The organism is Metabacillus sp. RB-C-LZQ-3-1 (genome assembly GCF_058315175.1).
Window position 1 is genome coordinate 1 of sequence record NZ_JBZFLI010000029.1, and the last position, 42,345, is coordinate 42,345.

Below are 42,345 nucleotides of genomic sequence, written 5' to 3' on the forward strand. Positions count from 1 at the left end.
AAGTGATCTGCCTTATGACAGATCACTTCTTTACATTTTATTAATCATTTACTGGTAATACAGAACCAGGATATTTCGTGTTAATGAATTCTTTAATTTCTTCAGATTTTAAAACTTCTACAAGCGTTTTAATTTCTTCTTTGTCTTTGTCTTCACTACGAACAACGATGATGTTTGCATAAGGGTTATTTTCGCCCGCTTCAAGAGCAACTGCGTCTTCAGCTGGATTTAAACCCGCTGCTAATGCATAGTTACCGTTGATAATAACAGCATCACCTTCATTGTTTTCAAAAGCACTTGCAAGCATTTCTGGTGCAACACTATCATCAATTTCAAGATTTTTTTCGTTTTCTACAATATCATCTTTTGTAGCATTGATTTTTTCGATATCAGGATTTAATTTAATTAGCCCTTTTTCTTCAAGTAGTGCTAATACACGTCCCATTTCAGCAACGTTATTACTCATGATAATTTTCGCACCTTCAGGGAGATCCTCAAGAGCTTTATATTCTTTAGAGTAAATACCGAATGGTTCAATATGGATTGCTCCAACATTTTCTAATTCAAAGCCATTTTCCTTGATTGCATTTTCTAAATAAGGTACATGCTGGAAGTAGTTTGCATCAAGATCACCCTCTGCAAGTGCAGGATTAATTAATGGATAATCAGAGAACTCTTCAATCTCTAACTCAATACCTTTTTCTTCTAACAATGGTTTTGCTTCTTCTAAGATTTCAGCATGTGGAACTGTTGTAGCCCCGACTTTTAGAACTTTGGTTTCCTGTTCAGTGTTACCCTCGGTTGTTTCTTGAGTTGCATTATCTTCACCGCCACCACAAGCAACTAATAGGACAGCAAAAATCGTAAATACAATGGATAATAAGGATTTTTTCATTGTGTTTTCCTCCTAACGTTTATCTATAGCCTTGACTAATATATCTCCAATAAATTGGATAATAAATACAATAATTAAGATAAAGATTGTCGCAACAATCGTAACTTCAAAGTTATTACGTTGGAATCCTTCACGATAAGCGAGGTCACCTAATCCGCCGGCTCCAACAACTCCTGCCATTGCCGTATACCCTACCAACGCAATAGCCGTAACAGTGATACCAGATACTAACGCTGGAAGGGATTCTGGTAAAAGGACCTTCCACATAATAGTAGATGTTTTTGCCCCCATAGACTTGGCTGCTTCAATGACTCCTTTATCCACTTCCCTTAAAGCCAGTTCTACCATTCTCGCATAGAAAGGAGCTGCCCCAATGATTAATGCTGGAAGAGCGGCATTTGCACCAAGGATTGAACCAACAACAATTTTTGTGAAAGGTAAAAGTAAAATAACTAAAATAATAAATGGGATTGAACGGAAAATATTAACGATTCCAGATAGAATCGTATTAAAAACACTGTTACCCCATATATTACCCTTTGATGTTAAAAATAAAAGAAGCCCTAGAATAATTCCGATGAAAAAGGTCGCGATAACAGAAATACCTGTCATATAAGTTGTTTCATATGTTGCTTCCCATACCTTTTCCCACTTCACGTTTGGAAGAAACTGTTCAAGCATTTGCCAGCACCTCCACTTCAACTTGTTGCTCTTTAATAAATGCTACAGTACGGTTGATTTCTTCTTCGTCTCCATCTACATGTAAAAATAATGACCCATATGATCCATTTTGGGTTTGTGAAATTTTCCCTTGAAGAATATTTACTTCGATTTCAAAGTTTCTAATAATATTAGTAATTAACGGTCTTTCTGCTCCCTCACCAACAAAAGTGAGCTGCAGTATTTTTCCTGAATCATATGACTTTAATAAGTGCTCGACTGCTTCTTTCGTCTCATCAGGTTCTGATATCTGTTTAACAAAGGTTCTTGTAATTGGTTTTTGTGGGTTTTTGAAAACATCTAAAACATTACCTTGTTCCACAACCTCGCCATTTTCCATAACTGCAACTCGATGACAAATCTTACGGATGACATGCATTTCGTGGGTAATAAGAACTATAGTTAAGCCCAGACGCTTATTAATATCAACTAGTAAGTCTAAGATAGAATCCGTCGTTTGAGGATCCAAAGCAGACGTAGCTTCATCACATAATAAAACTTTTGGGTTATTTGCTAAAGCTCTTGCAATTCCTACACGTTGCTTCTGCCCTCCACTTAATTGTGACGGATAAGCATTTTCACGTCCCTCTAAACCAACAAGCTTTATTAACTCATCTACACGCTTCAATCGTTCAGCTTTTTTCACACCAGCAATTTCTAGCGGAAATGCAATATTTTCTCGGACAGTTCTTGACCATAATAAATTAAAATGCTGAAATATCATACTAATTTCTAAACGTGCTTTTCGAAGATTGGCACCTGAAATCGAATCGATTCTGCTTTCAGCTACTTTTACTTCACCACTCGTCGGCTTCTCCAGCCCATTTAATAAACGTATTAATGAACTTTTACCCGCACCGCTATATCCGATAATTCCGAAGATTTCACCCTTCTCAATGTTTAGATTCACATTATTAACTGCTTTAACTTGGCCTGATTTTGTTTCATATATTTTATTAACATTTGATAATGTTATCATCTTGTCACCTTCTTTCTTAATTACTTAAAATTTAGGTTAAGTATTTGAAAAACTTATGAGAAAAACTTTGCTTATCACCAAGTCCTCTTGGCGAATCCCATCGTTTTTCTTATACTATCATTCATATATTTTCATAATTCTGATAGTATTAAAAAACCTTTCTACCAAATGAGCAGAAAGGCGCGAAAGAATCCTTTCTCTCATCTCTCAAAGCATCTGCTTTGCGTGAATTGGCACCATTTCAACAATGTTGATGGTTGCCGGGCTTCGTCGGGCACTTCCCTCCACCTCTCTTGATAAGAGTTTCATCTATTATATTAAGTCATTCAGTATAGGTCGAATTTTAAATACGAGTGTGATTGTATCATGTGTTGAAAATTGGTGTCAATTAAAAATAAGTTATTATAAAATTTGAAAAATTCAGCTTTATAACAAGTTTTTTATAAAAACAAACAAATTCTAAGCAAAAAAAATAGGATGACACAAATTTTATCATCCTATTAGTTAAATTCACATATTTACTTGTTCAAAGCTTCTTATGCCTGTGGTTTTATCAATTGCTTGTTCAAGATCCTCAATTAGATCATCAATATGTTCAATTCCAACAGATAATCGAATCAGATCTTCTGTAACTCCTGATTTTTTCAAATCCTCATCACTTAACTGCTGATGTGTTGTACTTGCCGGATGAATAATTAAACTTTTTGCATCCCCCACATTTGCCACATGTGACCACAATTCTACTGAATTTATTAATGAAGCCCCTGCTTTTCTGCCACCTTTAATACCAAAAACGATGATAGACCCTGCGCCTTTTGGAAGATATTTTGCAGCCAACTCTCTTCCAGGATGGTTCTGGTTTTCAGGATATAAAACCCATTCAACAGCTGGGTGATTATCTAGATATTCGACCATTTTTCTTGCGTTTGATACATGCTCTTTCATTCGAACATGGAGAGTTTCTAGACCTAGAGTAAATTGAAATGCATTATATGGACTAATAGCAGGTCCCATATCTCTCAACAACTGAACTCTCGCCTTAACGATGAACGCTTGGGCACCTAATGCTTCAGCATATACTATATCATGATAGCTTGGATCTGGTGTTATAAATCCAGGAAACTTAGAGTTATTCCAATCAAACTTCCCTCCATCTACTATTACACCACCTAGTGTTGTCCCATTACCTAACAACCATTTTGTGGCGGAATGGACAACAATATCAGCTCCGTGTTCAATTGGCTTACAAAGGTAAGGTGTGGCAAACGTGTTATCAACAATTAACGGAATCCCTGCTTCATGAGCAATCTCTGCTACAGCTTCGATATCAAGTACATCTAAGCTTGGATTTCCGATCGTCTCAGCAAAAATTGCTTTCGTTCTTGGAGTAATGGCAGCTCGAAAATTTTCTGGGTTTTTGGGATCTACAAAAGTTGTTTTAATTCCATATTTAGGTAAAGTTGCAGCAAATAAATTATATGTTCCACCATATAAAGTTGAGGCCGATACAATTTCATCACCGGTACCTGCGAGATTTAACACCGACAATGTAATCGCTGCCATTCCACTTGCTACGGCTAAACTGCCAACTCCTCCCTCAAGCTGGGCGATTCTTTCCTCAAAAACAGTTGCAGTAGGATTATGTATTCTTGTGTAAATATAACCAGGCTCTTTCAATCCAAATAAGTTAGCCGCATGTTCAGTATTATCAAAAACATAAGCGTTAGATTGATAAATTGGTACAGACCTTGCACCTGTCATTTCATCTTTTTTAAGTCCACCGTGAATTGTTAATGTTTCTTGCCGATATTGCTTGTCACTCATCTTTGTTCCTCCCCTATAGTACAGCTCTGAATTGTCTACAAGTAGGTGTAAACACATGATGAAGGATTCTTTTTTTTAGACTAATTTCATTGTAATCGGTTAAACTCTATTACGACAAGCCTTCTATCAATAAGTTTTTTAAATTAATTTAAAGAGTGCTTCAATCTTTAGAAAATCACGATATGACCCTTTTATTGAAATACTTCCAAGTGAAATTAATTGCTTTAAGCTAATTTTATTTTGTACCATATCCTCTAAATCCTGCTCTTCTCCCTCAATAAGAAAATCTACCTTTGTTGGAGGAACAGCTAACAAACTTGACCCATTTGAAGATAGTTCAAGATAATAGCTTGACTTATGTTTAGCCCTAATTTCAACTACTAGAACTCTATTTATTAAGATTGGTTTTATAAATTCTGCTTTATTTATGCCAGTGATAAAATCAGAAATTAACATAAAAAAATCCTCCCGCTATCAATAAGTTACTTACTAACTTCATTGATTATCGGAAGAATCCTTTAAATAAAACTCGACAGTTTCTGCCCTTGCTTAGAGAATTTCACTATTTCCCAAGAAATATGTCAGTTTATCTATTATATTGTTTTAAAAGGTCGTAAAGATGTCCTACCGACTGAAACGCATATACCCTTTCCCTTATTTTCCCGTCTTCAAAAATAAGCAAACATGGTACACTTTCTATTCCTAATTCTTTCGCATCTTCTGGATAATAATTCAAATTTAAGGAAAAAATATCCAGATTTGGCAGTAACTCATCTACAACAGTCAGCATTTTTTTAGCTACCTGACAAGTACCGCACATTGGGGTAAATAAGTATATTACTTTAATACCTTTATTCGGTATCATTAGCTCTTTTTCTTTCCACTCAATCATAACTCTAATTTTTTTGCACCCTTCTAAAGAAATTTAGCATTTACATCTATATTAGCACTAAGTAAAACTGATGCAACATGATGATCAGGTGCTGTTGCAACCTCACGGTAAGCCCGGTCAATATAGAGGTGGGATGCCTCTGGAAATTCTCGTTTGAATTGTTTGCGTAACCGGTCACCAGCATCATCAGAATCAACTAAAATATACACATCTTTTAGAAATAGCTCATCAATTAATTCATCCATTTTCGTCAAGCTAATGGTACCATTTGTACAGATGATTTCAATTGGTTCACATATTACATTTAATACTTTCTTTTTATCTGATTTTCCTTCAACAATTATTACTTTTTCAACCTCAACTAACGACATAACCATCACCTATTTTTAAAGTAAAAAGTCTTTTCTATAACGTATTCGATTTGTCGAGGTTGTTTCCCTTTAATTTCATGTTTTTTCTTATCATTTAGAAAAAACATTCAAAGAAAACCACCATTTAGGAAAGCCATTAGGTTATAAGTGCGAAAAAAGCAGTGGTGTACGCCACTGCTTCCACATTAACACCAGCCATTTTCATCGTCACAGTCGACATATTTTTGATCTGGTTCAGATAGAACATCTGCTATTTGATAAAAGCGGCTATCATTAAATTCATAACCCGCTTTTAGGTTATAATTATTCTCTGAGACCATTTGGCCAATATTTTCTTTTTCCAGATAAAGATTTAATTGCCCATCTCCAAATTTGCCGACAACTCGATCAGTTATATCTAATCGTTGTTTTTGAAAAGTCATATGGACACCCTCCTTTATCTTACTAATAGGGTGTCCATATTTTATCACATCATGCTTATTAGTCTTGATTCGTCATTTCTTCATATTGCTCAGCGGTCATTAACTTTTCAACGTCTTCAAGGTTTGAAGGCTCGATGACAATCATCCACGCTTTTTCATATGGAGATTCATTAACAAATTCCGGGCTATCATCAAGGTCCTCATTGATTTCAACAATCCTTCCGCTTACTGGTGCATAAAGCTCTGAAACAGTTTTAACTGACTCAACACTTCCGAAAGGCTCGTCCGCTTGGATTTCGTCTCCAACTTGTGGCAGCTCGACGAAAACGATATCACCTAGTTCTGATTGGGCAAAATCAGTAATTCCAATTCGAACCTTATCCCCTTCAATTTTTACCCACTCGTGTTCTTCCGAATAACGAAGTTCTTTAGGTGTGTTCATGTTCTCATACCTCCAGGTTTCTTAACATTTTTTCATGTCTTAGAATAGGTTAAATTCCCTTTATTTTCTAACGTGATGAATTATTACTGTTTTAGCAGTTTTTTGTCACTGTTGCAAGAGATATCTGTTATTTTCCCCAAGTTTCACCAAATTGCTCTTCCTTAAAACCTACTGTTACTTTTTGATCTCCAACAGTTAGAGGTCGTTTTATTAACATCCCATTAGATGATAATAGCTCAAGCATTTCATCTTCTGACATTGTCGCTAATTTATCTTTAAGACCAAGCTCTCTGTATTTTTGCCCACTTGTATTAAAGAATTTTTTTAATTCTAACTGACTTTTTTTATAAATACTTGCTAACCCCTCTTTGGTTGGCGGGTTTTCCACAATATGTATTTCATTAAATTCAATGTTATGTTCTTCTAACCATTTTTTCGCTTTTCGACAAGTACCGCATTTAGGATACCAATAAAAATCTAACGCCATTCGTATCACCTCCATGTACCATCTAGATAAACTCTTATTCCATTTATAGAAGGAATATTTTTTCTTTATCTTATCATAAATCATCATGAAGGCATAATGAGGGATATCCTCATTTTGATAAAATATTGCTAATATCGCGACAAGGAGACAATCAATGTTTGATTGTCTCCTTTTTCTTATGCTAAATATGCATTTTTATCAATAATAGCTGCTGCGATCTCTCTTTTCTTCCCGATCACGTTAATTGGTGTATGCCTTGTGAATTTTCGTAATGCCGATAACATCATTCGCAGGGAATCACCTGATTCCACTGCAATTAACGATTCTTTTGCATGTGCCTCAATTTCATTGAAGGCTTCCTGACAATAGACTTGTGTGTAAAGAAGCTTTTGCTTATTCTTTTCCTCGCCTGTTTTGGCGATTGCCTTTTCTGTTCGAAGAATGGCTGATTCCATTGCATATATATTGCTCACAATATCTGCAATATTTACTAATACTTCCTGTTGCTTCTGGAGTTCTTTTCCGTACTTTTGGGCAGCCAGACCTGCAATAAGAATACCTATTTTCTTTGCATTTTTTAACAGGTATTTCTCTTGCTCAAGCGTTCCATCTCCAACATCCTCAGGCATAAGCATCATTAACTCTTCTTGCAGGCTTTGCGCCTTTTGGAATAAAGGCAACACCCCTTTTAATGCCTTTCTCAAATATGTTCCTGGTACTAAAAGGCGATTAATTTCATTTGTTCCTTCAAAAATACGATTTATACGTGAGTCGCGGTAAACACGTTCTACTTCATATTCCGCCATAAAACCGTACCCGCCATGGATCTGCACAGCTTCATCGACAACATAATCAAGTGTTTCTGAACCAAATACTTTATTCAATGAGCACTCGATTGCATATTCAGCAATGGATTTGGCTACCTCCTTCCCATCATTAATCTCTTCATCTGTCAGGCGGCTCATCCGATCTTCAAATAGACCAACTGTGCGATATACTGAGCTTTCCATTGCATATGTTTTTACAGCCATGTTGGCAAGTTTCTCTTGAATAAGGGAGAAGCTTGAGATCGGCGTTTTGAATTGTTGACGTTGATTTGCGTATTGAACAGCAACATCGATCATTCTTTTTGAACCGCCAATTGTTCCAACTGCAAGTTTGTAACGACCAATGTTTAAAATGTTAAAAGCAATCACATGCCCTTTCCCTAATTCACCTAGTAAGTTTTCTTTTGGGACTAGAGCATCTTCTAATATAACTGTTCTTGTAGATGAGCCTTTTATCCCCATTTTCTTTTCTTCAGGACCAGTGGACACACCTGGGAAGTCCCTTTCAACAATAAAGGCTGAGAATTGTTCACCGTCAACTTTAGCATAAACAATAATGACATCAGCAAAACCAGAGTTTGTAATCCATTGCTTTTCACCATTTAGAACATAGTGTGTGCCCTCTGCATTCAATTTTGCCGTTGTTTTTGCTCCTAACGCATCAGATCCTGAACTTGGCTCTGTTAATGCATAGGCTGCAATTTTTTCACCTGTTGCAAGACCTGGCAGGTATTTCTTCTTTTGTTCTTCATTTCCAAACAAAACAATCGGTAATGAGCCGATACCTACATGTGCACCAAAGGAAAGGGAGAAGCTACCAGCTCTTGAAATTTTCTCGGTAATAAGAGCAGAGCTGATTTTATCTAAACCAAATCCGCCGTACTCTTCTGGAACATCTGCACCTAATAAGCCAAGTTCCCCTGCTTGCTTTAGCAATTTTACAGACTTTTCAAATTGATGATTTTCGATATCCTCTAAATGTGGCACAACTTCATTTACTGTAAAATCCTCGGTTGTTTTTGCAATCATTTTCTGCTCATCTGTAAAGTCTTCTGGAGTAAACATACGATCATATGTTATATCCTCAATTAAGAAACTGCCACCTTTAATCACTGAATTTGTTGCTTTTGACATGAAAAATTCCCCCACTCGTTTCATTTTCATCACCGCGATCTATTAGCCTAGCAATCTCCTAAAGTTAGACTAATTCAAATACTCCAGCAGCACCCATTCCTCCACCAATACACATTGTGACAACACCAAATTGTTGATTTCGCCGCTTCATTTCATGAATAAGTGAAAGGGTAAGCTTTGTACCTGAACAACCAAGCGGATGACCTAGAGCAATGGCTCCGCCATTTACATTAACTTTCTCTTCATCAAGTCCAAGCTCACGTATGACCTGAATAGATTGAGAGGCAAATGCTTCATTTAATTCAAATAAACCAATATCTGAAAGCTCAAGTCCTGCATATTTTAACGCTAATGGTACTGCAGCAACTGGACCGATTCCCATCACCTCAGGCGGAACACCGGCAACTGCAAATGATCTAAACTTTGCCATCGGTTTGTACCCTAGTGACTCAGCCTTTTCTCGATCCATCAGCATAACGGCTGCCGCACCATCACTAGTCTGTGAAGAATTTCCAGCCGTAACAGTGCCTTTTATTGAAAAAGCTGGCTTGAGAGTAGCTAAAACTTCTGATGTCGTATTTGCGCGCACCCCTTCATCCTGGTTGAATTGGACAACCTTCTCTTGAAGCTTATGATCAGCCCCTACCGTTCTAACGTTCACCTCAACAGAAACAATTTCATCATCAAACTTTCCTTCTTGGATCGCTTTTGCTGCGCGTTTATGACTTCGTACAGCAAATGCATCTTGTTCTTCACGGGAGATCCCATATTTTGTTGCTACCTGTTCAGCAGTGTGCCCCATTCCCATATAATATTCAGGTGCTTCCTCTGCTAATTTTGCATTTGGTCGAACAACATGCCCCATCATCGGGACAAGGCTCATGGATTCAGCACCTCCCGCAATTGCTGTATCAGAATGACCTAGCATAATCTTCTCTGCCCCATATGCAATACTCTGTAGTCCAGAAGAGCAATAGCGATTAATAGTAATTGCAGGAACCGAATAAGGAAGTCCAGCTAAAGCCCCAATATTTCTTGCCATATTTAAGCCTTGCTCAGCTTCAGGCATCGCACATCCGATAATTAAATCATCGATATTTCCTTCATAATTACCCGCTCTTTTCAGCGTTTCCTTTACGACCAATGCACCTAAATCATCTGGCCGCATATTAGCTAAAGTCCCCTTTTTCGCTCTACCAACAGGTGTTCTAGCTCCCGCTACAATGACTGCTTCTCTCATTTAACAAACCTCCTTTTTAACATGATTTTAATTTCTAAGCGGTTTTCCTTTTACAAGCATGTGCTGCATTCGCTGCTGGGATTTTCCTTCCGCTACTAAACTTATGAACGCTTCTTTTTCTAAATTTAATAAATATTGCTCATCAACCTCTGTTCCAAACGGTACTTTTCCTCCAGCTATTACAAAGGCTAGCTTCTTAGCAATTTTTAAATCATGATCTGAAATATAGCCTGATAGGTACATAGACTGTGCACCAAGTAACAGTGTTGCATAGCCTGTTTCACCCACTACAGGAATTTTCTTTCTAATTGGCGGCTGATAACCTCCATCATGCAAATCGATCACACGCTGCTTTGCATCAAAAATAAGATGGTCACTGTTAACACTTATATGATCTTTTTCATTTAAGAACCCATTTCGTTTTGCTTCTGCAGCAGATGCAGATACTTTTGCCATAGCAATTGTCTCAAATACTTTATTTGCAACAGACTGTAAATCAAAATCTACACCTTTTGGCATATTGCTTAACATTTTAATATAAAGCTCTTTATTTCCCCCTCCACCAGGAATTAACCCGACACCAACTTCTACTAACCCCATATATGTTTCACTTGAAGCTTGTATGCTGCTTGCTGGAAGACAAATTTCTGCTCCTCCACCTAATGTCATTCCAAACGGAGCCGCTACAACTGGTTTTTTACAATATTTCAATCGCATCATAGCTTGTTGGAATTGATGAACGACCATTTCGATTTCAAAAAGGTTATCATCCTGTGCTTCCATTAAAATCATGCCAAGGTTCGCTCCAACACAAAAATTCTTTCCTTGGTTTCCGATGACAAGTCCTTTGTAGTTTTTCTCTACTTCATCAATGGCATAATTAATCATTTGAATAATATCAAAACCGATAGCATTGCTTGGTGAATGGAATTCTAATAATGCGACACCATCACCTAAATCAATAAAACTGGCACCGCTGTTTTTCTTAATGACTCCATTCATTTCCTTATAGTTTTTTAAATTTATTACTTTAGAATTCTGCTTCACTAAACGATATTCACCATCGGTATAGAAAAACTGAACACCATTCTCTTTTCGATAAAATGTTCCGAATCCTTTTCCTAACATATCTCCAATCCAGCCAGGTACCTTCAAGCCCTGCTGCTCCATTAACTCTACTGACTTTTCAACTCCTATTGCATCCCACAACTCAAAAGGACCTACTTCCCAACCGAAGCCCCATTTCATCGCCTGATCAATCGCGACAATATCATCAGCTATTTCACCTAAAAGTTCCGCAGAGTAAATCAGCGTTGGAATTGTAATTCCTCTTAGCAATTCTCCTGCTCGATCATCTGCGTATATAAGCGCTTTCAATTTATTTTCTAATCCCTTTGCTTGCTTTGCCTGTTCAAGGGATGGGGCATGTAATTTTGTTCTCTCTTCGTATTCAAAAGTCTCAGGATTTAATTCAAGAATATCTTTACCTGATTTTTTATAAAAGCCTTGACCGTTTTTACTGCCTAACCATTTATTCTCGAGCATTTTTTGCATAAATTCCGGAATTTCAAATACCTCTTTTTCTTTTCCCTCTACCTGTTCATGTACATTTTTGGCAACATGAGCAAATGTATCGAGTCCTACGACATCAAGAGTACGAAAAGTGGCACTCTTAGGTCTGCCGATAATCGGACCTGTGATAGAATCGACTTCACCAACGCGATAACCGCCCTTTATCATTTCCTGAACGGTTACTAATAACCCGTAAGTACCAATCCGATTGGCAATAAAGTTCGGTGTGTCTTTCGCTTCGACAACCCCTTTACCTAGAACATCCTCTCCAAATGTTTTCATAAATTCTAGGATATCCTGATCCGTATCTTTTGTAGGTATAACCTCCAGCAGCTTTAAGTATCTTGGAGGATTAAAGAAATGTGTTCCTAAAAAATGCTTTCTAAAGTCCTCTGAGCGTCCTTTAGCCATAGCTTCTACAGAAATCCCGGATGTATTTGAACTAACAATACTGCCTTCTTTTCTATATTGATCAACAATCGCAAAGATCTCTTGTTTTACAGCTAGTTTTTCGACAACAACCTCAATAATCCAATCTGCTTCACGAATGCGTTGCATATCATCTTCAAAATTTCCTACCTCAATACGATCAAGATGACTCTTGTCTGTTAGTGGTGCTGGTTTCTGTTTAAGAAGCTTTTGAACCGCTGTTTGCGCTAGACGGTTTCGAACAGTTTTATCTTCTAATGTAAGACCTTTTTTCACCTCTTCTCCATCTAGTTCACGAGGTACAATATCTAATAGTAATACAGGGATGCCGATATTTGCTAAATGTGCTGCAATTCCAGAGCCCATTACCCCTGAGCCTAATACAGCAGCTCTTTTTATACGCTGGACCATACATTTTCCCCCTTATTTGAATGAATACTCATTCATTTTTCTCCCAAAAAAAATGAACCTTACGAATTTAGTTCCTTTATTATTAATATAAAAGATTTGGGTCATGACTTCAATAGATTTATCACAATTTTTCTTAAATAATCATATCCCTCATTGGACAACTTAAGCTTTAGGAGGTGATATGTGATGGCAAGATTAAAAAAATCTCCTTCAAAAGCGGGTGTTAGTGCTGCGAGTGTAAAGGGGAATGCTGGACCTAATAATGAAAAAGCCGGCGGCGGTAAGCGGACTAGTCAAAATCAACAATACAAACAGCATAATATGGGTAGCGACAATATGTAATTATAGAAAAGCGCAAGGCGACAAGCATAAGGCGAATAGGAATTGAAGGTGCATTTTACCTTCAATTCCTATTTGACTAGACCCTAGAGGCAGCCAATAACGCGACGTCCTGTCGCATTGCCTGCACTTGCACGTCCTGTGCTTCGCCGATCGCGCCTGGAACTAGTCAATAAAACTAATGACAAAACTCCAAATTCCTTATCCATCCAAAAAGGGATTCAATGACCTTGCTACAGTCCCTTATTCAAATTTGACATCTTTAGCGTTTGATTATTCCTTTTATTACAAAGGCTACATTTGCGGGTCTTTCTGCCATTCTTCTCATAAAATAACCGTACCAATCCGTGCCATAAGGGACATACACCCTCATTTTAAATCCATCCTTAACGATGTCTAGTTGTTTTTCGGGTCGTATCCCGTAAAGCATTTGAAATTCAAATTGAGTCTTAGGAATCTTATATGTGTTCACAATTTGTTTTGTATATTCGATTATTTGGTCATCGTGTGTTGCAATGGCGGTATAGTGACCATTAAGCAAATGTATTTTGATGATCTTTTTAAAATTTTGATCTACATCTATTTTATCTGGATATGCAACGTTTGGGGATTCCTTATAAGCACCTTTGACAAGTCTTAAACTTGCTTGATAGTTACCTAAGTCCTCTACATCCTTTACCGTTCTATATAAATATGCCTGAAGGACTGTTCCGACATTGTCGTACTCAGATTTGAGTTGTTTAAAAATCTGCAGAGTTTTTTCACATCTTGAATAATCTTCCATATCAATAGTAATGAATACACCGTGCATTTTTGCTTTATCTAAAATACGGCGCATATTCGATAACACGACATCTTTAGATATATCTAACCCCATTGATGTTAATTTCACGGAAATTTGCGAATGTAATTTTTCGTTCCCGATTATCTCGATAGCTTTTATACAATGATTGGCTGCTTCAGCCGCTTCTTTTTCGTCAACAATAAATTCACCTAAATAGTCCAGCGTTACATCAAGCCCTTTTTCATTCAATTGTTTGATCACTTCTTTTGCTACATCTATTGTATTTCCAGCTACAAACCTTGCAGCTCCGAAACGCAAGCCGTATTTCTTTGCTAACTTTGTCATCGTTTTATTTCTGGATAAAAACATAAAAGAGTTCCGCAGAAGTTTTTCCATATTTAACAGCCTCCTCTTTAGGTTCTTATACCGAACAACAAAAGTTCAAGCTCTACCATGAATAGAAATGTATATACTGTCTTGAAGTCCATCACTTTTATACTTTCATCATGAGTTTTTAAAAACGTATTCATTTTTTCTTTCCTTTTATCCCTTACCAGATCTGTATTCGTCTTATTCCTACTATATGTTTGTTGTGGGAAACTGTTCAAAGAGGGGGAATTTCTAAAACGGCTTGCATAGTTCAAATTAGATGGTGGAACGATAGAAGCGAATGAATTGTGAGGAGGATCAAACATGCAACAGCAAAATTTTGAACAACAAGCTCAACCCGGTATGATGCAACAACCGCCAAGTGTGGTAACAACTAAAGATCAGCTTTACCTTACAGATATGCTTTCCTGGAATCTATTAGCGATGAAAAAGGCTCATTTCTTCGCCTCTCAATGCCAAAACCAACAAGTGAAAACTCAGCTGGAAAAGGTTGGGCAAATGCATGAACAACATTACAATAAAATCTTGGGTCATCTCCAGCCACAACAGCAGACTTCACAGGGATCTCAATTACAATAGGAGGAATGGAGAATGGATCAAATTAAAAGTGCTTCAATGACACAAGTCCAACAAGGACCGCAAATGAATGATCGCGACTTTACAAATGACCTTTTAGCAACGGAAAAATATTTAACCACAGCCTATTCAACAGCCTTGAATGAAGCTAGTCATCAAACTCTGTATCAGGATATATTGACTGTTCTTACCGAAACACAGCAAGCTCAAAGAGATTTATATAATTTCATGTTTCAAAATGGATGGTATACGCTTGAAGCTGCTGATACACAAAAACTGCAACAATCATATCAAAAATTTTCTTCAACGATTCAACAACAATCTCCTTATGGAACGCATTAATGAAAAGGGACTGTTTTTTTAAAGACAGCCCCTTTTCTTATTCCTGATTTTTTGATTCCCTGTGTTTTTCATTTAAAACTTTTATATCATGTATAATGCTCTTCAGCTCTTCCTTTGCATCCGGATAAGTTGTATTCCAATGTTTTGCCAATGGCGGCATGGACTTTGAAATATGTGTATAAAGTGCCCACATCTTCACTTTTTCCTTCAATTCATCCGAGCAGTCGCCTACTAATAATTCGGTATATTTTTCTATGAGCCCATCAAATTGCTCTTTGAGCTTTTGATCCATTCATGAACACCTCCTAATTAATTTTGCCTTTTGCATTCAATTGGACAAGTGTTACAGCGATCATCATTTTTAGAGGTAAGATAAAATAAGCAGCAAGTAGATCTTTTTCGAACATTATTTTGTTTTTTATGAAAAAATGGAGCAATTGGATTTTTAACTTTCACCCCAAATAAAGCAGGTGCTGCCTCCGATACAACATAGGAAAAATCCTCTTCTATCCTCGCCTTGATTTCCTCTGTTATGTTTGGATCCTCTAATGTAGATTCATACATCCAAAAAATATAGATGGCAACATTTTCCCAAAGAATCACCTTTGAAATTCGTGTTACTCTTGAAATTGTCGCTACCATATGGGCTATATTCTGTTTAAACAGAGCTTCTAATACCTTATCTCGCCATTCATTCCGGTTCGAAGCAGGAGTTGTGACTTCTAAGTTTGTAAAATGAAAGCTCGGCAACCAAATTGGATCATCTTCTTCTGTATATAAAGAAAGATTATCAATGGAACTATTCAGCCCTTTATTAAATACACTTAAACTATATAAAACAAGAGCAGCTAAAAAAGCATATCTCTTCACAAGCATTGATCCTAAGACTTGATGTTTATCCGTATTTAATTTTTTTTGTAAATCTTCATTGAATAACCTTTTCAAACGATCCTCTTTTAATAATTCAGGACCTTTGATCATGAGATGCGGTGATTTTTCTTGCAAGCATAATCGATACTTTTCTAATGTTTCTTGTTCTGCTTTTGTTAATTCAGCCATTTAATGCGCCAACTTCCTTTACAATACATCTTCCCCTTCCATGAGGGATACAAAGCGGAGTACCAAAAATAGGATCGACTGTTACCTCACAGTTCATCTGGAAGACATTTTGTACTAGGTTGCAATTAATCACTTCTTCTGGCTTTCCTTGCGCAAACACCTTTTTATCTTTCAATGCAACCAGATTATGAGCATAACGACAAGCTAAATTTAGATCGTGAAGAACCATAACAATCGTTCGATTTTCCCGTTCATTCAACTCAAATAGGAGGTCCAGTATTTCAATTTGATGTGTCATATCCAAATAGGTTGTTGGTTCATCCAACAAAATAATATCAGTCTTTTGTGCCAAGGTCATAGCAATCCACGCACGCTGTCTCTGACCTCCTGATAATGAATCAACCGGCCGTTCAGCTAACTCTTTTAAACCAGTTGCCTCAAGAGCGCTATTAACAGCTTCTTCATCCTCTTTAGACCATTGTTTTAACCAGCTTTGATATGGATAGCGCCCTTGTTTTACTAACTGAAGAACAGTTAATCCTTCTGGTGCCACAGGACCTTGCGGAAGAATCGCAAGCTGTTTGGCTACCTCTTTTGTTGGTAATTTAGCAATAGTACTTCCTTCTAATAATACAGATCCTTCCTTTGGCTTCAACAGTCTCGCAATAGACCTGAGCAAGGTTGATTTCCCGCATCCATTACTGCCGATAAAAACAGTAATTTCACCTTTTGGAATTTTCACATCCAGCTCATTTATAATGATCGTATCTCCATAAGAAAGTGTGAGCGCACTTGTTTCGATAGCTGTCATTTAAATCGCTCCTTTTTAATGCTAGGAATTTAAAAAAATTCTTGTACTATGGGTAAGTGCTCGGCATCCAGCTCCGAAGCACAGGACGCGCAAGTGCAGTAGTTGCAACAGGACGTTGCGCTTTTGTTCATGGCTCTTAAAGCTAATTGTTTCTTGTTTTGTATAACAAATAGATAAAATATGGGGCTCCAATTGCAGCAGTAAATACACCTGCTGGAACCTCTAGTGGAGAAAATAAAGTTCTACCTATTAGGTCCGCCACCATCACTAGAATGGCTCCAATCAATGCAGATACTGGAAGGAGAGCTCCAAACGATGAACCTACGATCCTTCTTCCTATATGTGGTGCCATTAACCCTACAAAACCAATAACTCCTGCAAAGGCAACTGCACTCCCAGTTAGAGCCGTGCTTAAAAGTAATAATAAAAAACGATTTCGTTGTACGGCACTTCCGACTCCAGTTGCTAGCTCATCACCTAGCTCCTGGATATTGACATTTCTAATTGAAATGATGGTAACTATTAGTAAAATCATAACAACAGGTAATAAAATCCGTACCTGCTCCCAAGTAGACCCGTAAACCGTTCCAGTTATCCAGACATTTGCTTGAGCTGCTTGATAAATCGGACCCTTCACCATAAATAATGTTGTCAATGATTGGGCAAGCATAGACAAGCCAATCCCAATTAAAACAAGTCTGATTGATGAAGATCCATTTTTCCAGGACAGTAGATAAACGAGAATTGCCACAAGCGTAGCACCTAGGAAGGCTGCTAACGGCATCCATTTAATACTTACTATTAGCGAATTACTGCGATCGCTAAACAGCAATAAAAATAACACAACCCCAACAGATCCTCCACCTGTAATACCAATAATATCAGGCGATGCTAAAGGGTTACGAATTAATCCTTGCAAAATAGCTCCTGCAACAGCTAAGCAAATACCTACTAATAAAGCAATGATAATTCTAGGTAGACGAAATGAAAAGATAAATAAATTTTCCATTTCATCACCATATCCGAATAACGTTTTCATAACATTAAGCGGGCTAATGAGAACCTCGCCAACCCCTGTACTTATTAAAAATACAACTACTGTAATAGCTATTAAGATAGATGTAATAGCAAAAGCTTTTTTATCTACTAAAAAGGAGAGCTTATCCGAGCCCAACCGAAGCTTATAATATTTTTTCATGATTAATTGAACCCCCTACGTGCAATGTAAATGAAAAAGGGAGTTCCTATTAAAGCCGTCATTACACCCACTGGCAATTCTTCAGGCATGACAATGTATCTCGCTAATATATCAGCTAATACCAGTAGAGATCCCCCGAGTACAATACAATATGGAAGTATCCATCTGTAATCATTCCCTACAATAAATCTAGAAAAGTGCGGAATCACAATCCCTATAAAGGCAATTGGCCCTGCAACAGCAACAGATCCACCGCCTAAAATAATCACAATCAATGCACCCAGAAGCTTCACAAAACCTGTTCTTTGTCCCAATCCCTTCGCCACATCTTCCCCCATTGTTAACACATTAATTTTGGGTGAAAGAAGTAAACTAATCAAAATCGCTGGAATGACATAAGGAAGTATAATAGCTAAGCCTTCTAATTTTCTTCCTTGAATGGAACCCGCTAACCAAAATAAAACTTGATCTAAGGCAGCTTCATTTACAACTAGTAAACCTTGTGTTAAGGAAGAAAACAATGCTGCCATCGCTGCACCAGCTAATGTTAGCTTCATTGGGGTAAGTCCTTCCCTGCCAAATGAGCCAACAAAATAAACGACAAACGCCGAGAAGGCTGCTCCAGCAAACGCAATCCATGTAAATGCTTGAAACGAATTTACGTAAAATACGGAAATGGCAATAACCAGAAAAAAACCTGCTCCTGCATTAATACCAAAAACACTTGGTGATGCTAGGGGGTTTTTGGTCAATGCTTGCATGATTGCTCCCGCAAGAGCTAAGCTCGCCCCTACCACAGCCCCTATTAAGGCCCGAGGCAAACGAACTTCATAGACAATAATATGTTCATTACTGCCATTAAAATGAAAAAAAGCATCATACACCGTTTTTAGATTTGTGTTAGCATATCCGAAAATAAGACTCCCACACATTAAAATGATGAGAATTGAAAATCCTATAAGTAATCCTATAGTTTTTTGAAAGGTAGATTTCGATAACATATTTGCTCCCTATACTTTTCCATTCATACTTTCTTTTATATTATCAAAAATTAATGATTTTGAAAATCATTTTCATTTGACAGTTGACAATCACCATATTTCCTTTTATCATTCTCTATGTAAATGAAAATCATTATCAAATAGTGGAGGGTCAAATCATGAGCAGTACATACAAAAAGTCTTGGTTATCATTATTTTTACTAAGTATTACTTTTCTTATTCTGGCAGCTTGCGGGAATGCCAATGAAGAAACGGCAGATACTGAAGGGGCTGAAGGAACAAATGATGCACCTGCAGAAGAAACATATACAGTTGAACATGCGATGGGAACGACAGAAATTACTGGTACTCCAGAAAAAGTTGTTATCTTAACCAACGAGGGAACAGAAGCACTATTATCAATGGGGGTAACTCCAGTTGGAGCTGTTCAATCTTGGTTAGGTGAGCCATGGTATGAACATATTTCAGACCAAATGGCTGATGTCCAAGTAGTAGGAACTGAGAGCGAAGTAAATATAGAGGCAATTGCTGCACTAAAGCCCGACTTAATTATTGGAAATAAAATGCGTCAAGAACAAGTCTATGAAAAATTAAGCGCCATTGCTCCTACTGTCTTTGCTGAGACATTAAGAGGCGACTGGCAAGAAAACTTTAAGTTATATGCAAAAGCATTAAACCGTGAAGAAGAAGGCAAAAAGGTGATTGATGATTTTGAATCACGAATTACAACTTTGAAGGAATCACTTGGCGATAAATTAAATCAAGAAGTTTCGGTTGTACGCTTTATGGCAGGCAAGACAAGAGTTTATTATACTGATACATTTTCTGGCGTGATCTTTGATAAGCTTGGACTTAAGCATTCAAGTTCGGTACAAGAGCTATTTAAGGATAATCCAGATGATCTGTTTGTTCGTGAAGTTGGAAAAGAAATTATTCCACAATTAGATGCTGATATTTTATTCTACTTCACTTACGCACCACCTGGTGATACAGAAGCAACAAAAACAGAAGAAGATTGGATAAATGATTCACTTTGGAAGAACTTGGAAGTTGTTAAAGCTGAGAAAGCATATAAAGTAGACGATGCAATCTGGAATACAGCTGGTGGCGTCATTGCTGCTAACTTATTATTAGATGATATCGAAAAAATCATGACTGAAGAATAACAAAAGCGTAAGGGGCTTGGCGCTGGCAGTCTAAAACCGCGACGTCCTGTCGCAAAGACTGCACTTGCACATCCTGTGCTTCGGAGCTGGATGTCGAAGCGGTTATCTACAGTTCATGCAATTAAAAATTCTTAAGAATAAACAGAACGCGCGGCTGACAATGTTAGCTGCGTTTTTATTTTTCTTTTCCTTATATCCTTTAATATTGTTAATTCTATATAAAAAAGGGAAAAATAACAGTAAATCAGCCATTATATAGGAGATGAGGTAATTGCTTCAGGCAGCATTTTGGGGCGCTCTTGCTGGATCACCTATCTTTTTTGGTGCTTTACTAGGTATTTTCACAAATCTCCCTAAAAAAATCACAGGGCTTATTATGTCATTTGGAACCGGTGTTTTAATTGGCGCTGCTTCGTTTGAATTACTAACAGAAGCAGTAGATGAAGGAGGATTATTCGCAACCTCAATTGGATTTCTATCGGGTGCATTAGTGTTTACTCTCTCTGAATCGATTATTTCCAAAAAAGGCGGGAGTGAACGGAAGCGGTCGAAAAAAAGTTCGGAAAATCATTCAGGCCTTTCAATCTTTATTGGAACAATTATTGATGCTGTTCCAGAGTCAATTATTATTGGCGTAAGTTTACTGGAACAAGGAACGGTAAGCTACTTAATGGTTATTGCTGTATTGATCAGTAACTTTCCTGAGGGACTTTCAAGTACTGTTGGATTAAAACATGACGGGTATAAACGAAAAACGATATTACTCATGTGGTTTATCGTTGTTATCCTGTCATCTATTAGTTCTTTATTAGGCTATGCACTTCTTCAACATGCACCCTCACATCTCGTTTCAATCATTTCTGCTTTTGCAGCAGGCGGCATTTTCGCTATGGTATCCTCGACGATGATGCCCGAAGCTTTTGAAGAAGGCGGTGCAGTTGTAGGTTTCATTGCTTCGTTAGGTCTTTTAGCTTCATTGTTTTTAGCCCACATATAATGGGACAGTTCATATTTTGAAAACTGTCCCTTTTATCTAATCCTTACATCCCTGACTCTTCAAAATCAATGATATCTTTATTTTTTCCAATTATAAGCAAAACATCACCTACTGTAATTGTTTCGTTCCCAGACGGTGATACACAGATCTCTTCCCCTCTTTGAATACCTACGATATTACATCCATATTTTGAGGGAATATCCAAGTCGTAAATTGTTTTATTACATAACTTCTTTGTCGCAACCACTTCTACAAGACTGTACTCCCTTGATAGCTCAATATAATCAATCATCTTTTCTGAAATAATATGATGGGCAATGCGCTTTGCCATATCTCGCTCAGGATGAATCACTCGGTTCACACCGATTTTGTCTAAGACTTTTTGATGGTAGTCATTTTGTGCTTTAGCCCATACTTGTGGAATACCTAATTCTTTTAAAATGAGGGATGTTAAGATGCTAGCTTCAATATCATCTCCAAATGATACGAATGCATGATCAACATTTCGTACTCCCAGCTGTTTTAAAATCGCTTCATCAATAGCATTTGCTCTGACTGCATGTGTAGCATAAGCAGCATACTGTTGGACTTTTTCCTCACTTTTATCGATCGCAAGAACTTCAATTCCGAGCTCATGGAACTCCTTTACAAGACTTCCTCCAAAACGACCTAAGCCAAATACAGCAAATTGCTTCTTCACAAAAATTCCTTCTTTCAATCCAAAATGTAGGTAGATGACAACTGTTTTCTGAACATCTTTAACTAAATTAGAAAAACTAAATTCAAAATCCATTGTTTTTCTCATTAATCAACCATAATCTGAACGTAAAAAAAGACACAAAGGTAGTGAACCCCTGTGACTTTTAGTAAGCACATGTTCATCCCTTTAACGCTTGCGAGGTTAGCTGTCGGGTTCGGGCAAAAGAGAGTAGCCCTGCAAACATCTTGATGTTTGATTCACCCCAAGTCATGTTAAGACATTTCATGGGTCCCCCGCTCCTATTTATAGGATTAAGCGATCTTTGATCATCTATTCTTTTTTTCGTATATAAGCGTCTCATTTTATTAAAAATGAATAATAAAATATTTCCGAATGTAATCTTACTCCCCTTACCAATCAATCGTAAAGCATGAAAAAATTCATTTTTGGTTTAAAAAAGGGCAAAATCTATAATCAAACCGTTTACAACGAATATTTCCTTAACCAAGCTTCTTATTTCAACCTTTATCAAGGCTCTGTAAATTAGGTCTGATATTTGCTAATCAATATAATATGAAAAAACAAAAAAGACACAGTCAACTTTGGCTGTGTCCATTGAGTTTATTAATTACTTTTTTTATTTGAAGGCTCTTCATCTTCCATGAGGCCTTTTGTTGCATTTTTGAATTCTCTAAGTGTCTTTCCAGCAGCTTTTCCAAGTTCAGGTAATTTCTTTGGCCCAAATACTAATAAAGCGACAAACATAATGAGTAAGATTTCTCCAAATCCAAGATTCATGTTTACACACTTCTTTCTAAAAGAGTGATAGACTACTTATAAATTATAAATGAATCTTAAAAAAGAAGCAAAATAAGGTGTTAATTTTTTCTTACTTGCAGATAAAAAAGTAATGAAACACAAAGACCCATGATTATAGCTAGTGGAACGATGAATGTTAAATGGTGATCCTTATTCTTCGCTTCTATCGCATCATTATTTGTTACAATCTCACTTTTCATTTGTTCATCTTTCTCTTTATTTTCAACTTGCTCAAGCGCTACTTCTGTAATAATCCTGTCATCCTCACCCTTAATAACCAGCTCCCCAGTTGGACTTATCACTTTTTCAGTACTTTCTCCATGTCGTTTTGTGAAAGGAGTATCTTCCTTGACTAAAAAAGTATGATCAGAAGGATCTGTAAATTTTTCGTTTTTTAGTATCTGATCTGTTTCAAAATGGTCAAAGCCATAGTCTAATAAGGCTATCGTATCATCATAGGATTGTTGACTGTACATTGTATTTAGCGTCACAGCAATCAAACTTAAGTTTTCCCGCTCAGCAGTTGTTACAAGAGTAAACCCTGCCTCTTGAACGAATCCGTTTTTTCCACCTGTAATTCCTTCATATTCCTTGTCACGCACCATTTCATGATGATTAATAATGGTTGTATCCCAGCTCTCTCCATCCCATTTCAACTCGCTGGTTTGAAAGATGTCTCTAAACGTTTGATTTTGTAAAGCATACTGCGTAATTTTGGCCATGTCCTCTGCTGTTGTCAAATGATCTGGTTCATGAAGCCCATGAGGGTTCGTAAAATGAGTATTTTCTACCCCCACTTCTTGCTGCAAAAATTCATTAAATTCTTTTGTAAATTGATCAACTGAACCACTAAGATGTTCAGCAATCGCAACTCCTGCATCATTTCCTGAATTAATAACTAAACCTTGAATTAACTTTTTTAATGGAACCTGCTCACCTATTTCTAAGTAAACCCGGGTTCCTTCTACATTTCTTGCGTTTTCACTGACAGTCACAAGATCATTTATATTCCCTTTTTCAATTGCAAAAATAGCTGTTGCAATTTTCGTTATACTTGCTGGCGGGAGCTTTTCTTTACTATTTTTTTCATAAAGAATTTGTCCTGAGTCTGCATCAACCAAAACAGCAGCTTGGCTAAAAAGTTGTAAATCTTTATTTTCCATGTGATCTGGGGCCTCAGCCTTCATCTGTTCCGGCAATATAAATGAGCATATGACGAAAGCAATCAGAACATACTTAAGGTAGAATTTTTTCATGATGCTGCTCCTATACTTATTGTTCTTATCTTTCCTAAACTAGGATAACAAGCGATTCCTCCAAAAATCAATGTCAGTATTTTGAAACAAATCCTACTTATCTACTATTAATGAATTGACTCTTTGAAAAGGAGGATTTATACTTTAGACTGACGAACGTAAGGAAGGTTGATAACATGTCTGCAACGAACATTAAGCATGCTGGATTAATCCAATTTGCGCAAAATGGCTATGATGGCACATCTCTCGCTTCCATTGCCAATGATGTTGGAATTAAAAAACAATCGATCTATGCACATTTCGCGAATAAAGACGAACTATATTTAACAATCTTGGAAGATGTGATCAACAATGAAAGACGATATATACAAGACTATTTATCTAGTCATTCAACAATTTCTTTACATGATAAGCTCTATCAATTTTTAACGAATTATGGCAATCGATACGAGACACATGCATCCATGAAGTTTTTGTTGCGAAATGGCTTTCTCCCACCCTCCCATTTGCATGAACACATGATGAAAAAGGTGTATCAATTTTACGATGAAATCGAGCTTCTCTTTCTTCAGTATCTTGAGAAGCATCAAACTGTTTTTACATCAGCAGTTGATGAAGTGGTCATCTCCTTTATCGGTCTTATTGATTCGATTCAAATTGAGCTGCTCTATAGTGGAACAGATCGATTCCAAAGGAGGCTTAATGCAAGTTGGAAAATTTTTTGGAGAGGCATTTCGGTTCAAGAGGAGGAAATAAATAAAAATGAATAAGTATTGGTTTCTTGTTTATATATCAACATTTTTTGAAGTTAGTTGGGTAACAGGGTTGAAGCATGCATCAACTGCTCTAGAGTGGATTGGCACAGCAGTTTGTATTTTCGTTAGTTTTTATTTATTAATAACTGCAACGAAAAAACTTCCGATCAGTACAGTTTATGCTGTTTTTACAGGATTGGGGGCAGCCGGTACGGTCATTACAGAGCTCGTCTTTTTTTCGCATGAGGTAAACTGGTTAAAGCTCTTCTTATGCACGGTCCTTATTATTGGTGTTGTTGGTCTGAAAACGGTCACGTCTGAACATGGCCAGCCTGTGAAAGGAGAGAAGTAAGATGGATTGGTTATTTCTTATTTTAGCTGGTCTCTGTGAAGTAGCTGGTGTTGCGGCAATTGCACGTTTTAATGAGAAAAAGAGCCTTATGAATGGACTATTTCTTCTGTTAGGGTTTGGCACAAGCTTTTTATTGTTAACTTTAGCATTAGAAACTATTTCAATGGGTACCGCCTATGCTGTCTGGACAGGAATCGGAACAGTTGGCAGTACACTCTTTGGCATACTCTTTTTAAAGGAACCTGCCGGATGGAAACGCGTATTGTTTATTGCTATGATTATATCCGCAACAGTTGGATTGAAATTTTTGCCGTCGTAAATTAGTTAAGGAGACTTCTTATGCTAGCATCATTAAAATATTCCTTTTACGTTTTTTTAGGAGCCTGCAGCTATGGTATTCTATCGGTTATTGTCAAGCTCGCCTACCAACAAGGCTTCACAGTTTCTGAAGTAATAGGAAGCCAGTATTTGTTTGGATTTATCTTTGTCTTAATTCCGTTTCTATTTATGAAAAAAGTATTTTCCTTAAAGGATGTAGCTTTCTTATGTATTGCTGGAATAACAACAAGCTTAACAGGTTTGTTATACGGAAAGTCACTTGAAACGATTCCAGCCTCTCTTGCTGTTATTCTTTTATTCCAATTTACTTGGATAGGCATATTAATTGAAGCCATTGCGAATCGAAGATTACCATCAATATCTAAGTTAATTTCTATTCTGGTGTTATTTCTAGGAACCTTGCTTGCTGGAGGAGTATTTTCTGGACCAATAGAAGGATATACACTAAGTGGCCTAATATATGGATTATTAGCAGCATTTTCTTTCGCTTTATTTATATTTGTCAGCGGCAGAATTGCGACCCAGCTGCATTCTCTAACAAGAAGTTTTTTTATGTCACTCGGTGCACTTATCTTCCTATTCATTATTATATCACCTGAATTTATTGTTAACGGAGCGCTTGGAGAAGGCTTATGGAAGTATGGTAGTTTATTAGGGTTCTTTGGAGTATTATTACCTGTTCTATTGTTTTCTATCGGAACTCCTAAGATCGGTGAAGGACTTGCAACCATTTTAGGAGCAGCTGAATTGCCAACGGCTATCATTGCTTCGGTACTTATCCTCCATGAAGCTGTGACATGGGTTCAAGTCATGGGGATAATGGTGATAATCATAGGGATCGCTATACCGCAAATTAATACTCAATCAAAAAAGCAACCATTAATAGAGTAGGAAGACAATATGGTATTCACTGTCTTCCCGCTCTTTTATATTCTAGGTTTTGTCGGATCACAAGATGGCATTTTAGTTTGAGCTGACTCCGCCAATTTCATTAGGTAATAACACTCTTCTCTCATCATATGATCTGCCATCAAAGGTGAAAAGGTACTAAGCATTTCCTTGTTTAACTCCATTTCTTCAACTTCAGCTAAAAATCCTCTGAATAACTCAATTTCGAGTTGTACTTCTTTATTCATTCTTGTTAACGCTGGGAAAGAATCAATATTTGCTCGTAAATATCCCGATAACTCAACCGCTTTTAAGTAAAATTCCTCAAAGTCTTTAACATATTCATCACTTTTTCGTTTGAGCTTTTTTTCTGTGGCATCTAATTCGTCAGAAACAGCCCCTGCATGACCAGCTGCATCTAATAGCCACAATAGATGGTGATGTAGCTCATGAAATATCGGCGGGGCTTCCTTTCTTTTTAAATAAGAAAGAACGTGTAAATATTCCTCAAGCTCATTGACCATATGATTAATAAAAGTAGGGGAGAGATGAATTTTGATTTCTCCCGCTATATGTCTTCTAATGATTGAGAGCTTGAACTCTCGAAACTCCTTCACATATTCCTCTGATTCTAATGTTAAGGATGTTAAATTTGATTGTTCTCTTGCTTTTTTTAATAAGGTATCAAATATATCTCTATAATCCTTGGCTTTTTCAATATCTTTTTTTTCCATGACTGCTAATGATTCTAAAATAAACCTTGCATGATCTCCAAGTACCTGCAACCAGAATTGATGCTCAAAAGCAGCAGCTTCCTCAAAAGTTTTCATCTTTTTTTGACCTCCTCATACACTCTTCATTAATGTGTATGTTTATAGAACTCGTTTTAGTAAAAGAAGAGTGGTTATTCAGTAATAGGACAATACACGAAAGAATATATATATTCTTGTTCAACCACTAACAAACGAGGAGGGTTTCTTCATGTTTTTTCACATCAAGGAACTTCAATACAATGCGAAACCCGAACGTCCAGACGCTGTATACGCAAAAAAGCTTCAGGAAATTTTAGGTGGTCAATTCGGCGAAATATCTGTTGCCTTGCAATACTTATTTCAAGGATGGGCAACAAGATGTCCAGGAAAGTATAAAGACATGTTATTAGATATAGGAACTGAGGAACTTGCTCATATCGAAATGCTAGCAACCATGATTGGAAGATTACTTGATAACGCACCCTTAAAAGAACAGGAGGAGGCTGCGAAAAACCCTGTAATTGAAGCTGTACTAGGCGGTATGAATCCGCAGCATGCAATTGTATCTGGATTAGGAGCAATGCCAGCGGATAGTGTAGGTAATCGCTGGACAGCAGATTATATTATTGCTAGTGGTAATTTGTTGGCAGATTTTCGAGCAAATCTTAATGCAGAGTCACAAGGCCGTTTACAAGCTGTTCGTTTATATGAAGCAACGGATGACCGCGGAGTCAAAGATATGCTGTCATTTTTAATTGCGAGAGATCGGATGCATCAAAATCAATGGATAGCAGCTATTGCAGAGCTAGAAGCCAAGGAAGGAAGAACGGTACCAAATACATTCCCAATACAGTTGGAAGCACAGGCGTTCTCATATAAATTTATGAATCTATCAAGAGGTGAAGAAAGTGCACAAGGCCGTTGGGCCAGTGGACCAAGTATGGATGGTCAAGGTGTTTTTGAATACGTACAACACCCGCAACCGCACGCTCCAAAACCAGTCTTGCGCCCAGCACCGCCTGTGTACCATAATACACCGCCTAGTAGTTGTTAAGAACAAAAGCGCAAAACGCCCGTTTATCGGTAATAATCATAAGGCGCTTGCGCTTTTGTTACATCATCGAGTTTAATGGTAGATATGTTTTTCCCAATACACGTATTGTTCGTCCTGCTCTACTTTATTCATAAATAGCTTTTCTAATACACGAATGGAAGCGTGATTCGTTTTTAAGCATTCCGCAATGATTTTATTTACTTGACCTGTTTGAAAAGCCCAGTCAAATAATGCTTGAACTGCCTCAGTCGCATATCCTTTGTTTTGTGCATCAGGATAGATACCATATCCAACTTCTACAACACCATGATCTGGTTTTCCTTTAAAACCTATATCACCAATTAATTGCTGATTCTTTTGTGAGAATACAAGCCACACTCCCCATCCAAGAAGATCTTTATCCATTTCTAGTTCTTCTAAATAGTGTTGGATATGAGGCTTTACTTCTTTGTCATCTTCCAGCAAATTATCTACACAAGGTTTGATGATTAATCGTTTCGTTCTAATCTCCATATTTTTCCCCACTCTCTCATATTCAGTCCTCAGGTTCTGAAATTGGGAGTTGAATTGAAATTGTTGTACCACTAGTATCGCTCTCAATGCTGACATCTCCATTATGATGTTTCACAATTTCAAAACTGACCATAACTCCTAATCCTGTACCATTTTCTTTTGTTGTAAAAAAGGGTTCACCTATCCTTTTTAGGATTTCCTTTGGAATGCCTGGTCCTTCATCTTGAATCTTTATCACAACAGAAGAATCATCAAATTGAGCAACACTTAACGTAATGGAACCTCCATTCTTCATTGCCTCTATTGCATTTTTTATGAAATTAATAAAAACCTGCTTTAATTTATTTTCATCACACAAAACAAATAAAGGCTTATGAAGAAGTTTAGTCGAAATATGAACATTATGTAAAATTGCTTGTGATTTCGTGAGGGCTACAACATGCTGTAAAATTCCTTGAATATCCTTATGGCGATAACGTTCTAATTGCGGCTTTGCTAATGCTAATAATTCACTCAAAATAATTTCCATTCGATTAATTTCAGCAGAGATAACAGTGAAAAATTCTTGTTTATAGTTTTTCCCACTGTCCATCAACTGTAAGAAGCCTTTTATCGCAGTAATAGGATTGCGTATTTCATGAGCGATTCCAGCTGCTAATTGACCAGCAACGGCTAATTTTTCTGAGTTAATCATCATTTCATGGGCTAGCTTTCTTTCTGAAATATCTCTAATAATCAAATAAACTGCCTGATTTTCTTGAAAAATGGTAGGAATCGCTTTAACTCCAACATCCAATTCTTCTCCGTTTAAACGAAGCATCTTTTCCTCAAGCAGATCTGATGCTATTCCCTGCTCAGCCATGCTTAAATTATGGCTAAGCATACTTGAGTAACCTTGAAAAAATCGACTCACTTCTTTTCCTAAAACATCTTCAACATCATTTCCACCTAGCAACTGGGAAGCTTTTTTGTTCGCAAAAACAACCCGTTGCTCCTGACTAATGATCACTCCATCAGGAGAATGTTCTATCAGACTGCGATGAAGACGTTCACTTTCCTTTAGCTTCTTTCTTTGTTCGTTAAAATCAGTTATATCCTTTGCAATGCCATAAACACCGATAATCTCATTATCAATAATAATGGGAGAATTCGTTACTTCTAAATCCACTCTGTTGTTATTTTTCGTTATTATTGTACATTCGTATTGTTGGATTGCTCCGTTTAATGCGTGATGAAACTTTGTATGTACATCTGCAAGATGATTCTCTACTACTATATCCTTATAAAAGAAACGGGTTAATTCATCCTGTCTATATCCCGATATCTTTTCACAAGCACGGTTTACCTTTACAAACTTGCCTTCAAGATCCAATGCATAGTAAGCTTCTTGCTTGGATTCTTCAAAAAGCGGTTTAATAAACGGGCTTTCTTTTATAAAGATTTCCAGCTTTTCTTTCTTTCGCTCTATTTGTATGCTATTCATGGTGTTCCCCTTCCTAGTTTTCAAAAGAATATGTATGCTTTATGAACTAGTACCCATTTTTTTATTTTACACTATCTAGTTTTCAAACTCTTCCCTTTTTTACAAATGTTTCTTTCATTAACAATAAGCATAAGCGACTTGATCTGCCTCTTGCAAATAAGTAGCAAATGAATAAATGACGTTTTGGCTTCAATTCATTTGCTGCTAAACCCCTAAAGACAGTTAATCAAAGAGTTTTATATTTCCTATGCATAAAGAAAAAGCAAAAAGCTGACAATCTGTCAATGATCTGAAGGGGGGAGATCATTGCATCATGTCAGCTTCATTATCTATATAAAGAGTAATGGCTTTTCCTATTGCTAGATGTAAGTACTATGCGTTTGTTGCATCACGATTTGTCAGTTTAATTTTGACCGTTACTTTTTCACCTGCACGGTAAAGTGTTACGTCTACTTCTTCACCTATCTCTGTTTCTGTATAAAGAAACTTCCTTAGGTCACTCGCATTCGTAATCGCTTGATCGTTCATTGAAACAATCACATCTTGTTGCTTTATGCCTGCCTCATCAGCCGGGGAATTTGGTGAGACATTTCCAACGATTACACCTTTAGTTATATCCTTAGGCAGTTTCATTTGTTCCTGCAAGTAATACTGAGGAATTTCACTCATCTCTACTAAACCTACTCCCAGGAATGGGCGTTGGATTTTCCCATTATTCATTAACTCTTCAGCAATAGGTAGCACATCATTACTCGGAATAGCAAATCCTAAACCTTCGACACCACTTTCTGTTATCTTTAGGCTATTGATTCCAATAACCTGTCCGCTCATATTGATTAGCGGCCCACCGCTGTTACCAGGATTTATCGCTGCATCTGTTTGAAGAACATCTAGTGCCCAATTACCTTCAGATGTTGTGACATCAATTGTTCGGTCAACCCCGCTAATAATTCCTTGTGTTACAGTTCTTGAGAACTCTTCACCCAATGGATTTCCAATTGCAATGACATTTTCTCCTGTTCGAAGCTTTGAGGAGTCACCCATTTCAGCTACAACTGTCACATGATCAGCATCAATTTTCAAAACGGCAATATCTGTTAATGCATCTGTACCAACTAATTCTGCTTTTACTTTTTCCCCACTATATAGCGTCACTTCAATCGATTGGGCACCCTCAATAACATGGTTATTTGTAATAATATAACCAGCGTTGCCTTCCTTCTTAAAAATCACGCCAGAACCTGTTCCACTTTCAACACTTTCACTAGTTGGATTTCTAAACATGTCCCCACTTGTTTGTGTTTGTATATTTGTAATTCCAACAATCGCTGGAGATAAGCTATCTACAATATCTGCAATCGGGTTTGAGCTATTTGATAATGCTTGTGTATTAACTGTCGCTGTTGAATTTTCATTTTGAGCAGCTGTTTCAACAGCTTGGTTATTTTCTGTTACATTAGGTTGCTGTTGATCATTTGTAAAAGTGGTCACCCCTAGTACAAGTGCTCCCCCAACTACTCCACTAATAATGGAAGAAAAAATAGGTTTAAAGTTTTTGCGCGGCTTTTTGTATTCGCGTGTTATTTCTGTTTCATCATAATATCCCATGTTAACTACCTCCAAAATATTATTCAGTTTTTTATTTAAACACCCTGTGAACTTACAAATCCACCTATGACAATTAATAGCAATAAAAGTGAAATACCTGTAAAAATAATAGCTCTCATTGTTCAGATCTCCTTTTCGGGTTTCAACTTAATTTGTTCGCTTTTTTGATTAGCTTAAGTATATGAAAAGAGTTTGGGATAATAATGAGAGAATTATGGGAAATTGTGAAATTACTCAACGAGAAAGAATGAAGGTTGTATAATAGCGTTGAGAGGAAGTGAAAAAAATGAGTTACAACGTGTATTTAGTTGAAGATGAACAAAATTTAAATGAATTATTAACAATGTACTTAAAAAATGAAAATTGGTCTGTCACCTCTTTCATGACTGGTTCTGATGCCAGAAAATTAATAAACACTCCACCACATTTGTGGATTTTAGATATTATGCTACCTGATATTGATGGATATCAATTAATTAGGGAAATTAAAGCTGCTACACCCGATGTACCTGTTATCTTTATATCTGCAAGGGATGCAGATATTGATCGTGTATTAGGACTAGAACTAGGAAGTGATGATTACATCTCAAAGCCATTTCTCCCTAGAGAACTCGTCATTCGTGCTCAAAAAATTTTATCAAGAACATATACAGATGAATCTAATACCTCTAGTCATCTGATACAGCTTGATCCATATGAAATTGATGAACAAGTACGGATCGTTTACTTTAAAGGTAATGAGGTCAACCTCACCTCTAAGGAATTTGATCTTCTTCAGCTTTTCCTTCACAACAAAGGGCAAGCTTTTTCTAGAGAACAAATCCTAACAAACTTATGGGGAGAGGATTACTTTGGAACAGACCGTGTTGTGGATGATTTAGTAAGAAGGTTAAGAAAAAAGATGCCGGAATTAAAGCTGGAAACGATTTATGGCTTTGGATATAGGATGCTAAAAGGATGAAAAACAAACCATTAGCTTTTCAAATATGGATCGTTTTCTCAGGAATCCTTTTAGTCATATCACTTTTATTAGTTATTTTATTTCCTACAACTTTACGTGGTTTTTTTACAAAAGAAATTTATAAGACAATCGAAAATGAACAACTTGTATTAACAGAGTATGGAAATCCTGGAAATAATATTGGGATTGAAAAACAAAACGACCGTACGGTGTCCCATTTAGTCCTTCCAATTCAAAGTGCATTTTACTTATATTCAGATGAACTACCAATTGATTTTATTAGGCATACGCAGGAATTGGCAATGAATCAAACAAGGTCGGTTGAGCGTTATGAGAAAAATTTAAAAAACCAGACACTTTTTTATGTTATTCGAAAGCTAACCGTGAATGGGGAACCAAGCTATCTATTATCATATTCATGGGATTCCTATCGGAATGATCTTGTCTTCACTCTTTTTCGTCAGTTAATGATTATCATGGCGATTGTCTTTTTATTTAGTTGGATCCCATCTATATGGCTGGCCCGCTATTTATCGAAGCCTCTTGTAAAGCTTGAAAAACACGTAAAAAACATCTCAGATCAAGAATGGCATGAGCCTGTTGAAGTTGATCGAAATGATGAAATTGGCAAGCTTGGGCAAACCATTGAAAAAATGCGCCAGCACCTTGTGAGAAAAGATGAAGCCCAGCAGACTTTATTACAAAATATTTCACATGATTTAAAAACACCTGTCATGGTCATAAGAGGATATGCAAGGTCTGTTAATGATGGGATCTTTCCAAAAGGAGACCTCTCAAGCACTATGGATGTAATTGAAGATGAATCAGAAAAACTTGAGAAAAAAATAAAGGATTTACTTTATTTAACCAAACTGGACTTTTTATCAACACGGAAACCAAGGAAAAGCGAGTTTCGCCTTGATACACTCATTCGAGAAGAAGTTGAACGAATAAAATGGGCAAAATCAGGCTTAAAATGGGATTTAAAGCTAGAAGAAGGAATGATTAATGGCGATTCCGAACAATGGGAAAAGCTTCTGGAGAATCTTCTTGAAAATTCATTAAGATATGCGGATCAAATGATTTCTATCTCCATTTCTAAGGATGGCGATAAGCTCCTGCTCACCATTTGGAATGATGGACCGCCGATTGATGAAGATATGATGGAACAGCTTTTCGAGCCATTTCAAAAAGGAGAAAAAGGTGAGTTTGGAATCGGACTTAGTATTGTAAAACGAATTGCTGATTTACATAATGCCAAAGTTTGGGCTGTGAACGAAAGAAATGGTGCTGCATTTTATTTAGAAATACCTTCAGGAAATAGCCTGGCAAACTAGTTTGCCAGGCTTCTTTTATCCCACTAATACTGTCCATAAAGATCTGATTGGTTCAACAAACCATTAGTGTGGGATGAACCTCCCACTGATGGAAGTTTCTCTTTATTTCGGATACGTCATCTCTTCAGGTTTTACATACTGATCAAATTCCTCTGCTGTTAGTAATTGAAGCTGAATAGCGGCTTCCTTTAATGTTTTATCTTCTTTATGAGCGAGCTTTGCTATTTTAGCAGCATTTTCATAACCGATATGCGGGTTTAATGCTGTTACAAGCATCAATGAATCTTTTACATACTTTTCAATAACAGGTATATTTGCTTCGATCCCAACCGCACATTTATCATGGAAGGAATTCATTCCATCAGATAAAAGCTGGACGGATTGGAGGAAATTATAAATAATAACGGGCTTAAACACATTTAATTCAAAGTTTCCCTGGCTTGCAGCAAAGCCGATGGTCGCATCATTTCCCATAACCTGAACAGCAATCATTGTGATTGCTTCACTTTGTGTTGGATTGACTTTCCCCGGCATAATAGAGCTTCCCGGTTCATTTTCCGGAATGGTAATCTCACCAATTCCACATCTTGGTCCACTTGCAAGCAAACGTACATCATTAGCAATTTTCATTAAATTGGCAGCTAATGCCTTTAACGCACCATGAGCGTACACCGTCTCATCATGACTTGTTAGTGCATGAAATTTATTGCTTGAGGATTTAAATTCTTTTTTCGTAAATTGACTAATTTCCTTTGCAACACGGTCCCCAAATTCAGGATGTGCATTAATCCCTGTTCCAACCGCAGTTCCGCCAATTGCTAAATTTTTCATATAGGCTGTGGCATGCTCAATCATTTCCTTTGTTTGTGAAAGCATATAAGCCCATCCACTAATTTCCTGACCTAAGGTTAATGGTGTTGCATCCTGTAAATGAGTACGACCAATTTTCACCACATTCTTAAACTGCTCTACTTTCTTATTCAATGTGGCAAAAAGCTGATCAATCGCTGGGATAAGCTTTGTTTCTACCGCTAGTACTCCCGCAATATGCATGGCAGTTGGGAATGTATCATTTGAACTTTGACTCATGTTCACATCATCATTTGGATGAATAACTTCATTGATTCCCCTTTCCTTTAATAGTTCATTCCCTCTTCTAGCCACAACCTCATTGACATTCATATTACTCTGCGTACCGCTTCCAGTTTGCCATACTACAAGTGGAAAATGATCAATTAATTTTCCTTCTATAATTTCATCACATGCATGAATGATCGCAGCTGCTTTTGAAGGATGTAGCTTTCCAAGTGATTCATTAACAAGCGCAGCACTTCTTTTTAAGATGGCAAAGCCTGTAATGACCTCATTTGGCATTTTTTCCGTACCAATTTTAAAATTATGTCTGCTTCGTTGTGTTTGTGCTCCCCAATACTTATCAGCTGGTACTTGAATTTCACCCATTGTGTCTTTCTCTACACGATAATTCAAAATAACACCTCCGAAAAATGACTTCACTCCTCTATTGTATGATTTTTCCTTTGGTTTTAAAAGGGAAGCCATTCTTCCCGCCATTCAATGAAATTTCAAAGTATATTATTTTTTAATATTATAATTTTATTTAAATTTTTTCATAAAACTTAGTTTATCGGATAGACAAACTAAGTTGATGATGCTATAATAAAAACCAGTTAAAGATTATCTTACTAGTAAGTACAATTTGTAAGCGATATCAGTTACTAGATAAATAGATTATTAGGAGGATACAAAATGAGTTACTTTAAAGAAATTTCAAACATTCAATATGAAGGTTCTAGATCACAAAATCCTTTTTCATTTAAATATTATAATCCTAAAGAAATAATTAACGGAAAATCCATGGAAGAAATTCTTCGCTTTTCTGTTGCTTATTGGCATACATTTACAGCTGATGGATCTGATCCATTCGGGGTAGGAACTGCCATTCGCCCTTGGAACCACTTACAAGGAATGGATTTAGCTAAAGCAAGGGTAGAAGCTGCATTTGAGTTTTTTGAGAAGCTTGATGTTCCTTTTTTCTGCTTCCATGATGTGGACATTGCCCCTGAAGGTTCGACATTAGCAGAAACATATAAAAATATCGACACAATTGTTGCGATGATTAAGGAATATATGAGTACAAGTAAAACAAAGCTATTATGGAATACAGCAAATATGTTTACTCATCCTAGATATGTTCATGGAGCAGCTACTTCTAACAACGCAGACGTTTTTGCCTACTCAGCAGCAAAAGTAAAAAAAGGATTGGAAGTAGGAAAAGAGCTCGGAGCAGAAAACTATGTGTTCTGGGGTGGACGTGAAGGCTATGAAACACTCCTTAATACGAACATGAAGCTTGAGCAAGATAATCTCGCTCGTTTATTCCATATGGCAATTGATTATGCAAAGGAAATCGGCTTTGATGCTCCATTCTTAATTGAGCCGAAACCAAAGGAACCTACTAAACACCAATATGATTTTGATGTAGCAACAGGATTGGCCTTTTTACAAAAATATGGCTTAACAGATTATTTCAAATTTAATATAGAAGCAAACCACGCTACTCTTGCTGGGCATACATTTGAACATGAATTACGTGTGGCCCGTATTAATAATATGCTGGGTTCGGTTGATGCAAACCAAGGTGATTCATTACTGGGATGGGATACTGATGAATTCCCAACAGACTTATATTCAACAACACTAGCGATGTATGAGATCTTACAAAATGGCGGGCTTGGTAAAGGCGGATTAAACTTTGATGCCAAAGTACGAAGAGGCTCATTTGATGCAGAAGATCTTTTCCATGCACATATTGCAGGAATGGACAGCTTTGCAATTGGCTTAAAAGTAGCAAACAAGCTTCTTGAAGATCGAGTATTAGAAGACTTTATTGAACAAAGATATAGCAGCTATTCTGAAGGCATTGGACTTGAGATTGTAGAAGGAAAAACAGACTTCCACAAACTAGAGAAATATGCTCTAAATTTAACAGAAATTAAAAATCAATCCGGTCGTCAAGAACGATTGAAAGCAATAGTCAATCAATACATTCTAGAAACACTTTAATTTATCACGTGTGCTAGGTTACCTAGCACACGATCTGGATTGTATTACTCAAGAAAGGAGAATAGAGACAGTATTGTTGAAAAGTTTTGCAAACGTTATCTTTTTGTGATAATCAACATTCAACTGACTCTATAAACAACATTATGAAAAAACAAAATTCAATCTATATCCTTGTCATCACACTTGTTGCAACACTCGGAGGATTGCTCTTCGGTTACGATACTGCCGTTATTTCAGGAGCTGAAAAGTCTCTTGAAGCGTATTTTATAGATAGCTTAGGACTTGATACATTTATCCACGGAGTTACAACTTCCAGTGCACTAATCGGGTGTATTATTGGGGGAATCATTTCAGGATACTTTGCTTCAAATTTTGGACGTAAAAAGTCTCTATTCATTGCAGCTGTCTTATTTATTCTGTCAGCACTAGGTTCAGCATATCCGGAATTTCTATTTTTTACAGTTGGTGAGCCTACTGTTTCACTGTTAATAACATTTAATATTTACCGTATTTTAGGTGGTATTGGCGTAGGACTGGCTTCTGCTATTTGTCCTATGTATATTAGTGAAATTGCTCCGGCAAATATTCGCGGCCGGTTAGTTTCCTTTAATCAATTTGCTATTATCTTTGGGATGCTAGTGGTTTACTTTGTAAACTGGGGAATTGCAAGAGGACAATCATTAGAATGGATCAATGATATTGGCTGGAGATATATGTTTGCTTCTGAAGCGATCCCAGCCGTGTTATTTGCAGTCCTATTATTATTCGTACCAGAGACACCTCGTTATTTGGCAATGAAAAAGGAAGAAACAAAAGCTTTACACATACTTGAGAAAATCAATGGTACTGCAGAAGCAAAAAACATTTTATCGGAAATTAAACAAACGGTTACAATTCCTAAAGGTAAGCTTTTCTCTTATGGAAAATTAGTCATTGTTATTGGGATCTTGCTTTCAGTATTCCAACAGTTTGTTGGAATCAATGTCGCTTTATATTACGCTCCCCGCATTTTCGAAAGTATGGGAGCTGCAAAAGATGCATCCATGCTTCAAACAATCGTAATGGGCTTAGTAAATGCGATCTTTACAATCGTTGCCATTTTAACTGTTGATAAATGGGGACGTAAGCCATTGTTAATTGTAGGTTCCATCGGAATGGCATTAGGTATGTTTGGTGTTTCCGCGATGGCATTCAGTGGAATAATCGGGATTAGCACCCTTTTATTCATCATTGTTTACACAGCATCTTTCATGATGTCTTGGGGGCCAATTTGTTGGGTGCTTATTTCCGAAATCTTCCCTAATAAAATTAGAGGACAAGCAGTGGCCATTGCTGTTGCCGCACAATGGGCTGCTAACTACTTTATCTCCTCAACGTACCCGATGATGATGGAATACAGCGGAGGATTAACATACGGATTCTACGGAGTCATGAGTATTCTATCAGCCATCTTTGTTTGGAAGTTTGTACCTGAAACAAAAGGAAAAACATTGGAACAAATGGAGAATTTATGGAAACGCAAACAAAATAAAAGAATTGCATAGTGAAAAGGCGTTGGAGTTTTTCCAACGCCTTTTTCCTATATTAAATTGTCTGCAATCCTGCTTGATTTAAGAAATTCCACGGCTTGTTGTAATGTGGCTGGAAGAAGAAATCAACAAAACCTAATTCGTCCATAGTCATGCCGGTTTGGATACAGACTGATAGTGTATTAATAGACTGTGTAACATCTACCTTAGACATGACCTGTGCCCCTACAATTCGTTTTGTATCTTCTTCATAGACAACTTTTAAGGTAATATTTTCAAAAGTCGGCATGAATTCCGGCCGATCATGCTCAAATATTGTGATACTTTTCACATTCATCCCCATACGAAGTGCTGAGGTTTCTGTTAAACCTGTTGTCGCAATGTTTTGATCATAAATTTTAATACCAGATGTGCCTTGTGTTCCCATATAGCGAATTGTCGGTTTTACTAAGTTTTTTGCTACTAGTGTTCCCATTCGCACCGCATTTGTTGCTAATGGGATATACGCATACTCACCTGTTGGATTGTAGCGAATCGCACAGCTATCACCTGCTGCAAATACGTCTTTATGACTTGTTCTCATATAATCGTCGACTTTAATCGCACCATTATGAAGCATCTCAATTTGACCTTTAACTAAGTGCGTATTCGGTTGGAAGCCAATGCAAAGGATAACAAGCTCTGCTTCATACGTTCCTTTTGTCGTTTCAACACCCGTTACCTTCTCATTATTTCCTACAAAACGAGTCACTGTTTCACCTAAGGCAAGTTTTACATTCCGATCTTGAAAATCTTGTTCGATTACATCTGTAAATGCTTTATCTAAATACTTGCTTAAGATTCTCTCTTCACCATCAATAAGTGTTACGTTTTTGCCACTCATTTCAAAAGCTTCTACTAATTCAATACCTATATAACCTGCACCTACAACAACAATGTTTTGTACATCCTTTGCTTTTTCAATAATTGTGTTAGCATGATGGAAGTTTTTACATAATAAAACATTTTCCATATCGATGCCTTCAATTTTAGGAATAACTGGCCATGAACCTGTTGTTATAACAAGCTTATCAAATGTATCGTAAACAATTGAGTTTGTTGTTAGGTTTTTTGCAGTGATTGTTTTCTCTTCAACATTAATATCACAGACTTCATGCTTTATTCGCATGTTTACACCGAGATTTGTTAATTCCTCAGGTGTACAATAAAATAAACCATTTGGATCCTCTACAACCCCACTAACATGCAAAGCAATGCCACAAGATAGAAAAGAAATAGTATCATTTTTTTCGTAAACTGTAATTTCTGCCTCTGGGTATAGTTTTATCATATTTGAAACAGCAGCGGTTCCTGCATGTGTACATCCAATAACAGCAATTTTCATGTAAAATTCCTCCTAAGAATGATCGTTAATTTTATTTGTGAATAATTTCACATAAATTTGTGAAACACTTCACATTCACTTGATGACTTTATTATAATGCACCCCTTTCAAAAACTCAATACCCTTTGTGAAGTTTTTCACAATAAAATTTTAAATAGGTGTGAGCTCTTCTCTCACACCTATTTATCTTTTTAATCTTCTTTATATTCGATTACCACTCCATCAGCATGTTTACGTTTCATTAATTTCTTCTTTTTCCTTATATCCTTTGCATCAAAAACCTGATCTAAGTCATATTGATCTGGATATAACTCTTCTGCCTGGATAAAAGGTTTTACCCTTTTATGATTGATTGTTACTTTCTCCCCCTTCACTACAAGCTTTAGTTCTCCCATCGTATTTAAGGTTTTTTCGACAATACCCTTTGTTTGCAGGTGCGGGATCCAAACTGCGTCCCCTACTTGATAGGATTGAATCTGCTTATCCTCTCTCTGAACTTTATTATGGCGTAATCTTTCTCTTTCCTTTATTGCAGGAATAATTGTTGTGTCTTTAGTTGGTTGACGGCAGGATATTTCTTTTGCTCTTTCGATAATTTCCATTGGCATTCCTAATTTTTGGGCAATTGAGAATGCTTGACTGTCTCCTCCTTTTCCAACAATTAATCTATATAAAGGTTGTAGAGTTTCTATATTAAAATCCATTGATCCATTTTGGAAGCCTGCTGCTTTTTCAGCAAAATCCTTAATCTCACTATAATGTGTTGTTGCAACAAGCATCGCACCTGAGTTGTATAGAGCTTCAAGAATTGATATCGCTAGCCCCATTCCTTCTCTCGGATCTGTCCCTGAGCCAATTTCATCAAGAATCACAAGAGTTTCTTCACGTGAAGTCTTTAAAATCTCAATGACATTTGTTATATGTGATGAAAAAGTACTTAAAGAATGCTCGATGCTTTGCTTATCACCAATGTCAACGAAGATGTTTTTCACTATACAAAAACAGCTGTCAGGATCTGCTGGAATATGAAGACCTGATTGAACCATCATCGCTAATAAGCCGATTGTTTTGATTGTAACAGTTTTTCCACCTGTATTTGGTCCAGTTATGACTAATGCCATGTATTCCTTCCCAAGCGTCATAGTTAATGGAACAGCACTTGCCCCAAGCAATGGATGTCTTACATTGTATAATTCAAAGCCTTCAGCTTGTTGAATTTTCACCTCATTTCCATTCATATATTTACTCAGCTTTGCCTTTGCAAAAATAAAGTCATACGAAACCATTCCTTCTATATTAATAAGCAGTTCGTGTTTATAGGATGCTGTCATATCTGTTAAATGGCCTAATATCTTTTGAATCTCGACTTCCTCTTCTGCTTTTAAATAGGTCAGTTCGTCTTGTAGTTTGTTTATATCATCTGGTTCCATAAAAACCGTTTGCCCGCTGGAAGATTGGTCAACGATTGTTCCTGAAAATTTACGTTTATATTCACTTTTCACTGGTACTACATATCTCCCATTTCGAACACTGATCACCTGTTCTTGGAGATAAGAAGAAGATGTTTTCATTATTTGACCAAGCTTTGTTTTTATTTTTTCATCAATGGAAACTAGCTTGTTCCTTAATTTAGCTAAAGATCTACTTGCATAATCGTCCACTTGATTATTCCGAATACATCTTGATACTTCCTCTGCAAGGTCTGTTAACTCGTAAAGAGAGTATGCATATGAACTAATTGTTGGTGCGTGATATTCTTGTTTGATCATAAATCGTTTGATTTTTTTGACACTATCCAGAAAGGTTCCTAAAAATTCAAATTGATCTGGTGTAGGCAGATAGCCTTTATCAACGAGTGTAACAATGTGCTCCACTCCATGTAACGAATGAACAGGGATACTAGAGGATTTTTCGATAATTGTACATGCCTCTGTTGTTTCATTTAGCCATCTTATTATTTTCCCTTGATCATTAATTGGTAAAAGGTCTAATGCTCGTTGTTTTGCAGCATCACTCATAGCATACTCACTAAGTAATGCCAATACTTTATCAAATTCTAGACTTTCAATTGTTTTCTTGTTCAATGGTTTGAACCTCCTATGTTAGTAAATAATCGAGTAGGAGGGGGTGACTAACCCCCGACCTCTCACACCACCGTACGTACCGTTCGGTATACGGCGGTTTCAATTAAGTCGAACGTAATATTTGATACCTTGTAAACAG

43 protein-coding genes and 2 riboswitches are annotated in these 42,345 nt (G+C 36.8%); of the genes, 14 read left to right on the plus strand and 29 right to left on the minus strand.

The features are described 5' to 3' along the window. Window positions 1-40: 40 nt before the first annotated feature. The 13 genes from AC4GZ8_RS24590 to AC4GZ8_RS24650 all read right to left on the minus strand — a co-directional run bounded on the left by AC4GZ8_RS24590 (window position 41) and on the right by AC4GZ8_RS24650 (window position 12,645). A complete protein-coding gene (locus AC4GZ8_RS24590; protein WP_491084519.1) occupies window positions 41-895 on the minus strand; it encodes a MetQ/NlpA family ABC transporter substrate-binding protein in 855 nt (284 codons plus the stop codon). A gap of 12 nt (window positions 896-907) precedes the next feature. Next, on the minus strand, window positions 908-1,576 hold the full coding sequence (locus AC4GZ8_RS24595) for a methionine ABC transporter permease (RefSeq protein WP_491084520.1): 669 nt from the start codon (window positions 1,574-1,576) through the stop codon (window positions 908-910). Next, window positions 1,569-2,594 (minus strand): methionine ABC transporter ATP-binding protein, encoded by a 1,026-nt coding sequence (locus AC4GZ8_RS24600; RefSeq protein WP_491084521.1) that lies wholly within the window; start codon window positions 2,592-2,594, stop codon window positions 1,569-1,571. Before AC4GZ8_RS24600 ends, AC4GZ8_RS24595 begins: the two co-directional genes overlap by 8 nt. A 197-nt stretch (window positions 2,595-2,791) precedes the next feature. Further along, window positions 2,792-2,897, minus strand: a riboswitch (SAM riboswitch). Window positions 2,898-3,104: 207 nt separating this feature from the next. Then, window positions 3,105-4,418: an O-acetylhomoserine aminocarboxypropyltransferase/cysteine synthase family protein gene (locus AC4GZ8_RS24605; RefSeq protein ID WP_491084522.1), complete on the minus strand. Its 1,314-nt coding sequence runs from the start codon at window positions 4,416-4,418 to the stop codon at window positions 3,105-3,107. A gap of 138 nt (window positions 4,419-4,556) precedes the next feature. Further along, the gene (locus tag AC4GZ8_RS24610; protein WP_491084523.1) at window positions 4,557-4,874 is read right to left on the minus strand and encodes an SCP2 sterol-binding domain-containing protein; all 318 of its coding nucleotides are present in this window, start codon (window positions 4,872-4,874) and stop codon (window positions 4,557-4,559) included. A gap of 130 nt (window positions 4,875-5,004) precedes the next feature. After that, entirely contained in the window at window positions 5,005-5,310 is a 306-nt protein-coding gene (locus AC4GZ8_RS24615; RefSeq protein WP_491084524.1) for a thioredoxin family protein, read from the minus strand. A gap of 23 nt (window positions 5,311-5,333) precedes the next feature. Beyond that, the gene (locus tag AC4GZ8_RS24620) at window positions 5,334-5,681 is read right to left on the minus strand and encodes a toprim domain-containing protein (RefSeq protein ID WP_491084525.1); all 348 of its coding nucleotides are present in this window, start codon (window positions 5,679-5,681) and stop codon (window positions 5,334-5,336) included. Window positions 5,682-5,866: 185 nt separating this feature from the next. Next, the gene (locus AC4GZ8_RS24625; RefSeq protein ID WP_491084526.1) at window positions 5,867-6,103 is read right to left on the minus strand and encodes a YusG family protein; all 237 of its coding nucleotides are present in this window, start codon (window positions 6,101-6,103) and stop codon (window positions 5,867-5,869) included. 58 nt (window positions 6,104-6,161) lie between these two features. Then, a complete protein-coding gene (gene gcvH / locus AC4GZ8_RS24630; RefSeq protein WP_491084527.1) occupies window positions 6,162-6,545 on the minus strand; it encodes a glycine cleavage system protein GcvH in 384 nt (127 codons plus the stop codon). 127 nt (window positions 6,546-6,672) lie between these two features. Continuing rightward, window positions 6,673-7,032: an arsenate reductase family protein gene (locus tag AC4GZ8_RS24635; protein WP_491084528.1), complete on the minus strand. Its 360-nt coding sequence runs from the start codon at window positions 7,030-7,032 to the stop codon at window positions 6,673-6,675. 176 nt (window positions 7,033-7,208) lie between these two features. After that, window positions 7,209-8,993 (minus strand): acyl-CoA dehydrogenase FadE, encoded by a 1,785-nt coding sequence (locus AC4GZ8_RS24640; protein WP_491084529.1) that lies wholly within the window; start codon window positions 8,991-8,993, stop codon window positions 7,209-7,211. A gap of 64 nt (window positions 8,994-9,057) precedes the next feature. After that, window positions 9,058-10,233 (minus strand): acetyl-CoA C-acetyltransferase, encoded by a 1,176-nt coding sequence (locus tag AC4GZ8_RS24645; protein WP_491084530.1) that lies wholly within the window; start codon window positions 10,231-10,233, stop codon window positions 9,058-9,060. Window positions 10,234-10,260: 27 nt separating this feature from the next. Then, window positions 10,261-12,645, minus strand: coding sequence for a 3-hydroxyacyl-CoA dehydrogenase/enoyl-CoA hydratase family protein (locus tag AC4GZ8_RS24650; RefSeq protein WP_491084531.1), 2,385 nt, complete (start codon window positions 12,643-12,645; stop codon window positions 10,261-10,263). 186 nt (window positions 12,646-12,831) lie between these two features. Here AC4GZ8_RS24650 and AC4GZ8_RS24655 point away from each other — a divergent pair, with 186 nt between their 5' ends. Then, a complete protein-coding gene (locus AC4GZ8_RS24655) occupies window positions 12,832-12,987 on the plus strand; it encodes a YuzL family protein (RefSeq protein ID WP_098796428.1) in 156 nt (51 codons plus the stop codon). A gap of 259 nt (window positions 12,988-13,246) precedes the next feature. Here AC4GZ8_RS24655 and AC4GZ8_RS24660 read toward each other — a convergent pair whose 3' ends face one another. Next, window positions 13,247-14,164 carry a proline dehydrogenase family protein gene (locus AC4GZ8_RS24660; RefSeq protein WP_491084532.1) on the minus strand — a complete coding sequence of 306 codons (918 nt, stop codon included), beginning with the start codon at window positions 14,162-14,164 and terminating at the stop codon, window positions 13,247-13,249. A gap of 297 nt (window positions 14,165-14,461) precedes the next feature. On the opposite strand from AC4GZ8_RS24660, the gene AC4GZ8_RS24665 reads away from it, so the two are divergent. Continuing rightward, window positions 14,462-14,737: a hypothetical protein gene (locus tag AC4GZ8_RS24665; protein ID WP_491084533.1), complete on the plus strand. Its 276-nt coding sequence runs from the start codon at window positions 14,462-14,464 to the stop codon at window positions 14,735-14,737. Window positions 14,738-14,749: 12 nt separating this feature from the next. Beyond that, window positions 14,750-15,076 (plus strand): spore coat protein, encoded by a 327-nt coding sequence (locus AC4GZ8_RS24670; RefSeq protein WP_491084534.1) that lies wholly within the window; start codon window positions 14,750-14,752, stop codon window positions 15,074-15,076. 37 nt (window positions 15,077-15,113) lie between these two features. Here the strand turns inward: AC4GZ8_RS24670 and AC4GZ8_RS24675 are convergent, their stop codons facing one another. From AC4GZ8_RS24675 to AC4GZ8_RS24695, 5 genes are all read right to left on the minus strand, one after another. Then, window positions 15,114-15,368 (minus strand): YusU family protein, encoded by a 255-nt coding sequence (locus AC4GZ8_RS24675; RefSeq protein ID WP_491084535.1) that lies wholly within the window; start codon window positions 15,366-15,368, stop codon window positions 15,114-15,116. A gap of 17 nt (window positions 15,369-15,385) precedes the next feature. Next, the gene (locus AC4GZ8_RS24680; RefSeq protein WP_491084536.1) at window positions 15,386-16,135 is read right to left on the minus strand and encodes an IucA/IucC family C-terminal-domain containing protein; all 750 of its coding nucleotides are present in this window, start codon (window positions 16,133-16,135) and stop codon (window positions 15,386-15,388) included. Next, window positions 16,128-16,946, minus strand: a complete 819-nt coding sequence (locus AC4GZ8_RS24685) for an ABC transporter ATP-binding protein (RefSeq protein WP_491084537.1) — start codon at window positions 16,944-16,946, stop codon at window positions 16,128-16,130. The genes AC4GZ8_RS24680 and AC4GZ8_RS24685 overlap by 8 nt, the downstream gene beginning before the upstream one ends. A 142-nt stretch (window positions 16,947-17,088) precedes the next feature. Next, window positions 17,089-18,144 carry a FecCD family ABC transporter permease gene (locus tag AC4GZ8_RS24690; protein ID WP_491084538.1) on the minus strand — a complete coding sequence of 352 codons (1,056 nt, stop codon included), beginning with the start codon at window positions 18,142-18,144 and terminating at the stop codon, window positions 17,089-17,091. Between the two features lie 2 nt (window positions 18,145-18,146). Continuing rightward, window positions 18,147-19,145 (minus strand): FecCD family ABC transporter permease, encoded by a 999-nt coding sequence (locus tag AC4GZ8_RS24695; protein WP_491084539.1) that lies wholly within the window; start codon window positions 19,143-19,145, stop codon window positions 18,147-18,149. 158 nt (window positions 19,146-19,303) lie between these two features. Here AC4GZ8_RS24695 and AC4GZ8_RS24700 point away from each other — a divergent pair, with 158 nt between their 5' ends. Together AC4GZ8_RS24700 and AC4GZ8_RS24705 are read left to right on the plus strand one after the other, a co-directional pair. Next, window positions 19,304-20,311, plus strand: coding sequence for an ABC transporter substrate-binding protein (locus AC4GZ8_RS24700; protein ID WP_491084540.1), 1,008 nt, complete (start codon window positions 19,304-19,306; stop codon window positions 20,309-20,311). Window positions 20,312-20,582: 271 nt separating this feature from the next. After that, the gene (locus AC4GZ8_RS24705; protein WP_491084541.1) at window positions 20,583-21,308 is read left to right on the plus strand and encodes a ZIP family metal transporter; all 726 of its coding nucleotides are present in this window, start codon (window positions 20,583-20,585) and stop codon (window positions 21,306-21,308) included. 43 nt (window positions 21,309-21,351) lie between these two features. Here the strand turns inward: AC4GZ8_RS24705 and AC4GZ8_RS24710 are convergent, their stop codons facing one another. The 3 genes from AC4GZ8_RS24710 to AC4GZ8_RS24720 form a co-directional block, all read right to left on the minus strand. Further along, window positions 21,352-22,008 carry a potassium channel family protein gene (locus AC4GZ8_RS24710; protein WP_491084559.1) on the minus strand — a complete coding sequence of 219 codons (657 nt, stop codon included), beginning with the start codon at window positions 22,006-22,008 and terminating at the stop codon, window positions 21,352-21,354. A 175-nt stretch (window positions 22,009-22,183) separates the two neighbouring features. After that, window positions 22,184-22,336: riboswitch (cyclic di-AMP (ydaO/yuaA leader) on the minus strand. A gap of 296 nt (window positions 22,337-22,632) precedes the next feature. Next, entirely contained in the window at window positions 22,633-22,806 is a 174-nt protein-coding gene (locus AC4GZ8_RS24715; protein WP_491084542.1) for a twin-arginine translocase TatA/TatE family subunit, read from the minus strand. Between the two features lie 80 nt (window positions 22,807-22,886). Continuing rightward, window positions 22,887-24,083, minus strand: a complete 1,197-nt coding sequence (locus tag AC4GZ8_RS24720; RefSeq protein WP_491084543.1) for a D-alanyl-D-alanine carboxypeptidase family protein — start codon at window positions 24,081-24,083, stop codon at window positions 22,887-22,889. 176 nt (window positions 24,084-24,259) lie between these two features. Between AC4GZ8_RS24720 and AC4GZ8_RS24725 the strand changes: the two genes are divergently transcribed. The 4 genes from AC4GZ8_RS24725 to AC4GZ8_RS24740 are packed head-to-tail and all read left to right on the plus strand — an operon-like array spanning window position 24,260 to window position 26,420. Continuing rightward, window positions 24,260-24,853 carry a TetR/AcrR family transcriptional regulator gene (locus AC4GZ8_RS24725; protein ID WP_491084544.1) on the plus strand — a complete coding sequence of 198 codons (594 nt, stop codon included), beginning with the start codon at window positions 24,260-24,262 and terminating at the stop codon, window positions 24,851-24,853. Next, window positions 24,846-25,190, plus strand: coding sequence for a DMT family transporter (locus tag AC4GZ8_RS24730; RefSeq protein WP_491084545.1), 345 nt, complete (start codon window positions 24,846-24,848; stop codon window positions 25,188-25,190). The genes AC4GZ8_RS24725 and AC4GZ8_RS24730 overlap by 8 nt, the downstream gene beginning before the upstream one ends. Before the next feature lies 1 nt (window position 25,191). After that, window positions 25,192-25,509, plus strand: a complete 318-nt coding sequence (locus AC4GZ8_RS24735; RefSeq protein ID WP_491084546.1) for a DMT family transporter — start codon at window positions 25,192-25,194, stop codon at window positions 25,507-25,509. Between the two features lie 20 nt (window positions 25,510-25,529). Continuing rightward, window positions 25,530-26,420, plus strand: coding sequence for an EamA family transporter (locus tag AC4GZ8_RS24740; RefSeq protein WP_491084547.1), 891 nt, complete (start codon window positions 25,530-25,532; stop codon window positions 26,418-26,420). A gap of 35 nt (window positions 26,421-26,455) precedes the next feature. Here AC4GZ8_RS24740 and AC4GZ8_RS24745 read toward each other — a convergent pair whose 3' ends face one another. Further along, window positions 26,456-27,247, minus strand: a complete 792-nt coding sequence (locus tag AC4GZ8_RS24745; RefSeq protein WP_491084548.1) for a DUF2935 domain-containing protein — start codon at window positions 27,245-27,247, stop codon at window positions 26,456-26,458. A gap of 151 nt (window positions 27,248-27,398) precedes the next feature. On the opposite strand from AC4GZ8_RS24745, the gene AC4GZ8_RS24750 reads away from it, so the two are divergent. Beyond that, window positions 27,399-28,223 carry a manganese catalase gene (locus AC4GZ8_RS24750; protein WP_491084549.1) on the plus strand — a complete coding sequence of 275 codons (825 nt, stop codon included), beginning with the start codon at window positions 27,399-27,401 and terminating at the stop codon, window positions 28,221-28,223. Between the two features lie 72 nt (window positions 28,224-28,295). Here AC4GZ8_RS24750 and AC4GZ8_RS24755 read toward each other — a convergent pair whose 3' ends face one another. From AC4GZ8_RS24755 to AC4GZ8_RS24765, 3 genes are all read right to left on the minus strand, one after another. After that, a complete protein-coding gene (locus AC4GZ8_RS24755) occupies window positions 28,296-28,736 on the minus strand; it encodes a GNAT family N-acetyltransferase (RefSeq protein ID WP_491084550.1) in 441 nt (146 codons plus the stop codon). 22 nt (window positions 28,737-28,758) lie between these two features. Beyond that, the gene (locus tag AC4GZ8_RS24760) at window positions 28,759-30,219 is read right to left on the minus strand and encodes a PAS domain S-box protein (protein WP_491084551.1); all 1,461 of its coding nucleotides are present in this window, start codon (window positions 30,217-30,219) and stop codon (window positions 28,759-28,761) included. Window positions 30,220-30,591: 372 nt separating this feature from the next. Next, complete coding sequence (locus AC4GZ8_RS24765) at window positions 30,592-31,827, minus strand: S1C family serine protease (RefSeq protein ID WP_491084552.1); 1,236 nt, start codon at window positions 31,825-31,827, stop codon at window positions 30,592-30,594. A gap of 286 nt (window positions 31,828-32,113) precedes the next feature. Between AC4GZ8_RS24765 and AC4GZ8_RS24770 the strand changes: the two genes are divergently transcribed. Both AC4GZ8_RS24770 and AC4GZ8_RS24775 read left to right on the plus strand, forming a co-directional pair. Continuing rightward, entirely contained in the window at window positions 32,114-32,788 is a 675-nt protein-coding gene (locus AC4GZ8_RS24770; protein ID WP_491084553.1) for a response regulator transcription factor, read from the plus strand. Further along, the gene (locus AC4GZ8_RS24775; protein ID WP_491084554.1) at window positions 32,785-34,125 is read left to right on the plus strand and encodes a HAMP domain-containing sensor histidine kinase; all 1,341 of its coding nucleotides are present in this window, start codon (window positions 32,785-32,787) and stop codon (window positions 34,123-34,125) included. The genes AC4GZ8_RS24770 and AC4GZ8_RS24775 overlap by 4 nt, the downstream gene beginning before the upstream one ends. Window positions 34,126-34,227: 102 nt before the next feature. On the opposite strand, the gene fumC is transcribed toward AC4GZ8_RS24775, so the two are convergent. Next, the gene (fumC, locus tag AC4GZ8_RS24780) at window positions 34,228-35,613 is read right to left on the minus strand and encodes a class II fumarate hydratase (RefSeq protein WP_491084555.1); all 1,386 of its coding nucleotides are present in this window, start codon (window positions 35,611-35,613) and stop codon (window positions 34,228-34,230) included. Window positions 35,614-35,892: 279 nt separating this feature from the next. Between fumC and xylA the strand changes: the two genes are divergently transcribed. Further along, window positions 35,893-37,209, plus strand: coding sequence for a xylose isomerase (xylA, locus tag AC4GZ8_RS24785; protein WP_491084556.1), 1,317 nt, complete (start codon window positions 35,893-35,895; stop codon window positions 37,207-37,209). Window positions 37,210-37,349: 140 nt separating this feature from the next. Then, on the plus strand, window positions 37,350-38,753 hold the full coding sequence (gene xylE, locus AC4GZ8_RS24790) for a D-xylose transporter XylE (RefSeq protein ID WP_491084560.1): 1,404 nt from the start codon (window positions 37,350-37,352) through the stop codon (window positions 38,751-38,753). Between the two features lie 40 nt (window positions 38,754-38,793). Here xylE and AC4GZ8_RS24795 read toward each other — a convergent pair whose 3' ends face one another. Both AC4GZ8_RS24795 and AC4GZ8_RS24800 read right to left on the minus strand, forming a co-directional pair. Further along, window positions 38,794-40,122: an FAD-dependent oxidoreductase gene (locus AC4GZ8_RS24795; protein ID WP_491084557.1), complete on the minus strand. Its 1,329-nt coding sequence runs from the start codon at window positions 40,120-40,122 to the stop codon at window positions 38,794-38,796. Window positions 40,123-40,313: 191 nt separating this feature from the next. After that, complete coding sequence (locus AC4GZ8_RS24800) at window positions 40,314-42,206, minus strand: endonuclease MutS2 (protein ID WP_491084558.1); 1,893 nt, start codon at window positions 42,204-42,206, stop codon at window positions 40,314-40,316. Between the last annotated feature and the right edge of the window lie 139 nt (window positions 42,207-42,345).

Excerpts from the sequence above, each read along its gene's own strand:
- AC4GZ8_RS24755 (WP_491084550.1), bottom strand. The coding sequence starts at position 28,736 with ATGGAGATTAGAACGAAACGATTAATCATCAAACCTTGTGTAGATAAT.
- AC4GZ8_RS24720 (WP_491084543.1), bottom strand. The coding sequence starts at position 24,083 with ATGAAAAAATTCTACCTTAAGTATGTTCTGATTGCTTTCGTCATATGC.
- AC4GZ8_RS24770 (WP_491084553.1), top strand. The coding sequence starts at position 32,114 with ATGAGTTACAACGTGTATTTAGTTGAAGATGAACAAAATTTAAATGAA.
- AC4GZ8_RS24760 (WP_491084551.1), bottom strand. The coding sequence starts at position 30,219 with ATGAATAGCATACAAATAGAGCGAAAGAAAGAAAAGCTGGAAATCTTT.
- AC4GZ8_RS24625 (WP_491084526.1), bottom strand. The coding sequence starts at position 6,103 with ATGACTTTTCAAAAACAACGATTAGATATAACTGATCGAGTTGTCGGC.
- xylA (WP_491084556.1), top strand. The coding sequence starts at position 35,893 with ATGAGTTACTTTAAAGAAATTTCAAACATTCAATATGAAGGTTCTAGA.
- AC4GZ8_RS24730 (WP_491084545.1), top strand. The coding sequence starts at position 24,846 with ATGAATAAGTATTGGTTTCTTGTTTATATATCAACATTTTTTGAAGTT.
- AC4GZ8_RS24655 (WP_098796428.1), top strand. The coding sequence starts at position 12,832 with ATGGCAAGATTAAAAAAATCTCCTTCAAAAGCGGGTGTTAGTGCTGCG.
- AC4GZ8_RS24735 (WP_491084546.1), top strand. The coding sequence starts at position 25,192 with ATGGATTGGTTATTTCTTATTTTAGCTGGTCTCTGTGAAGTAGCTGGT.
- gcvH (WP_491084527.1), bottom strand. The coding sequence starts at position 6,545 with ATGAACACACCTAAAGAACTTCGTTATTCGGAAGAACACGAGTGGGTA.
- AC4GZ8_RS24605 (WP_491084522.1), bottom strand. The coding sequence starts at position 4,418 with ATGAGTGACAAGCAATATCGGCAAGAAACATTAACAATTCACGGTGGA.
- AC4GZ8_RS24775 (WP_491084554.1), top strand. The coding sequence starts at position 32,785 with ATGAAAAACAAACCATTAGCTTTTCAAATATGGATCGTTTTCTCAGGA.
- AC4GZ8_RS24640 (WP_491084529.1), bottom strand. The coding sequence starts at position 8,993 with ATGTCAAAAGCAACAAATTCAGTGATTAAAGGTGGCAGTTTCTTAATT.
- AC4GZ8_RS24745 (WP_491084548.1), bottom strand. The coding sequence starts at position 27,247 with ATGAAAACTTTTGAGGAAGCTGCTGCTTTTGAGCATCAATTCTGGTTG.
- AC4GZ8_RS24690 (WP_491084538.1), bottom strand. The coding sequence starts at position 18,144 with ATGAAAAAATATTATAAGCTTCGGTTGGGCTCGGATAAGCTCTCCTTT.
- AC4GZ8_RS24725 (WP_491084544.1), top strand. The coding sequence starts at position 24,260 with ATGTCTGCAACGAACATTAAGCATGCTGGATTAATCCAATTTGCGCAA.
- AC4GZ8_RS24610 (WP_491084523.1), bottom strand. The coding sequence starts at position 4,874 with ATGTTAATTTCTGATTTTATCACTGGCATAAATAAAGCAGAATTTATA.
- AC4GZ8_RS24645 (WP_491084530.1), bottom strand. The coding sequence starts at position 10,233 with ATGAGAGAAGCAGTCATTGTAGCGGGAGCTAGAACACCTGTTGGTAGA.
- AC4GZ8_RS24740 (WP_491084547.1), top strand. The coding sequence starts at position 25,530 with ATGCTAGCATCATTAAAATATTCCTTTTACGTTTTTTTAGGAGCCTGC.
- AC4GZ8_RS24635 (WP_491084528.1), bottom strand. The coding sequence starts at position 7,032 with ATGGCGTTAGATTTTTATTGGTATCCTAAATGCGGTACTTGTCGAAAA.
- AC4GZ8_RS24650 (WP_491084531.1), bottom strand. The coding sequence starts at position 12,645 with ATGGTCCAGCGTATAAAAAGAGCTGCTGTATTAGGCTCAGGGGTAATG.
- AC4GZ8_RS24595 (WP_491084520.1), bottom strand. The coding sequence starts at position 1,576 with ATGCTTGAACAGTTTCTTCCAAACGTGAAGTGGGAAAAGGTATGGGAA.
- AC4GZ8_RS24715 (WP_491084542.1), bottom strand. The coding sequence starts at position 22,806 with ATGAATCTTGGATTTGGAGAAATCTTACTCATTATGTTTGTCGCTTTA.
- AC4GZ8_RS24620 (WP_491084525.1), bottom strand. The coding sequence starts at position 5,681 with ATGTCGTTAGTTGAGGTTGAAAAAGTAATAATTGTTGAAGGAAAATCA.
- AC4GZ8_RS24700 (WP_491084540.1), top strand. The coding sequence starts at position 19,304 with ATGAGCAGTACATACAAAAAGTCTTGGTTATCATTATTTTTACTAAGT.
- AC4GZ8_RS24670 (WP_491084534.1), top strand. The coding sequence starts at position 14,750 with ATGGATCAAATTAAAAGTGCTTCAATGACACAAGTCCAACAAGGACCG.
- AC4GZ8_RS24660 (WP_491084532.1), bottom strand. The coding sequence starts at position 14,164 with ATGGAAAAACTTCTGCGGAACTCTTTTATGTTTTTATCCAGAAATAAA.
- AC4GZ8_RS24695 (WP_491084539.1), bottom strand. The coding sequence starts at position 19,145 with ATGTTATCGAAATCTACCTTTCAAAAAACTATAGGATTACTTATAGGA.
- AC4GZ8_RS24685 (WP_491084537.1), bottom strand. The coding sequence starts at position 16,946 with ATGACAGCTATCGAAACAAGTGCGCTCACACTTTCTTATGGAGATACG.
- AC4GZ8_RS24615 (WP_491084524.1), bottom strand. The coding sequence starts at position 5,310 with ATGATTGAGTGGAAAGAAAAAGAGCTAATGATACCGAATAAAGGTATT.
- AC4GZ8_RS24600 (WP_491084521.1), bottom strand. The coding sequence starts at position 2,594 with ATGATAACATTATCAAATGTTAATAAAATATATGAAACAAAATCAGGC.
- AC4GZ8_RS24750 (WP_491084549.1), top strand. The coding sequence starts at position 27,399 with ATGTTTTTTCACATCAAGGAACTTCAATACAATGCGAAACCCGAACGT.
- AC4GZ8_RS24765 (WP_491084552.1), bottom strand. The coding sequence starts at position 31,827 with ATGGGATATTATGATGAAACAGAAATAACACGCGAATACAAAAAGCCG.
- AC4GZ8_RS24665 (WP_491084533.1), top strand. The coding sequence starts at position 14,462 with ATGCAACAGCAAAATTTTGAACAACAAGCTCAACCCGGTATGATGCAA.
- AC4GZ8_RS24680 (WP_491084536.1), bottom strand. The coding sequence starts at position 16,135 with ATGGCTGAATTAACAAAAGCAGAACAAGAAACATTAGAAAAGTATCGA.
- AC4GZ8_RS24675 (WP_491084535.1), bottom strand. The coding sequence starts at position 15,368 with ATGGATCAAAAGCTCAAAGAGCAATTTGATGGGCTCATAGAAAAATAT.
- AC4GZ8_RS24795 (WP_491084557.1), bottom strand. The coding sequence starts at position 40,122 with ATGAAAATTGCTGTTATTGGATGTACACATGCAGGAACCGCTGCTGTT.
- AC4GZ8_RS24590 (WP_491084519.1), bottom strand. The coding sequence starts at position 895 with ATGAAAAAATCCTTATTATCCATTGTATTTACGATTTTTGCTGTCCTA.